44 protein-coding genes and 1 pseudogene are annotated in these 55,046 nt (G+C 68.5%); 27 read left to right on the forward strand and 18 right to left on the reverse strand.

Annotated elements, in window-relative coordinates; all coding sequences use genetic code 11:
• From MAY35_RS20470 to trmB, 3 genes are all read right to left on the reverse strand, one after another.
• Window positions 1-2,520: MMPL family transporter (locus tag MAY35_RS20470; RefSeq protein WP_238423128.1), on the reverse strand; the 2,520-nt coding region annotated here is incomplete at its 3' end.
• 197 nt (window positions 2,521-2,717) lie between these two features.
• Entirely contained in the window at window positions 2,718-3,389 is a 672-nt protein-coding gene (locus MAY35_RS20475; RefSeq protein WP_238423129.1) for an NYN domain-containing protein, read from the reverse strand.
• Complete coding sequence (trmB, locus tag MAY35_RS20480) at window positions 3,382-4,173, reverse strand: tRNA (guanosine(46)-N7)-methyltransferase TrmB (protein WP_238423130.1); 792 nt, start codon at window positions 4,171-4,173, stop codon at window positions 3,382-3,384. Before trmB ends, MAY35_RS20475 begins: the two co-directional genes overlap by 8 nt.
• Before the next feature lie 195 nt (window positions 4,174-4,368).
• Between trmB and MAY35_RS20485 the strand changes: the two genes are divergently transcribed.
• The 8 genes from MAY35_RS20485 to MAY35_RS20520 all read left to right on the forward strand — a co-directional run bounded on the left by MAY35_RS20485 (window position 4,369) and on the right by MAY35_RS20520 (window position 14,743).
• Window positions 4,369-5,352: a hypothetical protein gene (locus MAY35_RS20485; RefSeq protein WP_238423131.1), complete on the forward strand. Its 984-nt coding sequence runs from the start codon at window positions 4,369-4,371 to the stop codon at window positions 5,350-5,352.
• On the forward strand, window positions 5,349-6,821 hold the full coding sequence (locus MAY35_RS20490; RefSeq protein WP_238423132.1) for a hypothetical protein: 1,473 nt from the start codon (window positions 5,349-5,351) through the stop codon (window positions 6,819-6,821). The genes MAY35_RS20485 and MAY35_RS20490 overlap by 4 nt, the downstream gene beginning before the upstream one ends.
• A gap of 5 nt (window positions 6,822-6,826) precedes the next feature.
• Window positions 6,827-7,237: a DUF6802 family protein gene (locus MAY35_RS20495; protein WP_238423133.1), complete on the forward strand. Its 411-nt coding sequence runs from the start codon at window positions 6,827-6,829 to the stop codon at window positions 7,235-7,237.
• A gap of 213 nt (window positions 7,238-7,450) precedes the next feature.
• Entirely contained in the window at window positions 7,451-9,277 is a 1,827-nt protein-coding gene (locus MAY35_RS20500) for a phosphoenolpyruvate carboxykinase (GTP) (RefSeq protein WP_238423134.1), read from the forward strand.
• Between the two features lie 70 nt (window positions 9,278-9,347).
• Window positions 9,348-10,355: an esterase-like activity of phytase family protein gene (locus tag MAY35_RS20505; protein ID WP_238423135.1), complete on the forward strand. Its 1,008-nt coding sequence runs from the start codon at window positions 9,348-9,350 to the stop codon at window positions 10,353-10,355.
• 84 nt (window positions 10,356-10,439) lie between these two features.
• Window positions 10,440-11,291 (forward strand): ABC transporter ATP-binding protein, encoded by an 852-nt coding sequence (locus MAY35_RS20510; RefSeq protein ID WP_238423136.1) that lies wholly within the window; start codon window positions 10,440-10,442, stop codon window positions 11,289-11,291.
• 21 nt (window positions 11,292-11,312) lie between these two features.
• Window positions 11,313-13,859: an ABC transporter permease gene (locus MAY35_RS20515; RefSeq protein ID WP_238423165.1), complete on the forward strand. Its 2,547-nt coding sequence runs from the start codon at window positions 11,313-11,315 to the stop codon at window positions 13,857-13,859.
• Window positions 13,860-13,954: 95 nt separating this feature from the next.
• Window positions 13,955-14,743 carry a hypothetical protein gene (locus MAY35_RS20520; protein ID WP_238423137.1) on the forward strand — a complete coding sequence of 263 codons (789 nt, stop codon included), beginning with the start codon at window positions 13,955-13,957 and terminating at the stop codon, window positions 14,741-14,743.
• 18 nt (window positions 14,744-14,761) lie between these two features.
• On the opposite strand, the gene MAY35_RS20525 is transcribed toward MAY35_RS20520, so the two are convergent.
• Entirely contained in the window at window positions 14,762-15,499 is a 738-nt protein-coding gene (locus MAY35_RS20525) for a class I SAM-dependent methyltransferase (RefSeq protein WP_238423166.1), read from the reverse strand.
• Window positions 15,500-15,638: 139 nt separating this feature from the next.
• Here MAY35_RS20525 and MAY35_RS20530 point away from each other — a divergent pair, with 139 nt between their 5' ends.
• Window positions 15,639-16,790: a glycosyltransferase family 4 protein gene (locus tag MAY35_RS20530; protein WP_238423138.1), complete on the forward strand. Its 1,152-nt coding sequence runs from the start codon at window positions 15,639-15,641 to the stop codon at window positions 16,788-16,790.
• Here MAY35_RS20530 and MAY35_RS20535 read toward each other — a convergent pair.
• Both MAY35_RS20535 and MAY35_RS20540 read right to left on the reverse strand, forming a co-directional pair.
• On the reverse strand, window positions 16,699-18,456 hold the full coding sequence (locus MAY35_RS20535; protein WP_238423139.1) for a hypothetical protein: 1,758 nt from the start codon (window positions 18,454-18,456) through the stop codon (window positions 16,699-16,701). The two genes, MAY35_RS20530 and MAY35_RS20535, sit on opposite strands and share 92 nt — an antisense overlap.
• Window positions 18,457-18,470: 14 nt before the next feature.
• The gene (locus tag MAY35_RS20540) at window positions 18,471-19,406 is read right to left on the reverse strand and encodes a CoA ester lyase (RefSeq protein ID WP_238423140.1); all 936 of its coding nucleotides are present in this window, start codon (window positions 19,404-19,406) and stop codon (window positions 18,471-18,473) included.
• Window positions 19,407-19,520: 114 nt separating this feature from the next.
• Between MAY35_RS20540 and MAY35_RS20545 the strand changes: the two genes are divergently transcribed.
• Window positions 19,521-20,708 carry a lipopolysaccharide biosynthesis protein gene (locus MAY35_RS20545; RefSeq protein WP_238423141.1) on the forward strand — a complete coding sequence of 396 codons (1,188 nt, stop codon included), beginning with the start codon at window positions 19,521-19,523 and terminating at the stop codon, window positions 20,706-20,708.
• 64 nt (window positions 20,709-20,772) lie between these two features.
• A complete protein-coding gene (locus tag MAY35_RS20550) occupies window positions 20,773-21,243 on the forward strand; it encodes an SRPBCC family protein (RefSeq protein ID WP_238423142.1) in 471 nt (156 codons plus the stop codon).
• Between the two features lie 113 nt (window positions 21,244-21,356).
• On the opposite strand, the gene MAY35_RS20555 is transcribed toward MAY35_RS20550, so the two are convergent.
• Together MAY35_RS20555 and MAY35_RS20560 are read right to left on the reverse strand one after the other, a co-directional pair.
• Window positions 21,357-21,923: a TetR/AcrR family transcriptional regulator gene (locus MAY35_RS20555; protein ID WP_238423143.1), complete on the reverse strand. Its 567-nt coding sequence runs from the start codon at window positions 21,921-21,923 to the stop codon at window positions 21,357-21,359.
• Window positions 21,924-22,005: 82 nt separating this feature from the next.
• Window positions 22,006-23,184 carry a DUF3068 domain-containing protein gene (locus tag MAY35_RS20560; RefSeq protein ID WP_374237988.1) on the reverse strand — a complete coding sequence of 393 codons (1,179 nt, stop codon included), beginning with the start codon at window positions 23,182-23,184 and terminating at the stop codon, window positions 22,006-22,008.
• Window positions 23,185-23,330: 146 nt separating this feature from the next.
• On the opposite strand from MAY35_RS20560, the pseudogene MAY35_RS20565 reads away from it, so the two are divergent.
• Window positions 23,331-24,317: pseudogene (locus tag MAY35_RS20565) on the forward strand (acyltransferase family protein); the annotation flags it as partial.
• A 62-nt stretch (window positions 24,318-24,379) separates the two neighbouring features.
• On the opposite strand, the gene MAY35_RS23455 reads toward MAY35_RS20565, so the two are convergent.
• The 3 genes from MAY35_RS23455 to MAY35_RS20580 form a co-directional block, all read right to left on the reverse strand.
• On the reverse strand, window positions 24,380-28,834 hold the full coding sequence (locus MAY35_RS23455; RefSeq protein ID WP_374237989.1) for a DUF3367 domain-containing protein: 4,455 nt from the start codon (window positions 28,832-28,834) through the stop codon (window positions 24,380-24,382).
• Window positions 28,835-28,919: 85 nt separating this feature from the next.
• Entirely contained in the window at window positions 28,920-29,120 is a 201-nt protein-coding gene (locus MAY35_RS20575) for a DUF2613 domain-containing protein (RefSeq protein WP_004023745.1), read from the reverse strand.
• A 196-nt stretch (window positions 29,121-29,316) separates the two neighbouring features.
• Window positions 29,317-29,874, reverse strand: a complete 558-nt coding sequence (locus MAY35_RS20580; protein WP_238423145.1) for a universal stress protein — start codon at window positions 29,872-29,874, stop codon at window positions 29,317-29,319.
• A gap of 29 nt (window positions 29,875-29,903) precedes the next feature.
• Between MAY35_RS20580 and MAY35_RS20585 the strand changes: the two genes are divergently transcribed.
• Together MAY35_RS20585 and MAY35_RS20590 are read left to right on the forward strand one after the other, a co-directional pair.
• Entirely contained in the window at window positions 29,904-31,106 is a 1,203-nt protein-coding gene (locus MAY35_RS20585) for a glycoside hydrolase family 3 N-terminal domain-containing protein (protein WP_238423146.1), read from the forward strand.
• 97 nt (window positions 31,107-31,203) lie between these two features.
• Entirely contained in the window at window positions 31,204-31,806 is a 603-nt protein-coding gene (locus MAY35_RS20590) for a TetR/AcrR family transcriptional regulator (RefSeq protein WP_238423147.1), read from the forward strand.
• Between the two features lie 155 nt (window positions 31,807-31,961).
• Here MAY35_RS20590 and MAY35_RS20595 read toward each other — a convergent pair whose 3' ends face one another.
• Window positions 31,962-32,849, reverse strand: a complete 888-nt coding sequence (locus tag MAY35_RS20595; protein ID WP_238423148.1) for a MaoC/PaaZ C-terminal domain-containing protein — start codon at window positions 32,847-32,849, stop codon at window positions 31,962-31,964.
• A complete protein-coding gene (locus MAY35_RS20600) occupies window positions 32,849-34,213 on the reverse strand; it encodes a 3-oxoacyl-ACP reductase (RefSeq protein WP_238423149.1) in 1,365 nt (454 codons plus the stop codon). The genes MAY35_RS20595 and MAY35_RS20600 overlap by 1 nt, the downstream gene beginning before the upstream one ends.
• A gap of 90 nt (window positions 34,214-34,303) precedes the next feature.
• Here MAY35_RS20600 and MAY35_RS20605 point away from each other — a divergent pair, with 90 nt between their 5' ends.
• The 8 genes from MAY35_RS20605 to MAY35_RS20640 all read left to right on the forward strand — a co-directional run bounded on the left by MAY35_RS20605 (window position 34,304) and on the right by MAY35_RS20640 (window position 45,676).
• Window positions 34,304-35,659, forward strand: a complete 1,356-nt coding sequence (locus MAY35_RS20605) for an acetyl-CoA C-acetyltransferase (protein WP_308192480.1) — start codon at window positions 34,304-34,306, stop codon at window positions 35,657-35,659.
• 299 nt (window positions 35,660-35,958) lie between these two features.
• Window positions 35,959-37,656 (forward strand): VanW family protein, encoded by a 1,698-nt coding sequence (locus tag MAY35_RS20610; protein WP_238423150.1) that lies wholly within the window; start codon window positions 35,959-35,961, stop codon window positions 37,654-37,656.
• A 63-nt stretch (window positions 37,657-37,719) separates the two neighbouring features.
• Window positions 37,720-38,499: an SDR family NAD(P)-dependent oxidoreductase gene (locus tag MAY35_RS20615; protein WP_238423151.1), complete on the forward strand. Its 780-nt coding sequence runs from the start codon at window positions 37,720-37,722 to the stop codon at window positions 38,497-38,499.
• A gap of 155 nt (window positions 38,500-38,654) precedes the next feature.
• Window positions 38,655-40,217 (forward strand): SLC13 family permease, encoded by a 1,563-nt coding sequence (locus MAY35_RS20620; protein WP_238423152.1) that lies wholly within the window; start codon window positions 38,655-38,657, stop codon window positions 40,215-40,217.
• A gap of 105 nt (window positions 40,218-40,322) precedes the next feature.
• Window positions 40,323-41,540, forward strand: a complete 1,218-nt coding sequence (locus tag MAY35_RS20625) for a glycerate kinase (RefSeq protein ID WP_238423153.1) — start codon at window positions 40,323-40,325, stop codon at window positions 41,538-41,540.
• Between the two features lie 244 nt (window positions 41,541-41,784).
• Complete coding sequence (locus MAY35_RS20630) at window positions 41,785-43,833, forward strand: TerD family protein (RefSeq protein ID WP_238423154.1); 2,049 nt, start codon at window positions 41,785-41,787, stop codon at window positions 43,831-43,833.
• Window positions 43,834-44,176: 343 nt separating this feature from the next.
• Window positions 44,177-44,767 carry a hypothetical protein gene (locus MAY35_RS20635; protein WP_238423155.1) on the forward strand — a complete coding sequence of 197 codons (591 nt, stop codon included), beginning with the start codon at window positions 44,177-44,179 and terminating at the stop codon, window positions 44,765-44,767.
• Window positions 44,768-44,929: 162 nt separating this feature from the next.
• Window positions 44,930-45,676 (forward strand): hypothetical protein, encoded by a 747-nt coding sequence (locus MAY35_RS20640; RefSeq protein WP_238423156.1) that lies wholly within the window; start codon window positions 44,930-44,932, stop codon window positions 45,674-45,676.
• 96 nt (window positions 45,677-45,772) lie between these two features.
• On the opposite strand, the gene MAY35_RS20645 is transcribed toward MAY35_RS20640, so the two are convergent.
• Window positions 45,773-47,608 (reverse strand): acyl-CoA dehydrogenase, encoded by a 1,836-nt coding sequence (locus MAY35_RS20645; protein ID WP_238423157.1) that lies wholly within the window; start codon window positions 47,606-47,608, stop codon window positions 45,773-45,775.
• A 288-nt stretch (window positions 47,609-47,896) separates the two neighbouring features.
• On the opposite strand from MAY35_RS20645, the gene MAY35_RS20650 reads away from it, so the two are divergent.
• Window positions 47,897-48,385, forward strand: coding sequence for a hypothetical protein (locus MAY35_RS20650; protein WP_308192482.1), 489 nt, complete (start codon window positions 47,897-47,899; stop codon window positions 48,383-48,385).
• 9 nt (window positions 48,386-48,394) lie between these two features.
• On the opposite strand, the gene MAY35_RS20655 is transcribed toward MAY35_RS20650, so the two are convergent.
• Both MAY35_RS20655 and MAY35_RS20660 read right to left on the reverse strand, forming a co-directional pair.
• Entirely contained in the window at window positions 48,395-49,165 is a 771-nt protein-coding gene (locus MAY35_RS20655; protein ID WP_238423159.1) for a deoxyribonuclease IV, read from the reverse strand.
• A gap of 87 nt (window positions 49,166-49,252) precedes the next feature.
• A complete protein-coding gene (locus MAY35_RS20660; protein ID WP_086534359.1) occupies window positions 49,253-49,468 on the reverse strand; it encodes a hypothetical protein in 216 nt (71 codons plus the stop codon).
• Between the two features lie 235 nt (window positions 49,469-49,703).
• Here MAY35_RS20660 and MAY35_RS20665 point away from each other — a divergent pair, with 235 nt between their 5' ends.
• The 3 genes from MAY35_RS20665 to MAY35_RS20675 all read left to right on the forward strand — a co-directional run bounded on the left by MAY35_RS20665 (window position 49,704) and on the right by MAY35_RS20675 (window position 52,243).
• Window positions 49,704-50,999 carry a phosphatase PAP2 family protein gene (locus tag MAY35_RS20665; protein ID WP_374237990.1) on the forward strand — a complete coding sequence of 432 codons (1,296 nt, stop codon included), beginning with the start codon at window positions 49,704-49,706 and terminating at the stop codon, window positions 50,997-50,999.
• A gap of 18 nt (window positions 51,000-51,017) precedes the next feature.
• Complete coding sequence (locus tag MAY35_RS20670; protein WP_238423160.1) at window positions 51,018-51,500, forward strand: hypothetical protein; 483 nt, start codon at window positions 51,018-51,020, stop codon at window positions 51,498-51,500.
• 101 nt (window positions 51,501-51,601) lie between these two features.
• The gene (locus MAY35_RS20675; RefSeq protein WP_238423161.1) at window positions 51,602-52,243 is read left to right on the forward strand and encodes a DUF305 domain-containing protein; all 642 of its coding nucleotides are present in this window, start codon (window positions 51,602-51,604) and stop codon (window positions 52,241-52,243) included.
• A gap of 75 nt (window positions 52,244-52,318) precedes the next feature.
• On the opposite strand, the gene MAY35_RS20680 is transcribed toward MAY35_RS20675, so the two are convergent.
• Window positions 52,319-53,389, reverse strand: a complete 1,071-nt coding sequence (locus MAY35_RS20680; RefSeq protein WP_238423162.1) for a DUF4185 domain-containing protein — start codon at window positions 53,387-53,389, stop codon at window positions 52,319-52,321.
• Between the two features lie 79 nt (window positions 53,390-53,468).
• Complete coding sequence (locus tag MAY35_RS20685) at window positions 53,469-54,335, reverse strand: acyl-CoA thioesterase domain-containing protein (protein ID WP_238423163.1); 867 nt, start codon at window positions 54,333-54,335, stop codon at window positions 53,469-53,471.
• Between the two features lie 107 nt (window positions 54,336-54,442).
• Between MAY35_RS20685 and MAY35_RS20690 the strand changes: the two genes are divergently transcribed.
• Window positions 54,443-55,045, forward strand: coding sequence for an HdeD family acid-resistance protein (locus MAY35_RS20690; RefSeq protein ID WP_238423164.1), 603 nt, complete (start codon window positions 54,443-54,445; stop codon window positions 55,043-55,045).
• Window position 55,046: the final 1 nt, after the last annotated feature.

Raw genomic sequence — 55,046 nt, forward strand, 5'->3', positions numbered from 1 at the left:
GGATGTTTCCGGGTGGGATGTTTCTGGGCGTGCCGTCTCCGGGCGCGCGAGGTCCGCCCGACCGTCGACCTCGGGCCGACGGCGTGCCGGCGCGGCGCCCGCGGCCACCGGCTGACGACGCGCGGCCGCCATCACCGAGGTCGGCGCCTCGGCGACCAGGGTGCCCGCGCTCATCGGCCGGCCGCCCGCCGCATCGCGCTGCTCGTCGGGCTCGTCGTCGAGGACCGCCTCGCCCAGGCCGATCTTGCGCTGTACGACGCGCATCCAGCGCGGTGCCCACCAGCAGTCGTCACCGAGCAGTTTCATCACCGACGGCACCAGCAGCATGCGGATGACGGTCGCGTCGAGGATCAGCGCGGCGATCATGCCGAACGCGATGTACTTCATCATCACGATCTCGGACAGGCTGAACGCGCCCGTGACCACCACGAGGATGGCCGCGGCGGCGGTGATGATGCCACCGGTGTGCGCGGTGCCGCTGCGGATCGCCTCGGTGGTGCTCGCGCCCTTCTGTCTGGCCTCGACCATCCGGGAGAGCAGGAACACCTCGTAGTCGGTGGAGAGACCGAAGACGATGGCGATGATGAGCACCAGGACCGCTGCGAACAGGGGACCGGGGGTGAAGTTCGCGATCTCGGCACCATGGCCGTCGACGAAGATCCAGGTCAGGATGCCCAGCGTCGCGCCGAGACCGAGAGCCGTCATGAGCGCGGCCTTGATCGGCAGGACCAGCGAACCGAACTGCAGGAACATCAGCAGGCCGGTGATGAGGACCAACATGACCGCCATCAGCGGCAGTCGTTGCATCAGCGCGTCGATCGAATCCTGCGTCAGTGCCGGGGTGCCCGACACGTACATGGTGAGGCCCTCGGTGTCGATGGCCCGCAGCTGGTCGATCGCCTGTGCCGCGGTGTTGCGGTCCTGCAGGCCCGCCGACACCTGGTAGACGCCGATGTTCGGGTAGCGCTCGGCGTCGAAGGAACCGAAGTCCGACTTGTCGGGGTCGCTGAACTTGTTGGTGAAACCGGGCACCTGGTCGGCGCGTTTCGCGATGGCGTCGAGCTTGTCCTGGTCGGCCTGACTCGACTCGTCGTAGACGATGACGAGCTTGATGGCCTCGGTGCGCTCGCTCGGGAAGTACTCGTCGAACTTCTCCTGGGCGACGCGATTGGGGTTGTCCGGGGGGAGGAACTTCTCGCTGATGCCGCCGAACTGGATGCTCCCGAACGGGATGATCAGTGCGAGCAGAAGCAGGACGGTGGGGACCGCGGTTCGGACCGGGTGCTTCATCACCCACGTCGCCAACCGACCCCAGAAGCCGTTCTCGACTTCCTGACTCGTCTTCATGCGGCCGCTGTACCGGTGCTCGATGGCCACGGCTCGCTCCTCGGTGGAGAAGCGGCGGACCAGCGGGACCACGGTGTACTTCATCAGCGTGGCCATCGACAGCATGTTCACGCGGGGACCGAGGATGCCCAGGATCGCCGGCAGCACGGTGATCGACAGGATCGCCGCGAGTGAGACCGACGCGATGGCGCCGTAGGCCACCGACTTCAGGAATCCCTGCGGCATGATCAGCAGACAGGCCAGTGCGGCGACGATGATCGTCGCCGAGAAGACCACCGTCTGGCCGGCGGTCATCACCGTTCTTCGGACCGCGGCCTTCGTCGAATAGCCTTCGCCGAGTTCCTCGCGGAACCGCGACACGATGAACAGGCCGTAGTCGATCGCGATGCCCAGGCCGATCAGCGTGACCACCGACTGCGCGAAGATGTTGAGCTCGGTGGTCAGCGCCAGGATCTTCATGATGCCCAGCGAACCCGCGATCGTCAGACCGCCGATGAGGACCGGGAGGCAGGCGGCGACGACGCCGCCGAACACGAAGAACAGCATGATCGCCACCAGCGGCAGGGCGAGAACCTCGGCGCGGTGGATGTCCTTGTCCATGCCCTCGGCCATCGAACCGGCGACCGGTTGCAGGCCGGCGAGTTCGAAGGTCGTGTCGGGCAGGTCGAAGCGTTCGCCGATGTCGTCGAAGAACGGTTCGATGGTCTTGTAGTTCTTGAGGACGGTGGTGTCGTCGTTGCCGGCGACACCGATGCTGATGAACGCGTGCCTGCCGTCGTCGGTGAACAGCCGGTCCTGCAGGGTGCTCTGCGCAGGCTGGACGAGGAACGGGTCGTACAGGCCCGGGTCGGCGCGCCCGACGATGTCGGGGTGGGTCGCGATCAGATCCTCGACGAACGTCTCCACCTTGGCCCCGAAGGCCTTGTCGTCGACGCGGGTGCCCTCGGGCGGGGTGACCATCAGGATGACGTCGGAGGTGTGGTCTCGACCCAGCGCCTTGTCGGCGTACCGCGCGCCGGTGTCGGATTCCGAGGTGGGATCGAACCAACCGCTCTGGCTGAGGTGCTTGCCGAGATCGAGACCGTACAGTCCGAGTCCGGCCATCATCGCGATCATCACCGCGATGACGAGGAAGCGCATTCGATAGACGAATGTGCCGATGAACCGGAACACGCTGATGTCCTTTCGTGTACGACGAGTCGGGCACTACGAGAGTGCCGGTGGCGATTCTGTCAGTTCTCGCAAGAGATCCTGACAGTGTTGCCTGAGTGATCCCTGAGGCGTCGGCCTCGGCGTCACTCCCCGACCGCACCCCGCACGGTCTCGACGACGGCTCGTCGCCGATGCCCGCCGGTGCGCGACGCCGCAGGTCAGCGCAACAAAGCGCTGAGCGGTCGGAACGGCGTGAGCCACGCGCCCTCGTCGGGCAGTGAATCCAGCCCGATGCGCGGCAGCGGCTCGCGGAACACGCCGGGGATGTCCTCGAGATCGATGAACTCGAGCTCCTCGGTGGTGAGTGCCCAGCTGGCGTGTTCGCGGAAACCGATGACGGTGACGGGCACGCCGTCGGCCACCACCTCGAGCAGGGGCTCCCGGAACGCCTGACCGTCGGCGGACGCCACGATCACGCCGGCTAGTCCAACAGTGTGCCTGCGAAGTTCGATGTGGTCGAGCATGTCGGAGTCGACGTCGCTGTCATCGGTCAGCTTCGGCTTGGCGAACACCGCGAAACCGACGTTGCGGAGCGCGTCGACCCAGGGCCGCACGACATCGGCGCTACCTGGGGCGATGTTGGTGAAGACGGTCGCCTCGGGTTCGACCTTCCCGGCGGACTCGGTGAGAGCGGACACATCCGCGGTCCGCTGCAACAACCAGCGGCCGAGCGCGTCGAAACGGGGACGGTGGGCGGCGGTAGGGCGCCCGCCGAGCAGGGCACCGAGGCCCATGTCCATGTTCGGGGCGTCCCACACCAACAGCATCCGCCGCGCGCCCGCCTGCCCGGAGATCGTGTCGGCGAAGCCGGTCGGGCTGTGGTCACTCATCGCGGGCCTCCGTCGTGGTGTCGCCGGCCGCGGTGGCCGGCGGGATGGGCCGCGTGTACACGAACTCGCTGACGTAGCGGCCGTCGCGCTCGGCGCGTCCCTCGAACTTCGTCGTCGGACGTTCCAGCGAGATCGGGGACTCGCGGGTCAGCTGCACGACGTGCGGACGGTCGGCGTCCTGGGTGGCGAGCTTCTCCGCGATCCACTCCGCGTAATCGGCGTGATCGGTCGCGATGTGCAGTACGCCGCCCGGGACCAGGCGGTCGGCCATCAGCTCCAGTGTGCCGGTCTGGACGAACCGACGCTTGTGGTGACGTGACTTGGGCCAGGGGTCGGGGAAGAACAGGCGGATACCGGTCAGGCTCGACGGCGGGATGAGTTCGGTGAGCACGATCGCGGCGTCGCCGCGGATGAGACGCACGTTGGTCAGACCGTTGCGGTCGACGAGACCGAGCAGCTGGGCCAGACCCGGCTTGTAGACCTCGACGGCGACGACGTCGACGTCCGGCTCGGCGGCGGCCATCGCGGCGGTCGAGATACCGGTCCCGCTGCCGATCTCGAGCACCTTGGGAGCCTCCCGGCCGAACAGTGCCGTGAGGTCGACAGGCGGCTCGGGGACACGCTCGGGACCGATCTCGAGATCACGACCCAGGACCGGCCAGAGCGTCTCCCAGTTCCGCTGCTGTCCGGTCGTCAGGGTCCCGCGGCGAAATCGGAAACTCGTCACACGCGGGTACAACCGGGACCTGTCGGGGCTGTTGTTCACCCGTCCATGGTTGCGCATCGGCGAAGAAACCCGAAGTCGCGGGGGACCCGGCCTGTCGTGGAGGCGTGCAGACGACGCCGCGTCGGGGGATGTGGAGCTGCGGACGCCGATGCGGCGATCGGCGATTATTCTCAGGCCTGCCGCGGTTCGCGTGTGCCGGTCGATCCGGTCACGTACACCAGGGGAGTACCGCGACACGGGTGGCATCGACGTATGGCACCGGGACCGACAGTCGGCAGCCGGGGGGAGGCGATCGTGCGGGATGCGTTGACCGCCTTGGGAGGCCATCCGACGCCGGGTGACCCATCCGCACGGGGCAAGCTGTCCGCGGCCGCCGAGGCGGGATCGCTCGCCGAGCTCGTCGAGCCGTCCTCACCCTTGGTCCCGGTGCTGACCGCGGCCGGACGCCGGTTCCTGCGTCCCCTGCACGTCGCGGTGGTCGGCCGCCCCGGCGCGGGCCGCGACACGATGGCGCGCGCGCTACGGGAACGACTGTCGCTGATCTCGATCGGCCCGGGTGAGGGAGAGCGGGGCACGGCCGATGCCGACCTCTGGCTCCTCGTGCTCACCGGCCCGCCCCGACGCGCCGACCACGAACTGCTGACGTCGTTGCCGTCCGACCGGGTGGTCGTCGTGCTGGGCAAGGCCGACACCTTCGGCGAGTGGGACGCCGCGGCCGAGGTGGCGGCCACGTGTTCGGACCGACTCGGCACGCGCGTGTACCCGGTGTCGCAGCTGCTCGCCTGCGCCGACCTCGACGAGGGCGACTTCGCGGCCCTGCGGGCGCTGGCCTCGGCCGGTGCCGAGATGCCGTCGATGGCCGGACGATTTCTCTCCGGGCGTCCCGGCTCCGACGAGAGGGTGATGCGTCAGGGCCTTCTCCGACGAGTCGACGCCTATGGCATCGACACCGCACTGGCTCTCATCGCCGCCGGCTCGCCGGCCGCCGAGAGCGTGGACATGCTGAACCGGGCTCTGCGTGACGCCAGCGGGATCACCGATCTGACCGAGCCGATCGGCGCCCGGGTGGGCCGGGTGCGGCACTGGCGCGAGGTCGAGCTCCGCGCGGTGCTCGAGGACGCCGCCGCGGCCGGGGTCGACCGGGAGGGTGCCGAACGACTTCTCGGCACGGCGGGAGCCGTCTCCGGATTGCAGGCGGGAGCCGTTTCGGGTTTGCAGGCGGGGGCCGTCTCGTGACCACCTCGGCACTCGCCGCTGCTCGCGAGCTGACCGGTTTCGACGCAGGGCGCGTCGGGACGGGTTCGGGCGTGCTCGTCCTCGGCACCGAGGGGGTCGGCGTCCGAACTCTCGCCGGCGCCTGCGGCGCGCTCGCGCCCGAACTGGACGTCGCGGCCCGCACGGACCCGGCGGTGCCGCCCGGGGTGGCGCTCGTCGTCGTCGATCCGTCCTCGTCGGTGGGTGAGGAGGAACGACTCCTGGTCGACCGGGCCCGGGCGCAGGTCGGCACCGTCGCCCTGGTGTGTACCAAGATCGACGCCTTCTGGGAGTGGCCGCGAATCGTTCGCGGGCACCGCAAGACCCTCGATCCGTTCGCGACCCTGCCGATGTTCGGGGTCTCCGCGGCGGCTGCGCTCGGTGGCGCGGTCGACGAATCGGGTGTCGACGCGCTCGTCGAATGGGTGCGCGACGCGGTCCGGGCGCCCGTCGAGGTCCGCCTCGAACGGGCGCGGGTCGCGGCAGGGCTCGGTGCCCTCGAGCGGCTCGTCGGCGCGGAAGCGCCCGCCCCGGAGCGCACGGTCGACGACATGCTGGCCGAGCGGCGCGCGTTGCTCGTCGCGCGCGATCGTGGCCGCGTCGACCGGTTGGCCGCGGTCCGTGCCGGTCTGGTCCGTGCCCGGTCGGAGTCGTCGGCCGAACTCCACGCGGGTGTCCGCTCGCTGGCCGCGGCTGCCGTCGAGGACGGGCCGGTCACCGGAGCCGAGTACGGCGCCCGCTTGCGCGAGGGCTGGGGCGGGCTCGCCGCGACGATCCAGCGCGGCGCCGACGAACGCGTCGACGAGGTGCGCGCCACGGCGCTCGTCGGCCTCGACGCCGAGGCCACCCCCGCCGACCCGTGGTCGGAGATCCCTCTCGACACCGGGCGGCCGGGCCGTCGCCCGCGTCGCGGGGGTGCCGAAGACGCCCTCCTCGTGATCATCGGCGCCTCGACCGGATTGGGTGTGGGCCGTCTGGTGGTCGCGCCGATGGCATCGGTCCAGACCCTGCAGTGGTTCAGCATGCCGCTCACCCTGCTTCTCGGGGTGGCGGTCGCCGGATGGATCATCCGGGTACGACGCGGCGCGCTCGATCGAGCCGAGCGGACCACACGGACCACCGAACTGCTCGCCGATGCGAGATCCGCGCTCGACCATCAGCTGGGTCTGCGGATCGCGGCGGCCGAGACCCGCATCTCCGGTCAGATCGCGCGGGCCTATGAGCGCCGTGTGCGGGAGGTGGCGCAGCGGGTCGCCGCGCTCGACGACGAGATCCGGCACCTGCGGTCCGGGGACGCGTCCCGAGCCGACCGCACGCTCCGCGAACGTGCGGCGGCCGTCCGCACCGACCTCGCCGGCCGGTCCGGGCAACTCTGGGCGGAACCGCACGCCCCCGAACCGGACCCCGACGAACCGCACGCCCCCGACATGCACCCCGATAGAGAGCAGTGACCGCGATGGACCCGACATTCGACGACGAGGTACCCGACACCGGGACGGGGCGCGGCTCGTCGGGGTTCGACGCCGGGTTGTTCGGTGATCCGGGGATCGACGCGGGCCCCGGGGTGGAGTCGGTGGCAGCGCTGCACGAGTCGCCCGCGACCGACGACCTCGACGACCATCTGTGGATGCACGACGACGGCCGGATCTGGGATCTCGGCCCGGCCGAGGTCGACACCGACAACGACGGGATCAACGACTCCCTGACGCGAAACGGGCCGGACGGGTTTACCGTGTACACGGACAGCGACCGGGACGGGCAGGTCGACAAGATCACCGAGATCGGTGCTGACGGCGAGTTCCGTTCGGCAGTGCTCGACCCGGACACCGGCGAGTGGATCTCCGGCGGCTCGGGACGGATCGGCTGACATACGACGGGCGCCCGCGCGGCCCCGCTGCGCGCCGAGACCGGAGCGCGCACGATCACCAGGGACTTTGGTCATCTGTTGCCCGGGTGTGGCGTAGACCGCACCTGGTGAACCCCGTGACCTAGCGCCTGTTCGGTGTACGTATCCTGGACGACGAGACGACCTGACAGGTGGCCATTCCAAGCGGCCACCACCTCGGAGGAGGCCCCCACGATGACCGCAGCCACCATTCCCGGACTGGACCCGAGTAGCGCTCCGACGAAGCACGCGGGACTGCTGGCCTGGGTGGCCGAGGTCGCCGAGCTGACCCAGCCCGACCGGGTGGTGTGGTCCGACGGCAGCGACGAGGAGTGGGAGCGCCTGACGGCGGACCTCGTCAAGGCCGGCACCCTGGTCAAGCTGAACGAGGAGAAGAAGCCGAACTCGTTCCTCGCGAGCTCCGATCCCGCCGACGTCGCGCGCGTCGAGTCGCGGACCTACATCTGCTCGGAGGCCGAAGCGGACGCCGGGCCCACCAACAACTGGGTCGACCCCGCCGAGATGCGGTCCACGATGACCGAGCTCTACCGCGGCAGCATGCGCGGTCGCACGATGTTCGTCATCCCGTTCTGCATGGGCCCCCTCGACTCCGACGACCCGAAGCTGGGCGTCGAACTCACCGACTCCGAGTACGTCGTGCTCTCGATGAAGATCATGACCCGCGTCGGTCCCCGCGTCCTGGAGATCCTGGGCGAGGACGGCTTCTTCGTGAAGGCGCTGCACTCCGTCGGCGCGCCGCTCGAGCCCGGCCAGGCCGATGTGCCGTGGCCCTGCAACACCGAGAAGTACATCACCCACTTCCCGGAGACCCGCGAGATCTGGTCCTTCGGTTCGGGTTACGGCGGCAACGCGCTGCTCGGCAAGAAGTGCTACGCGCTGCGGATCGCCTCGGTCATCGCGCGTGACGAGGGCTGGATGGCCGAGCACATGCTGATCCTGAAGCTGACCAGCCCGGCGAACAAGGTGTACTACATCGCCGCCGCGTTCCCGAGTGCCTGCGGCAAGACCAATCTCGCGATGCTCCAGCCGACCATCCCCGGCTGGAAGGCCGAGACCGTGGGCGACGACATCGCCTGGATGCGTTTCGGTGACGACGGCCGGCTCTACGCGATCAACCCGGAGTTCGGGTTCTTCGGTGTCGCGCCGGGTACGAGCTACGCATCGAATCCGAATGCGATGAAGACCATCGAGGCCGGGAACACGTTGTACACCAACGTCGCTCGCACCGACGACGGCGACATCTGGTGGGAGGACATCGACGGCGAGGCGCCGGCGCACCTCACCGACTGGCTCGGCAACGACTGGACCCCGGAGTCCGATCACAAGGCCGCGCACCCGAATTCGCGTTACTGCACCCCGATCTCGCAGTGCCCGTCGTTGGCCGAGGAGTGGGACGACCCGCAGGGTGTGCCCATCTCGGCGATCCTCTTCGGTGGACGCCGCAAGACCACCGTGCCCCTGGTCACCGAGGCGCGCGACTGGCAGACCGGCGTCTTCATGGGCGCCACCGTCGGCTCGGAGCAGACCGCTGCCGCCGAGGGCAAGGTCGGCACCGTGCGTCGCGACCCGATGGCGATGCTGCCGTTCATGGGCTACCACGTCGGCGACTACCTGCAGCACTGGGTGAACATCGGCAAGAACGCCGACGAGTCCAAGCTGCCGAAGGTCTTCTACGTCAACTGGTTCCGCCGCGGCGACGACAAGCGCTTCCTGTGGCCCGGATTCGGCGAGAACAGCCGCGTGCTGAAGTGGATCATCGAGCGCATCGAGGGTGAGGCCGAGGGCATCGAGACCCCCATCGGCATCGTCGCGAAGCCGGAGTCGATCGACGTCAGCGGCCTGGACGTACCCGCCGAGGACGTCGCGGAGGCGCTCGCGTTCAATCCCGAGGAGTGGCGCGAGGAGATCCCGTCGATCGAGGAGCTGTTCGACTTCGTGGGTGAGAAGCTGCCGAGCTCGCTGCGTGATGAGCTCGACGCCCTGAAGCAGCGTCTGGCCTGAACCGCTGACCGCGGTCCGAGGCGGAATGAACAGATGGGTCAGAAGTGACGGTTGAGGTATCGTGCCCCTCATGAAACTACGTTTGTGGGGGGCCACGATCGTCGGAGCCTGCGTGCTGGGCCTGACCTCTCCGCTCGCAGTTCAACCCGCTTCGGCCGCGCCGGCCTCGGGCGCGGGTGTGTCGGCGTTCTTCACCGATTCGACGACGATCGGTGACGGGTTGCCGACGGTCAATCGGATCGCCGGCCTCGACCGCACCGGCAACGGCAGCTACGTCATGATCTCCGAGGACGTCCTGCCGGCCCGGTTCTTCACCGCGAACATCGGCTACACGTCCGTCACCGCCGCCTTCACCGGCCGGCCGCGGATCAACGGTGGCGGTACCGTCCTCGGACCCTGGTTCCTCCCGATGCTTCCCGGACAGGCCCAGTTCGAGGGCATCCGAAAGACCGGTGGCGGTTACACCGTGGTCAGCGGCGGCAACCATCAGTTCATCCGGCAGATCGGTCCGATCGGGCAGGTGCTCCGCGATCTGCCGCTGCCCGGTCACTGGCGACCGGCGTCGAAGTCGGGTGTGGTCGGACAGCGCGGTCTCACCGGCCTGGCCGTGGGGCCGCAGGGCCAGATCAGCGTCCTGACCGCCGGCGGTCTCCGGCAGGATGCGGCCCGCTCGGCCCGCCTGCTGACCTTCGGCAAGACGAACCGCGAGTTCGTCTATCGGTCCGACGCCAACAAGGTCGCCGCCGACGTCCTGGCGATCAACTCGACCGACTTCCTGGTCCTCGAACGCGGTCCGGGCACACTCGCGAACATCTTCTGGACGACCACTCGGGGTGCCACCTCGGTGACGAACAAGAAGAAGCTGAGCGGGCGCGAGAAGGCGATGACCAAGCGGCGGATCTTCTCCACCACCGCGACGCCGCACCTGCTCACCGGCAACATGTCGGGTCTGGCGTGGGGCAACTGGCACCCGGACAACCCGTTCGCCAAGAGTCGCACCCGTACCCTCATCGCCGTGTCGGAGAACGCGGGTTCTCCCAACCGGCTCCACTCGTTCGAGGTCCAGCTCCCGAAGTAGCCGTGCCGAACGTCACGGTCCTCAGGGTGGGGTCAGGGTTATACCCGATGGCCATATCGCCCAGGATTTGGCACGGTTGATGGCATGACGACGACTGATGGGGCCGCCCGCGGCAACGGTGACGACGCGTTCGGGGCGCCCAAGCATGCGGTGGCAGCCGGAGCCGACAACCTGTCCAAACGATATGGCGTCGGTGACACCGCCGTCGAAGCACTGAAAAGCGTCTCCATCTCGTTCCGGGAGGGGGAGTTCACCGCGATCATGGGGCCGTCGGGCTCGGGCAAGTCGACGCTGATGCACTGCCTCGCAGGTCTCGACGTCGCGAGCGACGGCAAGGTCTACATCGGTGACACCGATCTGACCGCGCTGTCGGACAAGGCGATGACGATGCTCCGCCGCGACCGGATCGGTTTCGTGTTCCAGGCGTTCAACCTGGTACCGACGCTGACCGCGAAGGAGAACATCACCCTTCCCGTCGACATCGCGGGACGCACCGTCGACACCGAGTGGTTCGACGCGGTCGTCGCCCGCCTCGGGATCACCGACCGGTTGGGCCACCTGCCCAGTGAGTTGTCCGGCGGCCAGCAGCAGCGTGTGGCCTGCGCCCGCGCTCTCATCGGCAAGCCGTCGATCATCTTCGGCGACGAGCCCACCGGCAACCTCGACTCCCGCTCGTCGGGCGAGGTGTTGTCGATCCTGCGCGCGGCGACCGACGAGTTCGGACAGACCGTCGTGATCGTCACGCACGATCCCCGCGCCGCGTCGTATGCCGACCGCGTCGTGTTCCTGGCCGACGGTCAGATCGTGCAGGAGCTCAGTCGCCCGACCGCCGACGACGTCTTCGAGGTGATGAAGAACCTCGACAACGTCCCGGCCGCCGCGACCGAATCCGCCTCCGTGTCATCGGACGCCGCCGAGACCACCGGGGCACACTGAGCCGTGGCCTCCTCCTCGGTGATGCGCAGGGTTTCACTCCGAAATCTGCGCGCGCACAAACTCCGACTGTTCCTGACCCTCTTCTCGATCGTCCTCGGCACCTCGTTCGTGGCGGGCTCGATCGTCTTCACCGGTTCCATCTCCAAGGCGTTCAACGACATCTTCGACAGCGCTGCACAGGGTGTGGCGGTTCAGGTGACCCCCGCCGACCAGCAGTCGCCCGGTGTGCCGAACACCCTGGTCGACGAATTGCGTGCGCAGCGCGGCGAACTCGGCATCGACAAGCTCGTCGTCAACAACAACGGACTCGTCACGGTCGCCGGCTCCGACGGCAAGGCGATCCAGACCGGCGGCGCCCCGAGCGTCGGCACCACCTACATCCCGCCCGCCGAGGCGTTGTCGCCCGCGGACTCGAAGATCCTGCCGGGTGGCCGCGCGCCGACGAACCCGGGTGAGATCGTCCTCAACACCTCCGCCGCCGACGCGGCCGGACTGAAGGTCGGTTCGAAGACCAAGGTCGTTGTGGGGCAGGGTGACTCCGCGCCGCTGGACGTGACCGTGGTGGGTCTGATCGACCTGCCCAGCTCGACGGGCGGTTACGTGAACGCGCAGTTCGACGCCGCGACGTCGTCCCGCCTGTTCACCGACGGCGAGCACGTCGGTGTGGTGGACATGTCCGCCGTGCCGGGTGTCTCGCCCACGCAGCTGCAGGACCGGATCATCGCGCAGCTCGGCGCCGACGCCGATCTCTACGACGTCCGCACCGGTGATCAGGTCCGCGCGGACCAGAAGGAACAGATCAACGAGTTCTTGCAGATCTTCCAGTACATCCTGCTGGCCTTCGCCGCGATCGGGCTCGTCGTCGGCACCTTCATCATCTACAACACCTTCTCGATGATCGTCGCCCAGCGGAACCGTGAGTTCGCGCTGTTGCGGGCGGTGGGGGCGAGTCGTCGCCAGGTGTCCCGGTCGGTCTTGTTCGAGGCGTTCGTCGTCGGTGTGCTCGGTGGCGTACTCGGTCTCGCCATCGGTATCGGTCTGGCGGCCGGACTCAAGGCGCTGACCAGTGCCACATCGGGCCTGCCGTCGGGTGAGCTGGCCGTGGGACCGGACGCGATCATCGCTGGCATCCTGGTCGGCGTCGTGGTGACGATGGTCAGCGCGTACGTGCCGGCGGCGCGTGCCGCGCGCGTCCCACCGGTCGAGGCGATGCGTGCGTCCGCCGCCGAGGGGTCGGCGTCGTTGCGCAACCGCACGATCATCGGTGCGGTCATCGGTGTGGCGTCGATCGCCGCGATCGTCGTCGGTGCGATGGGGGAGGGCGCCGGTCCGGCTGTCACCGTCGGCGCCGGTGCGGCGGGTGCCGTGCTGGCCGCGGTGCTCGTCGGCCCGGCCCTGGCGCGTCCGTTCGTCAGCGTCCTCGGTCGCGTGATCGGTGCACCCTTCGGGATGATCGGGCGTCTCGCTCGTACCAACGCGGTCCGTAACCCGCGTCGCTCGGCGGCGACGGCGTTCGCGCTGACGTTGGGACTCATGCTGGTCGCGATCATCGGCACCCTGGGCCAGTCGTTCAAGGGCACTGTCGACGACGCCGTCGACTCCGGTCTCACCGCCGACTACATCGTGGCCGGTACCAACCAGTCGCCTCTTCCGCCCGCGGTGACCGAGGCTGTCGAAGGGGTGCCCGGAGTGGCCGACGTGGTCGCGTTCGGGATCGTCCAGGCCAAGGTCGACGACAAGTCGGTGACCGGGTTCTCCGCGCTGGGCGGACCGCTGAACAGCGTGACCGTGATGGACATGCAGGACGGTGCGTCGTCGGATCTGCCGCCCGACGGAATGCTCGTCAGCGAGCGGACCAGCACGTCGAACGGCTGGAAGCGCGGTGACGTGCTGACGTTCACCTCGGCGACCGGCGAGCAGGTCCGGGTGCCGATCGCCGGGGTCTACGCCGACAACGAGGCCCTCCAACCGTGGGTGGTGGGCCCCGAGGTCTACGACAAGCTGGTGCCACCGTTCGCGCGGGTCAACGTGACCCTGTTCGTCCAGGCGACGCCGGGTACCGATCTCGACACGCTCCGCACCGGACTCGAGGACGCGACCGCGCAGTACCTGACCGTGCAGATCCAGGACAAGGACCAGTTCAAGGGTCGGGTCTCGGCGCAGATCGACCAGATGCTGGGCACGTTGTACGCGATGCTCGGCCTCGCGTTGCTGATCGCGGTGCTCGGCATCATCAACACGCTCGCGTTGTCGGTGGTCGAGCGCAAACGCGAGATCGGGATGCTGCGCGCGATCGGTATGGTCCGGGCCCAGGTCCGTCGATCGATCTACCTCGAGTCGGTCCTCATCTCGATCTTCGGTGCCGTCCTCGGCGTGATCCTCGGGACGGTCATCGGCTACGCACTGGTCCGTACCCTGGCGGAGTGGGGTCTGGGGGCTCCGGTCATACCGTGGTCGCTGATCATCATCACGCTGGTCGCGTCCGCGGTGGTCGGGGTGCTGGCCGCCCTGTGGCCGGCGGTTCGGGCAGCGCGCACCGGGCCGCTGGAGGCGATCGCCGACATCTGACGGTCGCCCGGTGCCGGGTATGGTCTTCGCCGACCGACGCCCGGCGCCGCGCGTCCGCGGTCCGGGTCATGAAGCGGGATGACAGAATCGACCGCATGACCCGACCACCTGAGGGCGATCCCAACGATCCGCGGAACCATCCGCCGGAGACCCGACAGTTCGATCCGAACTACGATCCGTCGGCCCCGCCGTCGCAGGCGTACACCGAGCAGCCGTCGGGGCAGCCGTACCCGGGTCCGTACACCGAGCCGCACCCCGGGCCGGCGCCGACGGGTGCCCACACCCAGTACTCGGATCCCCAGTACTCGGATCCCCAGTACACGGGTGGGTCGCCGTATGCGGCGTCCCCCTACGACGCCCCGCAGGGCGGGGAGCCGCCCCGGGGCTCGGGCTCGAAGGGCCGCACGATCGGCCTCGCCCTCGTCACGCTGATCGCGGTGGTCGTGCTGGGTCTGGTTGTCGCACTGATCGTGCGCGGCGGCGACGACGATGCCGGCAGTACCGCGGCCACGTCGTCGACGACGGAGTCGAGCGAACCGACGACGACCACGTCGACGACCGAAGAGACCACGACGACCACCGAGGAGACCACGTCGGCGCCGCCGACGACGCCGCGGTCGGGAACCGTCACCTACCAGCTGACCGGAAGCGGCGACGTCGTCGCTCTGAGCTTCCGTCGCGGTCCCGGGGCGCCGACGGTGATCCCGGCGACGGGGTCCCCGTGGTCGCAGCGCGTGACTCTCGAGGGATCACGTGCGAGCATGTCCGCGATCGTGGTTCGCGGACCGGTGACGTGCAGCATCCTCGTCGACGGTGAGCAGCTGGCCACCGCGACCAGCCAGGGCGGCACGCTCAACTGCAACGCCGACCTCGGCGCCGAGTAGCCGGTAGGTCCCGGCGCCTCAGCGTCTGCGCAGGACGACAACGAGGTTGGTCCCGAGCACTTCACGAAGTCCCGGGACGCGCATGACCCACCACATCCAGCGGGGGATGTAGCGCGGGAAAGCAGCGACGAGTTCGGCATTGCCGCCCGTCGTCGCCGACCGTGCCCAACGCAGCCCGTCGGTGGCGTGCACGGCGAACAACGACGTCCCGAACAGGTTCTTCGGCGGGTGACCGTGGCGACGGGTGTACAACCGCGCCGCGCGGTGTCCGCCGAGGTAATGCGTCAGGCCCATCTCGTGACCGCCGAACGGTCCCCACCAGAGCGTGTAGCTGACGATGACCACCCCACCCGGCCTCGTCACGCGGAGCATCTCGTCGGCCATCTCCCATGGCGTCGGTGTGTGCTCGACGACGTTCGACGACAGGCATACGTCGACACAGGCGTCGGCGAACGGGAGGGCCTGGCCGGAACCGCGTACCGAACCGCGGTGTTCCAGCCCGCCGGCGTGCATCTCCGTGGGATCGGGTTCGACCGACATGTAGTGCGCACCGCGCGCCCGGAAGGCGTCCGCGAAGTATCCCGGACCGCCGCCGACATCGAGGATGACCGCGTCGTCGAGGTCGGGGACGAACGCCGCAACCATGTCCGCGGTGTCGGCGGCCAGCGCCCCGTAGAAGCGCGCCGGATCGGTCTGCTCGTATCGGAAGTCGACGAGAAGCCCCGCGGCGCGTCTGAAGGTGGCCAGTCGTGCCATCGCGGATCGGCCCGAACCGGCTGTGTCTGAGGTCGCCATCGTCGGCACACTCTAATGGGGTGTCCCGGAATGAGGCGACCGGTCTCCCGTCGGCGCCGGATACCCGCCCGAGCGGCGCAGGTCGGTAGGCTGACGGACGATGCACGTACCCTCTGACGTCCTGCTCCTGTGCTGGCGGGACACCGGCCACCCGCAGGGCGGGGGCAGTGAGACCTACCTGGAACGCGTCGGTGCCGAGTTGGCCCGCCGCGGTGCGCGCGTCACCTTTCTCACGTCCGGATATCGCGGGGCCGCCCGTGACGAGGTCCGCGACGGCATGCGCTTCGTCCGTGCCGGTGGTCGGATCAGCGTGTACCCGGTCATGCTCGCCACGATTCTCGCCGGGCGCATCGGTCTCGGTCCGCTCGCGGGGCGCGGTCCCGATGTGGTCGTCGACACCCAGAACGGGGTCCCTTTCTTCTCGGCGCTCGTATCGGCCGCGCCGACGGTCGTACTCGTCCACCACTGCCATCGGGAGCAATGGCCGGTCGCCGGGCGGTTGCTCGGTCGGGTGGGGTGGTTCATCGAGTCGCGGGTCTCGCCTCGGGTGCATCGCCGGAACCGGTACGTGACGGTGTCGGCACCGTCGAAGTCCGAGCTCGTCGAACTCGGGGTGGACGCGGACCGGATCTCGGTCGTGCGCAACGGCGTCGACCCGCTGCCGGCGGGCATCGACACGCCCGCCTCCGAGCCGGGACAGGTGCGTCTCTGCGTCCTGTCGCGGCTGGTTCCGCACAAACAGGTAGAGGATGCCCTCACGGTTTTGGCGCGGCTCCGTCGAGAAGGAGTCGATGCCCGGCTCGACGTCATCGGCGGCGGTTGGTGGTCCGACGAATTGCGTTCCGCAGCAGATGAACTCGGCGTCACCGACGATGTCGTCTTCCACGGTCACGTCGACGAGCGATGCAAACACGAGCTCCTCGCGGGTGCGCGCGTCCACCTGATGCCGTCCCGGAAAGAGGGATGGGGACTCGCGGTGGTGGAGGCGGCGCAGCACGGTGTCCCGACCATCGGCTACCGCAGCGCGGCCGGCCTCACCGACTCCATCGACGACGGCGACACAGGGCTGCTCGTCGACGGTGTGGACGAACTCGCCAGCGCGACAAGAAAGCTGATCGACAACCCGGACGAGACGCGCCGCCTCGGCCGCAACGCTCGCATCAAGGCGAGTCGGTACTCGTGGTCGGTGACGTGTGACGGTTTCCTCGAGGTGTTCGACGCCGTGCGGTCACCGCGCGCACGACGCCGCTGACCAGACCCGCGAGCAGCACCGCCGCCCACACCAGGTGCGCGCCCGTCGCGGCGGCCCGTGCGAGGGAGCCGGCCGACCGGTCCCGGGGCCCGTCCACCTGATACAGCCGAAGGTTCGGGGATTCGACGGCGAGCCGACCGTTCTCGGCGAGTTGCACCGGCGTCGAACCGTTCTCGACCAGTACCCAGCCGACGCCGAGGTCGGCCAGTGCTCGGGGATCGCCCCCGTCTGCGAGGACACGAGAGACCGCGGCGGCATGCTCGCCGGGCGGGTCGATGACCTCCCCGTCGACGGTCAGCGTCCCCGACTCCACGACCGGGGCCCGCAACATCCGCGCCGCCGGGTCGAGCGCGGGCCCGGACGCGAAATCGTAGCGGCGCACCGTGTCCGGCGGCCACAGCGCCACCGATCCCTGGTCGGACGGCACCGCCCGGACGACGTCCCGCCAGTCGTCGGGATAGTCGACGGCGCGGACCGAACCACCGACACCCCAGGCGAGGTCGGGCAGCGGTGCGACGACCAGCAAGAACACCGCGGCCACTGCGAACCCTGCGGGCACCCGCCGCCGGGCGGCGACAGCGGCGGCAGCCACCGCGACGGCCAGGGCGGGGAGCAGCAGGATCGAGAACTTCTGCGCGTCGCGCAGGAGGCCACCGCCACCGATGTGCTCGACAACGAATCCCGTTGCCGTCCGTGCGGGTCCGAAGGTGCTGAGGATCAGGAGGATCGCCGTCGCCGCGGCGAGCACCGTGAGCGATCGGACCATCGGGTCGAGATGGGCGCGGCGTCGCCACAGGTGGACGGTTCCGGTGGCGGCGACGACCAGCAGGCACGCCGTCGCGACCGCGGCCCAGCCGATGGTGCGGCTCGCGGGGACCGCGTCGGCGTTCCAGATCCCGCCGAGCGACGCAACCGTGCCCACCGTGCCGAGCCACGGCTCGGACCGCAGGCCGAACGCCTCGACCCCCGCAGCGGTCGATGTGGTTGCGGCGTCGCTCATCACGCCGGTGACCACCCAGGGGAGCGCGGTGAGCACCCACAGTGTCATCGCGGCGAGGACGTTACGGGCGCCGGGCCGGGTGGTGCACAGCGCCACCGCGAGGACGATGAACGCGAGGACTGAGCCGGTCGGCGTGAGACCCGCGACCGCCAGCAGACCGCCCAGCCCCAGGAGGCCGGTGACGCCGCCCCGGTCGCGCAGATCCATACACGCAACGATGATCCAGCCGAGGGCGGCACAACTCACCAGCAGACTCCAGTGACCTTGCAGGAGCCGTTCGGCGACATAGGGATTCCACACGGACACGAGTGCGGCCGCCACCGCGCCGGTACGACCGGCTCCCGGGACGAGGCGGGCCGCCAGACGTCCGTAGCCGACCCCGGTACAGATCAATGCCGCCGCGAGCAGCGCGAGCACGACGACCCCGCCGTCGACGACCGCCGACGTCATCGCGAGAAACCAGTCCTGCGGCACGGCGCGGGGCGGCCGGTCGCCGATGCCCAGCGTGGTGTCGGTGACGTGGGTGCGCGGTGTCGACACCGCATCGCGGTAGAGCAGGTGTCGCGGCCCCGCACCGACCAGCCCCGGCAACAGGGGAGCCAGGATCGCGACGGTCGCACCGGTGCTCGTCGCGTACAGCACCGGCAGCAGCCGTCGGGTGGTCACGGCGCGGGAGCCGTTCAGAAGTGGTGGGTGTCCGACGGGGGCGGCGCGTGGACCGGGTCGTCGTCGTAATCCGACTCGGTGATGCCGTAAGCCCGTGCGAGGTCCAGGATCTTGGTCGCGCGCGCGATTCGCGGCAGATCCGACCCGTTCCGGATCTCACCCCCGTCGCGCTCGAACTCCGCGAAGAACTCTCGCGCCCAGGTGATCTCGTCCTGTGACGGGGACAAGCCCTCGTTGACCTGCGCGCACTGACCGGGCGTGAGGCAGATCTTGCCGGTCATGCCGAACTCGGCGCTGACGGCGGTGGCCTCACTCAGTTTCAGTGCGCTCGACCCGACCGTCGGTCCGTCGATCGCGCTGGGCAGGTGAGCGGCCTTCGCGGCGATGGTGAAACGCGAACGGGCGTAGGCGAGGGTCTGCGGATTCTCGCCGAAGCCGGTGTCGCGTCGGAAGTCCCCGATCCCGAACGCGAGCCGGAAAGTGCCCTTGGCAGCGGCGATCTCGCTGATGCGTTCCAGTCCCCGCGCGGTCTCGACGAGCGCGACGATCGGCAGGCCGGGCAGTCGCTTGGCGGTCTCGGTGACGTGGTCGACGGATTCGACCATCGCGAGCATGATGCCGCCGACGGCAGTCCCGGCGAGCGCCTCGAGATCGTCGGCCCACCAGGGGGTGCCGAAACCGTTGACCCGTACCCACTCACCGGCGCCGGGACCTTCCCCGTCCTTGGGGCCGATCCAGCGCACCACGTTGTCGCGGGCCTCGACCTTGTCCTTGGGCGCGACCGCGTCCTCGATGTCGAGCACGATGATGTCGGCACGTGAGCGCGATGCGGACTCGAACTTGGCGTAGTGGGCGCCGTTCACCAGCAGCCAGCTGCGCGCCAGCACCGGGTCGATGCGCGAGCCGACGTCGGTCGACTCGGCATCGTAAGTGGGATTGTCGTCGTACATCAGGGTCTCTCGGTCTGTGGAGCTCTGGGGCTGGGATGACAACAGCCTTCTCATCGTTGCCTACGGACGACGGCCGGTGCAAAGCGCCTCGCGTCCGATCGGCACACTTGGTCCATGCAGCAGGCGCGCCGGACGACGGGCACGGTGGGTGCCGTCGGATCGGTGGCGGTGGGGTCCATGGTGGCCAACCTATGCATGTACGTGGTGCACCTCACGGCCAGTGCTCATTTCCTCGACGTCAGCGAGTACGGGCAGTTCGCGGTGTTGCTGTCGGCGATGCTGGTACTCGGCGTGCCTGCGATGGCGCTGCAGAACGTCGTCGCCCGCGAGGTCGTGCTGGGACGCGACGAACACCGGCTCCGACGACTCGGGCTGCTGAGCACCTTCTGGGTCGTGGGTCTCACGGTCGTCGCGACGCCGCTGGTCGCCGCCCTGCTGCGCACCGAGGTGGCCACCACGGCGGCCGCGCTGGGGTCCGCTCCGCTGCTGGCACTGGTTGCCGCGGGACAGGGCCTGCTCCAGGGGCGCGGTGAGTTCCGCGTGCTGTCGTGGGTTCTCGCCGCGGTCGGCGTGTTGCGCTCGGTGCCCATCGTCGCAGCGTTCGCGGTCGGTGCCGGCCCGGCGGGCGGACTGTGGGCCGGCACGGTCGGAACCGCTGTCGCGGCGGCGGTCGTCTGGCTGGTGGTCTGGTCGGTCGTCGGGGAGGCGCGGACCGCCGGTCGAGTGCCACCGGGGGCGGTCGGGGTGCTCAGCGTGGCCCGGGCATCGCAGGTCCAACTGGTGCTGATCGTCGCCTCGTCGGTCGATCTGCTGTTGTCGCCGCAGGTGCTCGACTCGGTGGAGGTCGGGGTGTACGCCCTGGGGGCCATCGCGACCAAGGTGGCGTTCTGGTTGCCGCAGGCGATCGGCGTCGTGTTCTATCCGCGACTCGCCGACCCGGCCCGATCGCGGGCCTCGCTGCGGCAGGCGGTGACCGTCGTGGCCGGCATCGGGGTGGTCCTCACCATGCTGGCCGGGGGCGCGGGCCCGGTGGTTCCCCTCATGTTCGGCGACGGCTACGACGAGCTCGTCCCCATCCTCTGGCTGTTCGCCTACATCGGCGCGGCGCTCGCCGTGCTCCAGGTGGTGCTGCTGTCGGCGATCGCCCGTGACCGGACGCGCGTCGCACTCGGCACGTGGGTGGTCGTCGCGGTGGAGGTGCTTCTGATCCTCACGGTGACCGGCTCCATCGTCGCGGTCGCCGCGACCGCGGCCGTCGCCGTCACCATCGCCGCTCTGGGAACATGGGCGGTCGCGCGCTGACGGTTCGCGCCCGACCCTGACCCGGCACGTTGCCGAGTGCCCGAAGTTTCGGCAGTGTTGTGTGATGAGCGACAACGAGAACACACATGTCACTGTCGAACGAACCATCGAGGCACCCGTCGACGCGGTGTTCGATGTTCTCTCCAACCCCGAGCGGCACCAGGCGCTCGACGGGTCGGGTTTCATCCGCGGCGTCGACCACGCAGACCGCATCCAACAGGTCGGCGACGTGTTCACCATGAACATGGCCGGCGACCACATGGGCGGCGACTACAAGACCGACAACCACGTCACCGGTTACGCCAAGGACAAGCTGCTGGCGTGGAAGACGGCGCCCGCGGGTACCGAGCCCCCCGGGTGGGAGTGGCTGTGGGAGTTGGAGGCCCAGGGTCCCAACGAGACGCTGGTCCGCCACACCTACGACTGGTCGAAGGTCACCGACAAGAAGCTGCTCGAGAAGGTGAAGTTCCCGCTCGTCACCGAGCACCAACTGAACGACACCCTCGGCCGGCTCGCCGCCGAAGCGTCGTCCTGATCGCAGGCCGGCCCTGACCGGCCGTGGTTCCCACGAGGGGCATCGCTCTGCCGTCGACAGCCCGCTGCTGTCGGCAAGGAGCGGTGCCTCTTCGTCGTTTCTGCCCCGGTGTCCTAGCTCTCGCCGTCGGGCGGTCGGTACACCGCGGCGGTGACGTACGCCGCGACCTCGGCATGGGACATGTGGCGGGCCGGTGAAAGCAGTTGCGAGAACACGACACTCACCATGAATTCGACCGCCGCCTCCGGAGTGGGCGTCAGATGCCGGGCCAGGGGTGAGCCGGCGATGTGGGGCACCGCCCGTTCGGTCACGATGTCGACGAGTGTCGAATTGTCACCCGACCGGATGAGCCACGGAGTGAGGATCGAGCCGTCGATCCGCAGTGCCGCCTGCAGCGCGCTGTTGCCGGCGTTGTACTCGAGAACCTCACGGACCAGCATGTGGATGGTCGCGCGCGGCTCGTCTGCGAAACGCAACCGGCTGAGCACCAGCTCCTCCAGGGCGGCGAGTTCGCGGTCGACGATGACCCCGACGAGGGCCTCTTTCGACGCATAGCGCCGGTAGACCGTCGCCCGGCTGATGCCCGCCTCGCGTGCCACCGCCGCCAACGTCAGGGCGCCCATGCCGACGCGTCGGATCACCGCATGAGCAGCTGCGATCACTTCGTCGCCGTCGGCCATCGCACCAGATTAGTCCGCCGGCGTCACTCGCTTCGCTCCCGGCGCCGTCACTCGCGGCCCGCTCGCTTCGCTCCCGGCGCCGTCACTCGCGGCCCGCTCGCTCCGCTGCCGGGCGCCGGATCATCAACATCCCGGCGATCAACGCCGCGATGCCCAGGATCGCGGTCCCGATCGGCACCAGTCGACCCCAGATGAGGATGGGTTTCGCGAGATCCGCGGCCAGATCCGACATCTCGGCCTGCGTGGTGTCGTCGTAGGTGAACGTGGCACGCATGTGCGAGAGCTCGAAGTCGGCGGGGACGCCGGGCGTGCCGTCGGGGAAGCGGTACGCCTCGTCCACCGTGATCGTGGCGTCCACGATCGTGCCGGTCTGCGGGTCGACGGCCAGGTCCCACGACGCCCGGTGGTGCAGCGTGGCGGTCAACGGCCGACGGGGCGGGCCGCCCACACCGAACCACGATGCGGGCCGGGTGATCGACACATAGGTACCCACCGGCCGGCCCAGTGCCTCCCGCGCGAGATCGGTGTCTGGGATCTCGGCACGGAACCGCGCCACATCACGACCCCGCACCTCGGTGTCGCCGGTGTGCACCAGTGGGACGGTCCTGCGGGTGATGGCATCGAAGTACTCGGTGTCGTTCGGACCCGTGTCGAACGCCAGCAGATAGGTGAAACCCCGCCGGTCCGGCACCAGGACGGCAGCCTGGTCGCTGTCGTACTGGATCTCCGACGCCCCCCGCGCGGCGAGGCGCGGCAGCGCGTTCTTGCGATCGAGCGTCACCCGATCCTTGATCGCGCTGACAGTGGCGTCGTTGCAGGGTTGCCCGGCGACCGTGGCGTCGCTGCCCGGCCGCGGGTCCCCGGGCTCCACCTCGCGGTCGTCGAGGCGCAGGGTCTGGGCCTGGATCGACGTGCCCGCCTGCACCGTCACCCGGTGTTCGTCGGACGGTTGCACCGCGACGACGCGCTGCTGACGGACGAGGTCGGCGTCGAGGGTGCGGGCCGAACCGGTCTCGAGCGAGCATCGGTCGAAGATCGTCGCGTTCTCGGCGGTGGCGACGGTGGTGAAGTCCGTGCTGAGCGGGACCGTCCGGAAACCTCCGACCAGCAGGGTCGGCAGGGCGATGGTCACCGCGAGCAGAAAGCTGCCGAGAAAGATCAGCGTGGGGCCGATGAGGTCCGCGGTCGACCAGCGGCGTGGGTGCGACGCGGACTCCGGCCCGGGACCGATCGACGACGAAGACATCGACGACGAAGACATGGTGGCGAGGGTACGCAACGGGCCTTGGCTACCCTGTGAGCAGCATGACCAGCACCGACTCCACCCGCCCGGCTGCCCGCCCCGTCGCCACAGCCGACGCTGCCGTCCCCGCCACCGCGCGACGGTTCTACCCGCAGCTCGAGGGCATGCGGGCGATCGCGGCCATCGGGGTGTTGACCACGCACGTGGCGTTCCAGACACGCGCGGTCGAGATCGGTGTCCTCGGACCGGTGCTCGGCCGGCTCGACCTCGCGGTCGCGCTGTTCTTCGCCCTCTCCGGATTCCTCCTGTGGCGACCCTGGGTCGACGCCGCTCACAACGGCTCCGGACACCCGTCGGTCTCGCGGTACCTCCGCCATCGGGTCGTCCGGATCTGGCCCGCCTACCTCGTCGTCGTGGTCCTGGTGATCCTGCTGCTACCCGAGGCCCAGGGCGCAGGCCTCGAGGTGTGGCTGGCGAATCTGACGCTCACCCAGGTCTTCATCCCGTTGACCCTCACCGCCGGTCTCACGCAGATGTGGAGCCTCTCCGTCGAGATAGCCTTCTACGCACTCCTCCCGGTCCTGGGGTTCGCGCTCCTCCGGTTGCGCGGAACCCGTGTGACCTCGCGCATTCCGGCACTCGCGGCCCTGGCGGTCGTAAGCCTGGGCTGGGCCTGGGTGGGCACCTCACTACCGGTGGCCGAGGGGGTCGAGACCAAGAACTGGGTGTTCGGGCACCTGCCGTGGTTCATCGCGGGCCTCGTCCTGGCCGAGATCGCCGGTGTCCTCGACCGCGGCGGGGCCACCGGTCGGGAGCCCCGGGGACGCTGGATGGCGTTGACGATCCGCGTGAGCGCGAACCGGCCACTGATGCTGGCCGTACTCGTCGGTGCCTATGGTCTGGCGTGTACCCGCCTGGCCGGCCCGACGGGCCTCGGCGAGGTGACCGAGATCGAGTTCGCGACCAAGATGGTGCTCGGTGCACTCTGCGGATACGCCCTTCTCGCACCGCTCGTCTGCAACCCGGGCCCCTTCCGCTTCCTCACCTCGCGGGTGATGCTGGCCCTCGGCCGCTGGTCGTACGGCATCTTCATCTGGCACGTCGCGGTCCTCGCCGTGGTGTTCCCGCTCTTCGGCATCGTGCCGTTCAACGGCAACACCGTACTGGTGTGGACGATCACGCTCGGCCTGTCCGTCGGGATCGCGGCGGCCGGCTACGCCTTCATCGAGGAACCGGCACGAAACTGGTTGCGCAGCCGCGAGAATCGTCGTCGTATGCGGTCGACCGGTGATGCTCCCGGAACCGCGACGACGCCCGCGTCGTCGTCGGAGACGGCCACCTCGTCGAGCGAGGACCAGAACGTGAGCCACCACGCCGTCGACACCGCCAGCAGAGCCGGTAGCTGAACCCACCACTCGAACCCGTGGTAGCCGCCGGAGGCGTGCCACGGGCCGGCGGCGAGCGCGATGGTGGCCGCCATCATCGACACGAAGACGGCGGTGACGCCGGACTTCTGCCGCACACCCGCGGTGATGCCGGCGACCACGAGCCCCGCCGCCAACCCCCACCATCCCGACAGCAGCCACGTGCCCGCCGCGATCGACACACCGGAAGCGATGAGCATGCCTCGTCCCGGAGGTACCGACACCGGCAGCGAGACCAGATCTCCGACGGGACGCCGGCGTCGGGTCGGCCACCAGGCGACCGCGAGCAACAGCAGCATCAGGGCCAGGCCGATGACGAGCGCCCAGCGGTAGAGCGAGTCGAACCGGTAGGTGAGTTCGATCGTTCCCGACGTCCCGGCCGGCACCACCCACCCCTGCTGCCACCCGTTGACGACGACCGGCCGCAGTTCACGTCCGTCGTGTCGTGCGATCCATCCGGGATTGGTGCTCTCCGGGACCGTCAGCACGCGCTCCGGGCCGGACTCGACCTGCACCGACCGCTGGGCGGCCGACCATTCGGTCACCACGGGAGTTGTGGTGACCGCCCCGGCGAGACCTTGACCGGCGACCAGTGACAGGGCGTCGACGGTGAAGGCCTCGCCGGGGTTGACCGACACCTCCTGCCGACCGGCGGGGAGCGCGAGTCCGGTTGCACCACAGGCGCGTCCGACAACGGGTTGACCGGCCCGCAGAGCGGCGGCCGTCGTCCGCGCCGACATCCGGATGACCTGACCGGCCGCGGTGACGCCGATCCCGTCGTCGCACCCGATCTCGACGGCACGATCGCCGTCGGCGTCCTTGCTGTTGCCACGCCCGGCCGGGGCCGGGAACACCTCGACCTCGGCGATACCCGGCGGCGCGGGGCTGGCGAAACCCAGACTGTTGACGTCGATGAGGTCCGTCTGTGCGCGCAGGGTGATCTCGACGCGGTCGGTGACCGCGGGGTCCAGCCGCACGACGCCGCCCTCGCCGACCTCGCGGATCTGCTCACCGGTGCCTAGGTCTACGGACACCTCGGTGGGGGCCGCCGGATACGAACGCGGAGCGACGATCTTCAGCGACTCGACCCGTTGTGCGGCCGGCAGCCGCAGGGTGAGGGTGGGACTGTTCTCGTCGGTCTCGTCCCCCTCCTTCTCAGCCCCCTCCTTCTCAGCCCTGTCCTTCTCGGCCCGCTCCCGGTCCGTCTTGCTCGGGATCTCCGGCGCGGTCCAGGACGTTCCGGGGTCGCCGTCGACCGCCGCACCGGGTCCGCCCCGCGGATCGGTGACCGGCCGCGCACCCGTCGCGACGATGCCGTCGTCGACGGTGAGAAGCCGATCGAGGGCGTCGCCGGGCCGCGGCCGCAGGATCACGGTGGGCGACACGGTGACATCGGACGGGACGGACAGCGCCCGTCCGAAGACCGAGGGCGTCTCCGGAGACAAGCCGAGACCCGGTGCGCACCGGACCATCTCGCGGGCCGGATCGGGGACGCACCAGGCTCGGCCGGTGAGTTCCTGATACAGCAACCACTGCGCGACCGGGGTGCCCGCTTCGAGCTCGGGAAGCGTCACGCGATGGCGGATGGGCAGCGGTGTCGAGGTCCGCAGGTCAGACACCGAGACCTCACCCAGCGCGAACTGGTTGCCTGCCGTGCCGTCGTCGGTGCGGAGGGCCCGGATCTGCACCCATCGGGTCGGGCCGCTCGGCGCGGTCACCGTCATCGGTTCGCCCGGGCGTAGTCCGGAGACGACGGTGCTTCCCGCCTCGGTGGTGATCAGTGCACTGGTGACGTCCGGTCCGAGGGCCTTCGCGGTGGTCAGCGTCACCGCGAGGTCTGTCCTCGGCGTCGTGAACCCGATACGCATCCAGCGGCCGACCGCGCTTTCCAGACCTCCGCTGACCCACGCGGTCTGGGGGTTGCCGTCGAATGCCGCGGCCGCGGAGTTGGCGGGCGAGGTCTGGCCGGGTTGGACCGCATCCGCCGCCGATCCCGACGTCGACACCTCGACCTCGCCGGTCTTGTTGTCCAGCAGCCACTCTCCGCGTACCAGTGGCTGGCCATCGACGGGGTAGTCGGCCGCCGCGTTCTGGGTCCGGCGCGGGTCCGCTGCCGTGCGGATCGCCGAACTGTGGTCGTCCACGCGCCCGAAGTCGGTCTCCCGATCGCTGGGCGTGTCGGTGACGATCAGCGGCCCGCCGGTGATGCCCGCCCGGCGGGCGTCCGCGTCGAGCAACACCGGCCCCAGCGGTGGAAGGCCTTGTCGCGCCCGGACGTCGTCGAGTTCGGCGACGGCCTCGGGACCGCCCGCCACGCGGGGGAGGCCGTCGCGTTCGATCAGCACCGGTCCGGTTGCGGGAGGCCCGGATCCCGGGGGCGCGTCGACCGCGTAGATCTGCACAGCGGGCATGGCGGGGCGCAGTCCGTTGTCGCGCACCACACCTCGCACGCTCGATGGTTCGATCTCGGGACCGAACACGGCCACGCGCCGGAGTCCGGGCGACTCGTCGAGTGCCTGCTGGGCCAGCAGGGGCCGTGCCGAACGCGAGGTCTCCGGATCCAGGTCCGCGCGCAGCACCACGAATCCGATGCCCTGCTGCGCGAGCGTCGCGGCGAGACCGGGAGAGCCTCGCCCGGAAGCGATCTCGCGCTGCACGGCGTCGAGAGCGCGGATGGCGCCCGGGGGTGTGAGCGGGATGGCGTCGCGTACCGCCCAGGGGGTGTCGGCCAGGGGTTGCAACGGTTCGTCGCGGGTGAGTCCCCAGAGCTGATCGGCGAACGGGGCGCCCGGCACCACCAGCGCGCGGGAGGAGGGGGTGCCCCCGTCGTCGGTGCCGGTGCCGGTGCCGTCGGTGTTCAGGTCGTGTCGGCTGTGTTCGGCCAGCCAGTCCGCGGCCTGCTGCCAGTGGCGGGGGATCGCCGTGTAGGTGCCGCCCGGTGCGAGCTGGCCGGTCCACATCAGTGATCCGGCTCCGATGACGGCGACGAGCAGCACGATCGCCGCGGCCACCGGCCGGGACCGCTGCGGCTGGGCGAAGGCGGACAACGTCTCTCGCGCAGTCGCGGTGCCGGGCAGGGGAACCCGCGCCAACAGGTGGGCGATGCCGAGCACCAGGGGAATGCGGATGAGCGGTTCGAACTTGTGGATGTTGCGCAGCGGTGCGCCGGAGCCGTCGAGGAAGACGCGGATCTGCTCGGCGATCGGTGACCCGAGCCCGCCGGCATATCCGACGCACATCACGAGGAGGCCGACACCGAGGATGCTGAGCAGACGACCACGAAACGGCATGGAGCGCATGCACAGTCCGGCGAGGCCGGCGGCGGCGATCGTCCCGGTCGCGAGAACCGCGGCCGGCTGGGTGACGAGCACCGCTCCCGCGACGCGTTCGGGTGAGACGAACGGCGTCCACGAGCTCGCGCCGCGCAGCACCTCGGTGAGCGAACTCCACTGGGTGGTCACCCGCGACGACTCGATGAAGTCGAGGAACGGTGGACTGACCCGGGACAGGATCAACAGCGGCACGATCCACCAGCCGCAGGCGAGGACCAGCCCACCCGCGGTCCAGGCGCCGAAGCGCCACCACCGCCCGTCGCGAGGACGGTGCAGGAGCCACCAGAGCACCGCCACCCCGAGGGCCGCGGCGGTGGCGACCGCGTTGACCGCCCCCATCAAAGCGACCGCCGCCGCAGTGCGGGCCGCTTCGCGCCACAGCGGTGGAGCCCCGTCGTATCCGGTGTCCGCGTCGTCACCGGTGAGTACGACCCGGGTGTCCAGTGCACGCACCACGGGCAGCAGCACCCACGGCGCGAGCATCATCGGCAGTGTCTCCGATGAGATGGACCCGAGGGTGGTGAGCACCCGCGGACTCAGCACGAAGACGGTGGCCGCGATGACCCGTGACGCGGGCGAGCCGAGTCGCAACGCCTCCGCGAGTCGCACGATGCCGACGAAACCCGCCGTGAGCAGCAGCGCCCACCACAGACGCTGCACGATCCACGGCGGGATGGACAGGAGGTCGCCGGCGGCGAAGAACGCGCCGTGCGGGAAGAAGTAGCCGTACGCCTGGTTCTGCACCTGACCCATGGGGGCGTCAGGGGTCCACAGATGGGCGGCGCGTGCGAGGAAGCCGAGCGGATCGGCGGTGAGGTCGAGCTTGGTGTCGGCGGAGATCCGCCCCGGGGACTGCAGCACACACACGATCAGGGCGATCGCTGCGACGACCCCGACATGTCGACGGCGCAAGACCGGATGATCCAGGGGCGTGGGCGGGCTGCTCAGTTGCTGCTGCTGTCGATCAGACGACGCCGTGACCTGCGGCGTCGAGGCGTCAGTTGGTCTCGCCGGCCCCGCCGCGCGAACCGTAGTCCACCGAACCCTGTACGAAGCCGTTGTTCGGGCTGATGTTGTTCAGGTCCGTGGACGGGCTGTTCTCCGAGGCGAGGAAGCCACCGAGGAACACCGCGCCGAGTCCTACCAGGATGCCGGCGACTCCGGCGACGGCTCCGGCGACAAGGCGGTTGTTGGTCATGGCGACGAAACTACCATCGCCGGAGTCCGTTTCCGGGTGACACCCGCTGGTACCTGCGGATCAGTACCGACGAGGTCATCGCCGAGCACGCACTTTGGTCAGGGCGCGATCCCAGAGCAGGCGTGCGCTCGGCGTGACGAGTTCTCCGTCCGGCGGTGGCGTCCAGAACAGTTATCCCACGGCTCAGGACATGGGGTTACGGAGTGACCTGCGGTTCTCGTTCGCACTTCGCAGGAACGATGAACACGGGGCGGTGGCAGTGTTTGAGGACGCGTTCGGCGACACTCGACCGCAGCAGCGCCTTGAGACCCGACGCCCCACGGGTGCCGGTCACCAGCAGGTCGACGTCGAGGGCCTCGGCGGCGGCGACGAGTGCACCCCACACCGTCGACTCGACTTCGACGAGCAGGCCGCGTGCCGCCAGCCCGCAGTCGGTGGCGAGCTCGACCCCACGCCCGTTGACCGCGGATGCTTCTTCTTCGAGCGCGCGGTCGACACCGGCGTCGAGTTGGGTGTCGATGAAGGGCTGCATCCCGCCCGCGAGGGTGGACATCCGAGCCGGGGTCATGCCGCCGGGCTGCCATGCGGTCACCACCACCGCGGACCGTGCGCGTAGGAACTGGCCGGCGTAGCGGATGGCGCGATCGGCGTTCGGTGAGCCGTCGTAGGCGATCATCAGGGTCTGGGCGGCATCGTTGTCACCGCCACCGCTCGAGGCGGTTGCGGACCCGGTCGGAATGGACCCCACGTCCATTGGCTCAGGTTACATGCCAGACTCGTGCCATGGGCTCAACTCGCCGACCCCGACGGAACCGGAGCGCGCTGACGGCGGGAACCGTCGCCGTTCTGTGCGTCGCCCTCGCGGCCTGCACCGGCTCGACGACGGACGCGCCGCCACCGACGCCGTCGTACTCCGCGTCGAGCGAAGCGCCGATGTCCTCGTCGGCGTCACCGAGCGCGACGCCGGTCGCGAATGCCTGCGGTGCAACCGAACTCGCGAAGCTGTCGGTGCGCCAGAAGCTGGCCCAGCTGCTCGTCGTCGGGGTGACCGGCGCCGCCGACGCGCAGCAGATCGTCGAGGACGAGGAGATCGGAGGCATCTTCGTCGGGAGCTGGACCGACAAGGCGATCCTGACCAGCGGTGCGGCGTCCCGGATTTCGCAGAATTCGTCGCTCCCGTTGATGGTCACCGTCGATCAGGAGGGCGGGCGCGTCGCGCGGTTGTCGGCGCTGGGTATCGACCACGCATCACCGCGTGAGCTCGCCCGGACGAAGACGCCCGCCCAGGTGACGGCGATCGCCACCGATGTGGGGCGCAAGCTCAAGCGGCTCGGTGTCACCGTGGACTTCGCGCCGGTGGCCGACGTCAGCGACGAATCCGACGATGAGGTCATCGGCGACCGGTCGTTCAGCAACGACCCGGCGGTCGTCACCGAGTACGCCCGTGCCTACGCCACGGGCCTGGCCGCCGCGGGAATCACGCCGGTGTACAAGCACTTTCCGGGTCACGGTCATGGCTCGGGGGATTCGCATCTGGGGGTCGTGACCGTTCCGACGCTGCCCGAACTGCGTACCAGCGATCTCGTGCCGTTCCGGAACCTGCTCCGCGATCCGGGAACCGCGGGCGCCATGGTGGGCCACCTCATCGTGCCGGGCCTGACAAACGGTCTGCCCGCGAGCATCAGCCGGCCCGCCATCCAGATGTTGCGCACGGGAGTCGGATACGACGGTCCGCGTTTCGACGGGGTGATCTACTCCGACGACCTGTCCGGCATGGCGGCGATCAGCGAGCGTTACCCCATCGAGCAGGCCGTCGAGAAGTTCGTCCTCGCCGGCGGCGACGTCGCGCTGTGGCTGTCCACCGACCGCGTCTCCTCCGTCCTCGACAACCTCGAGCGTGCGGTCTCCCAGGGGCGCCTCGCGCCGACGCGGCTCGACGCCAAGGTGGTGCGAATCCTGCGGTCGAAGGGCGTACTGGACTGCTGAGGCCTTCCCGGCAGCACCCGGATGGGGTTTCACCTTACCGATTGGTAAGTTCTTGATATCGTCTGAGGACGAGAGAGTGTCGTCGAACGGAGTGGTCATGTCGGGCGGAACCAAGCGTCTGCCGCGCGCGGTGCGCGAGCAACAGATGCTCGACGCCGCCGTCAAGGTGTTCTCGCAGCACGGTTTCCGCGAGACGTCGATGGACGCCATCGCCTCCGAGGCGCAGATCTCCAAGCCGATGCTGTACCTGTATTACGGCTCCAAGGACGAGCTCTTCAGTGCCTGCATCGCCCGGGAGTCCGGGCTGTTCATCGACGCGATGAGCGTCGGCTTCGACCCCTCGCTGTCGCAACGCGAGCAGGCCGTCACGGTGATCCGCGAGTTCCTCCGCTTCGTGCACGAACACCGCCAGTCGTGGCGCGTGCTCTACCGTGTTGCCATCGGCACTGCCGGCTTCGCCGGCATCGTCTCCGAGAGCCGGCAGCGCGTCACCGAGATGGTCGCCGAACTCATCAAGGCGGGCACCACTGTCGAGGGTGCGAGTGATCTCGACTTCGAACTGACCGCCGTCTCGATCGTCGGCGCCGCGGAAGCCGTGGCCGACCGCATCACCGAGGGCGACGTCGACCTCGAGAAGGCGACCAACCTGCTCGTCGGCATCACCTGGCGCGGCCTGAAGGGCGTCGGTACCGACATCTGAGGACCCCTGCTCCCTGAGGTGCGAGGTGTGCGGGTTGCCCCTGCTCCCTGAGGTGCGAGGAGCGCAAGCGACGAGCCTCGAAGGGCCGCTCACTCAATCCGTTCCCGCTCACCGAAATCCGGTGAGCGGGAACGGAGTATGTGAGCGAAAGCCCCTCAGCCCTCCCGCGTGGTCGCGGTGAGGTGCGGGAATCCCTTGCGACGATCCCGGATCGAGATGTCGAAGTCGCCCGCGCCGCCGGTGCGGCGGGCGTAGAGGTTCACCTTCGCGGGCAGCAGGATCGGCTTGCCGAAGCGAACGTCGTACGTCACCGCGTCTGGCAGCTGGGCCTCGATGTTGGCGACGGCTGCTGCCGCACTCCACATCCCGTGCGCGATCGCCTTCGGGAACCCGAAGGCCTTGGCCGGCAGGTTGCCCATGTGGATGGGATTGCGGTCACCCGACGCGGCCGCGTACTCGCGGATTCGCTTCAGGTCGACGGCCAGGATCGCGTCCGGCGGTGGTGGCGTCTTCGACTTCGGTTCCGGACCGCGCGGCTCGTCGGACAGGCTGGTGCGCTGCTGCTTGAGGAACGTCGCCGTCTGGGTGGTGACCAGTTCGGACCCGACGCGTACCTCGCTGACGACGTCGATCAGGATGCCCTTGCGGTGCTCCCGCAGGTTCTCCGCATGCGTCACGATGTCGAGCGGCTCGCCCACCTCGATGGGTCGCTTGCGTTCGATGGTGTTGGTCATGTGGACCGAACCGACTGCGCCGAACGGGAATTCGTCGGAGGTCATCAGCTTCATGGTGACCGGGAACTGCAACACGAACGGGTACGTCAGCGGCAGGGTGTCGCCGAACCGCTGCCCGGTGGCGTGGCAATACGCCTGCAGGGCAGCCGAATCGACCCGGATGCCGTCCAGTCGGTAGCGGGTGTCCGGGGCGACGGCGTCGGCCGCGACACGCGGCGGCTTGCCGATCCCGGGCAGCAGCGCGGTGACCGCCTTGCCGTACAGCTCGGCGGTGCCGGGTGCGGCGGGGAGGGTGATCGTCTTCGCCATCAGGCCCCCAGGAATCCCTGGCCGCACACGCGGACCACGTTGCCGGTGATGGCATTGCTCGCCGGGTTGGCGAAGTAGGCCACGGTCTCGGCGACGTCGACGGTCTGACCGCCCTGCTGCAGCGAGCTCATGAGACGCCCGGCCTCGCGGGTGGCGAGCGGGATCGCCGCGGTCATCTTGGTCTCGATGAAGCCGGGGGCGACCGCGTTGATGGTGATGCCCTTCTCGGCCAGGATCGGCGCGTAGGCGTCGACCAGCCCGATGACGCCGGCCTTGGAGGCGCCGTAGTTGGTCTGGCCGCGGTTGCCGGCGATGCCGGCGATCGACGACACGTCGACGACGGCGCCGCCCTCGCGCAGCGCGCCCTTCTCCAGCAGCGTCTCGACGAGGGTCTGCGGTGCGATGAGGTTGACCGCGATCACCGCGTCCCAGCGGGAGTCATCCATGTTGGCCAGCAGCTTGTCGCGGGTGATGCCGGCGTTGTTGACGATGATGTCGACGCCGCCGTGACGCTCGAGTGCGTGCTCGGCGAGCTTGGCGCCCGCGTCCGGGGCGGTCACGTCGATCGGGAACGCCGTGCCGCCGACCTTGTTGGCGGTCTCCGACAGTGCGTCACCGGCTTGCGGGATGTCGGCCGCGATGACGTGGGCGCCGTCGCGCGACAGCACCTCGGCGATGGTGGCGCCGATGCCGCGCGCTGCACCGGTGACCACGGCGACCTTGCCCTCGAGGGGCTTGTCCCAGTTCTTCGGCGCGGTGGCGTCGGCCCCGCCTACTCGGATGACCTGGGCGTCGACGAAGGCGGACTTGGCCGACAGGACGAAGCGCACGGTCGACTCCAGGCCGGTCAGTCCGGTCTTGGCGTCGGGCGACACGTAGACGAGCTGGACCGTCGAACCCTTCAGGAGCTCCTTGCCCAGCGAACGCGTGAAGCCCTCGAGAGCACGCTGCGCGACACGCTCGGACGGGTCGGTGACCAGCTCGGGCGTGGTGCCGATGACCAGGAAGCGCGCGCACGGCGCGGTCGAGCGCATGGCGGGCTGGAAGAACTCGAAGAGCTGACGGAGCTCGGCGGGGGAGGTGATGCCGGTCGCGTCGAAGACCAGACCGCCGTACTTGTCGGCGCTGCGGCCGGTGGTGGCGTTCTGGATGAGGTCATAGTCGTCGGTCGAGAGCATCTCCCGAAGCGGTTCGACGAGCCGTCCCGATCCGCCGAGCAGTACCGGACCCGGCAACGCGGGCTCGGACGCCTTGTAGCGCCGCAGCGGCGGCGGGACGGGGAGTCCGGCCTGTTTCGCGATGAAAGCGCCCGGCGCGGAATGGACGAAGCTCGAGTACAGGCCAGTGTTTCCGTTGGCGGCCACGTTGATCTCCTCTGACTGTCGTTCGACAACGAACTTACTGATGAGTAAGAATACGCTATAGATACCGCACACGACCCTTGGGAGATCGACGTGGCCGAACAGTCCAACCCCACCGCGAACAAGTCCGCAGCGAAGACATCGGCCGGGAGCAAGCCGGCCCAGCCGAAGGGCCGCACCGAACGCCCGGTCGCGATCCTCGGCGGCAACCGCATCCCGTTCGCCCGCCAGGACAAGGCGTACGCGACGGTCAGCAACCAGGAGATGTTCACCGCCGCCCTCGACGGACTGGTGAGCCGGTTCAACCTGCAGGGTGAGCAGCTCGGCATGGTCGCAGGCGGCGCGGTGCTCAAGCACGCCCGTGATTTCAATCTCATTCGCGAGTCGGTGCTCGGTTCGGCCCTGTCCCCGTACACGCCGGCCTTCGACATCCAGCAGGCGTGCGGCACCGGCCTGCAGGCCATCACCACCGTCGCCGACGGCATCGCGCGCGGCCGCTACGACGCCGCGATCGGTGGCGGCGTCGACACCACCTCCGACGCCCCGATCGCCGTGGGCGAGGGCCTGCGTCGCCAGCTGCTGCAGGTCAACCGTTCGCGCAGCACCAAAGACCAGGTCCTCAACGCCGCGAAGCTGCTCACCAAGCTCGGCATCGAGATCCCGCGCAACGGCGAACCGCGCACCGGGATGTCGATGGGCGAACACGCCGCCATCACTGCCAAGGAGTTCGGCGTCAAGCGCGCCGACCAGGACGAGCTGGCCGCCCGCAGCCACCAGAACATGGCGGCCGCCTACGACGTCGGCTTCTTCGACGACCTGATCACCCCGTTCATGGGCCTCACTCGCGATCAGAACCTCCGCGGTGACTCGACCGCCGAGAAGCTCGCCAAGCTCAAGCCGGTCTTCGGTGTTTCGCTCGGTGACGCGACGATGACCGCGGGCAACTCGACCCCCCTCACCGACGGTGCGTCGACGGTTCTGTTGGGCAGCGACGAGTGGGCCGCCGAGCGTGGCCTGCCGGTCCTCGCGTACTTCGTGGACAGCGAGACCGCGGCGGTCGACTACGTCAACGGTCCGGACGGCCTGCTCATGGCACCGACCTACGCGGTGCCGCGCCTGCTGGCCCGCAACGGACTCACCCTGCAGGACTTCGATTTCTACGAGATCCACGAGGCGTTCGCGTCCGTCGTGCTGGCCACGCTGCAGGCCTGGGAGTCCGAGGAGTACTGCAAGGAGCGCCTCGGGCTGGACTCCGCGCTGGGCTCGATCGACCGCAGCAAGCTCAACGTCCACGGTTCCTCGCTGGCGGCCGGGCACCCGTTCGCGGCCACCGGTGGCCGGATCGTGGCGCAGGCGGCGAAGCAGATCAAGGAGAACGGCGGCGGTCGCGCGCTGATCTCGATCTGTGCCGCCGGCGGCCAGGGCGTCACCGCGATCATCGAAGGCTGATCTCCACCTCGGCGATTTCGCCACGAGACCGGGGTCGATTGAGGCCGGATCTCACGAGCTGGGACGGATCTGCGACACATCCGCTGATCCGTCTCGGTTTCGTGGGACGAAACCGGGCACTTCGTCACATATTCGACAGAAACCGGCGTCCGGGAATGCCCTCAGCCGAAAAATAGCGTAAACATGTGTATAGCTCCGGCTGCGCTGTCAGACCCCCGACCCGACAGCTCGGCCGGAGCGCCTACGTTTCCGACCGTGGTTCTGCGGCCATCCACCCACTGGCCCAGCTGGCAGCCGTGATGGATGGAGTTGTGACCCCAGGCGCACGACGAGCCCGCCATGCCCTACGCGCTGTGCTGGCCCTCGTCGCCGTCATCACGCTGGTGCTCGCCGCCGAATTCGTCGTCACGCGCTCCGACTCCGCACGGAATGCCACCATCGGTGGCGTCGACGCGGGAGGCCGAGACTCCGCCGAACTGGCCCCCGTGCTCGACGAGCTGACCGCTCGTTCCGAACGGCCCGTGATCCTGCGCACGCCCGAGGGCTCCACCGAGGTCCCTGCCTCCGACCTCGGTCTCGCCTTCGATGTCGATGCGACGCGTGCGCGCCTCCTCGAGCAGCCCCGCAATCTGCTCACCCGGCTGGCCGCGCTCTTCGGCTGGGACCATGACGTCGAGCCGGTCGTCACCCTCGACCGTCGTGCCATGGACACCACCCTCGACGCCCAGCGCAAGGCCTTGGAGAAGGCTGCGGTCGAAGGTGGCGTGCATTACGACGGCACCAGGCCCATCGGAGATCAGCCGGCGAAGGGGGAACGCATCGCCCGGGATGCGGCGGCCGCGACACTCGTCGACCGCTGGCTCGACGGCGCGCCCATCGACCTGCCGATGGAACCGTTCTCGCCGACCGTCAGCCCCGAGGTCGTCGCCGCGACGGTCGCCGGACCGGCCGAGCGCGTGACATCCGCGCCGATGCGCCTGGTCGATCGCCGGAAACGGACGGTCGAGGTTCCCGCAGGCGACCTTGCCGCGATGTTGACCTTCGGTCCCGACGGCCGCGGCGGGCTCGTTCCCCGCGCCGACGAGCCCACAGCCCGGAAGATCCTCGCGCCCGACCTCGACGCCTCGCAACGTGCGCCGGTCGACGCGCGGTTCAGTCTCGCGAGTGGACGCCCGACCGTCGTGCCCGGGGTCGACGGCGCGTCGATCGACTGGCCCGAGACGCTCGACACGCTGGCGACGCGCGCGGCCGGCGAAGGGGGCGACCGGACGGTCGAGGTCGTCTACAAGGACGTGGAACCCCGTCTGACCACCGACGCCGCCCGCAAGCTCGGCGTCCGCGAACTGATCAGCGAGTACACCACCGGGGGCTTCTCCAGCGCATCGGGCGAGAACATCCGACTCGTCGCCGAGGAGGTCGACGGCGCGCTGGTTCTGCCGGGAAAGGTGTTCTCGCTCAACGGACACACCGGTCCGCGCGGTACGGCGCAGGGGTATGTCGACTCGACGATCATCGACCACGGTCGAGCGTCGACCGCGGTCGGCGGCGGCATCTCCCAGTTCGCGACGACTCTCTACAACGCCGCCTATTTCGCGGGCCTCGAAGATGTCGATCACACGGAGCACGCGTACTACATCTCGCGGTACCCGGAGGCGCGCGAGGCGACGGTGTTCGAGGGGGCAATCGACCTCAAGTTCCGCAACAACACCCGCCACGGAGTACTGATCGAGACCTCGTGGTCGCCCTCGGCGGTGACCGTCAAACTGTGGGGCACGAAGGCTTTCGAGGTGGAGTCGATCACCGGCGAACGTTTCGCCACCACCGAACCGCAGCGCGTGCGGGTCCCGCGGGGCGACGACTGCATCCCCAGCAGCGGCAGCAAGGGCTTCACCACGTCGGACACCCGCGTCATCAAGGACGCTCGCACCGGTCGGGAGATCAACCGGGCCACCCGGACCGTGCGGTACGCGCCCGAACCCATCGTGAAGTGCGTCTGACCCGACCGGGTGGTTTCGCGGGGGGCTTTACCGAACGATAGATCGCTCGATAGGCTCCGACTCGTGGATATCAACGGAGCTAGTGCAATCGTCACAGGTGGCGCGTCGGGTATCGGCGCAGCTGCGGCTCGCCAGCTGGCGGCCAAGGGTGCGAAGGTCGTCGTCGCCGACCTCAACGCAGACAAGGGTGAGGAACTCGCCAAGGAGATCGGCGGCAAGTTCGTCGCCGTCGACGTGACCTCGACCGAACAGATCGAAGCCGCCATCAACGCGGCCACCGAACTCGGCCCGCTGCGTGCGCTGGTCAACTCGGCCGGTATCGGCTGGGCGCAGCGCACCATCGGCCGCGACGGTGAGTTCGGTTCGGCACACAACCTCGACGCGTACAAGAAGGTCATCGCGATCAACCTGATCGGCACCTTCGACTTCATCCGCCTCGCCGCCACCGCGATGAGCCGCAACGAGCCGCTCGACGCCCACGGCGAGCGCGGCGCGATCGTCAACATGGCCAGCGTCGCAGCCTTCGACGGTCAGATCGGGCAGGCCTCGTATTCGTCGTCCAAGGGCGGTGTCGTCGGCATGACCCTGCCGGTCGCACGTGACCTGGCCGCGGTCGGCATCCGCGTCAACACCATCGCACCCGGCCTCATCGACACCCCGATCTACGGTGAGGGCGAGGCCGCCGACGCGTTCAAGGCCAAGCTCGGCGAGTCGGTCCTGTTCCCGCATCGTCTCGGCGCACCCGACGAGCTCGCCTCGATGGTCGTCGAGCTCGTCACCAACAGCTACATGAACGCAGAGGTCATCCGCGTCGACGGCGGCGTCCGGCTGCCACCGAAGTAGTTTCGATCCGACACGATCCCAGCGCACCCATCACCAGACCGGTGGTGGGTGCGCTGTCTGTTGGGTGCGCTGTCTGTTCACCAGTTGTTGTTGCGTGAAAGAACTTTCATTCACGCCTCATGGAGGTGTCACGCCGGCGCCCGATAGTTGTCGCCATGGACGTGACGCACCCGACCGACCGACTTCTCGAACACGCGGGGCCGGTGACGATGTACGCAACGCGTCCACCTGCGCGCCCGGTGGTGCCACCACCGCCACGACGCAGCCTCCGGGACACCATCGGTGGAGTGTTATCGCCCTGGGCGGCAGCAGGTCTCGTCGTCGTGACGGTGGCCGGCGTGTTCGTCGGCCGTGCCGGGTGGTCGGGGGAGTTGTCGGCCGACGCCGTCGTCACCCTGCTCGTGTTCCTGTTCGCGGTGTGGGCATGGATCTTCTCGCCCCTCGACGACACCTACGTCGCCCTGGGTGGTGGCGCCGCCCTTGTCGTCTTCGGGATTCTCGACGCGAACACCTTCGCGGGGACTCTCGGTTCAGGTGTGATCTGGCTTCTCATCGGCGCTTTCGTGATCGCCGCCGCGGTCACCGCATCGGGTCTGTCGGCGCGGTTGTCGGCGCGGGTGGTGCGCCGAGCCCGGACACCCCGTCAACTGGTGCACCTCATCACCGCGGCGCTGCTGCTGACCACCTTCGCGATCCCGGCGACGTCCGGCCGTGCGGCACTCGCCCTCCCGATCTTCCTCGCGCTCGCCGCGGTACTGCGCGACCGGCCGCGCCTGGTGTTGTGCCTCGCGCTGGTCTTCCCTCTGGTGATCTTGTTCTCCGCGGTCGGCTCCCTGCTGGGCGCCGGGGCGCACCTCATCACCGCTGAGATCGTCTCGGCGGCAACCGGTACGACCATCGGGTTCCTGCACTGGGCGGTGCTCGGCGTTCCGCTGGCGATCGTCTGGTCGCACCTCGCGGCAGAGGCGGCGTTGTGGACGATGACCGACCACGACGAACGGGCGCGACGACTCTGCGTGCCGGCGAGCGCTTTCGAGTCGACCGGTGCGCCGACCTCCGGACCGCTCACGGTCGCACAACGACGGGTTCTGATCATTCTCGGCGTCGTGGTGGCGCTCTGGTGTTCCGAACCGTGGCACGGCATCGACCCGGCGATCGTCGCGGTGCTCGGTGCGCTGGCCGCATCCGCGCCTGCGGTCGGGGCGACGACCCTGGGCGCGGCACTGAAGACCATTCCCTGGACACTGCTGCTGTTCATGGCCGCCACCCTCGCTCTCGGGATGGCCCTCGACTCCAGTGGCGCTGCGGAGTGGTTGGCGGATCAGGCTTTCGGCTCCATCGCCGAGACCGGCCCGCGGGCCGCGATGGTGTTCGTGGTGGTGTCGGCGACAGTGTCGTTGCTCGCCCACCTGGTGGTCCAATCCCGTTCGGCCCGTTCGGCCGTCCTGATCCCGATCATCGTGGTCACGGCCCCGGTCGTCGGGGTGAACCCGGTCGCCGCCGCCTTCCTGTCCACGGCGGCCGCTGGCTTCTGCATCACGCTGACGAGCTCGGCCAAACCGGTCGCCATGTTCGCCGTGAGCGCCGATGTGCCGGGTTATCAACCGCGCCATCTGCTCCGGATGTCGGCGTTCCTCGCGCCGGTGTCGCTGGCGCTGCTGATTGTCTTCGCATGCTGGGTGTGGCCCCACCTCGGGCTTCCCCTCCTGTCGTCCTGACCGTCCAACCCGTGCTGGGTATCGGTGTCCGACAAAGAGTGCCGAGCTCCGATTCGCGTTCCATCTCGTCCCTCATCCCCGTCCGATCGATCAACTGGAGTCACGATGTCTGTCCGAGTTCCGCAACGAATCCTGGTCGCTCCGAGTGGTTTCAAGGAGAGCCTCGACGCCGTGTCGGTGGCCACGGCCATCGCCGCGGGGGTTCGACGCACGCTCCCCGGGGTGCGCGTCGACATCGCGCCCATCGCCGACGGCGGTGAGGGAACGGCACGCATCCTGGCCGCCGCGGGCAACGGTCGGCTCCACGAGGTGACCGTCAGCGGCCCCACCGGTGAACCGGTGCAGTCGCATTGGGCCGAGGTGGGCGTCGGTCGGAACCGCATCGGGGTCGTCGAGATGGCTGCCGCCGCGGGACTGTCCCTCGTCCCGGCGGGACAGCGCGACCCCGGGGCCACCACCACCTTCGGTGTCGGGCAACTCATCGCGGCGGCACTCGATGCCGGAGTGTCCGCGATCCTCGTCGGCTGCGGAGACTCGGGTACCTGCGACGGCGGCGCCGGTGCGCTGCAGGCCCTCGGGGCGCGGGTCCTGGATCGTGACGGGCACGAGATCGGCCGCGGTGGTAACGAACTCGCACGCGCGGCGTCGCTGGACCTGACCGCTCTGCATCCCCGCCTACGCGAGACCGAGATGGTGATCGCGGGCAATCCGCACAACGTTCTCACCGGACCGAACGGTGTCGCACGGGTCTTCGGACCGCAGAAGGGCGCCACGCCCGCACAGGTCGACGCGCTGTCATCGGCGCTCGACGTCTGGGCGGGCATTCTGCAACGAGATGGCCTGCCCGACATCGACTATCGCCACGGATCGGGTTCCGGAGCGTCGGGCGGCCTGGGGGCGGGACTCGCCGCGATCGGCGGAATCCTGCGATCACGGTTCGACGCCCTGCTCGATTCCGGCCTCTCGGGCATCGACCTCGATCATCGGATCGGCAAGGCCGACCTCGTCATCACGGCCGAGGGTTCCATCGACTTCCAGACCCCACACGGAAAAGTGCCCGCCGAGGTCGCCCGACGCGCTCAGCTGCGGGGTGTGCCGGTGGTCGCGCTCGCAGGTTCACTCGGGCACGGTGCGCCGTCGGTCCACGATGTCGGGATCGGCGCGATCGCCTCGATCATCGCGGTCCCCATGCCGTTGTCCGAGGCCGTCGCCAACGGGGAGAAGCTCCTCGCCGACGCCGCCGAACGGACCATGCGGATGATCCTCCTCGGCGCGGCGGTGTCCGCCCGGGCGGGACAACGGAAGCGGAAGAAGGCCGTCTGACCGCAGACCCACCGCCGTTGGACAGATCCACCCGTCTCGACCGGGCGGGTCCGTCCAACGGTGGTGGGTTAGTACACGGTTGAGAGGGCCAACGTCGTCGTACTGGCACCCTCGCCGGATACAGATCCCCCAATCGGTCGAATGAGACCCGGATCCGAAACCACTTTCTGATTCACGCACGCGACAACGGTCTTGCCAATACGTTGGCGGGGTGGAGCTTCGAGAGCTGTCCAAGGGTGGAAACGTGTCCGTCGACGAGGTCGCCGGTGAGAACTCACCGCGACTGAGGGTAGTCATCCAGACAGAAGCCCCGGCTGGCAAGGAGATCGGACTCGATGCCGGAATACTCATTCTCGGTGACGACGGGCAAGTGCGGTCCAACGACGATTTGATCTTCTACAACCAGCCCACGGGAGTGGGGGGCGCGGTGAGGCTCGTCTCGGCTGACGACGAGGCGAAGAGCGCGGACGAGTCGTTCCGGCAGCGGGACGCGGTGGAAGTCGATCTTGCACGCATTCCCGATTCGGTTGCCCGCATACTTGTCACGGCCAGCACCGACCCTCGCACGGACGCAAGGTTCGGAGACGCGGCACTTGTCAACATGTACGTCGCTCACGCAGACCAGCCAGATGCTCCGTTTGTCGTCCACGCGATGGAGGGACTGTCCTCGGAACGCGCGTTGATCTTCGGCGAGATCTACCGGCGGCACGACACTTGGAAGATCCGAGCGGTCGGCCAGGGGTACGACGGAGGCCTCGAGGCCTTGGTTTCCGACCACGGAATCGAGGTCGACGACACAGCGTCACCCGACGGCAGCCTGGATTCGCCTGGTGAAGACGAGGAACCGGACACGGAACAGAACGTTGCCGAGTCGGTCCCTGACGCAAGTTCGGCCGAGGCAGCTCTCGCCGCCGACACGGGGGTGCCGGGTGCCGACGACGCCGGGCAAGAAATTGCACGTCCACAGAGTGAGCCCGGTACAAAGGTCACGATCGGCCGAAAACGACGCCCGGCGCCGTTACCGAAAGACTGGGCGTCGAGAACTCTGGCGTATCTACCTCGACATGCTGAGTCGGAGTGGAAGCGGGCGCGCCTCTTTCCATCTGCGGGCATCAAGTCGGCCGCCGAACAAGAGATGCGCACGACGTCCATTCTGCTGGCCACAATGGAAATGGTCCCCGAGTTCGGCCGCGCGGTCCTCAGCCAGACCGGAGCGCCGCGAGGACGTATCGAGGCATTCACCGAAGTTCGATTCTCGATGTCCGGTGAGGAGGTGCGCCCGGATGGACTGATCAAGGTCAGCCGCGGCAGCAAGGTGTGGCGGGCGCTGGTCGAAGTGAAGACTGGTCGTGCGGAGTTGACCGGTGACCAGGTCGGAACCTACCTGAAACTGGCCAAGACCAAGTCGATGGACGCGGTGATCACGATCAGTGGCGATTTGATGGCGTCTCCCGACCTGCACCCCTTCGTCGTCGAGGCGAGGCCATCGAAGAACATTGCCCTCAAGCATCTTTCGTGGGAGGAGATCCTCGCCGAGGCGATGATCGTGCACGAGCATGTGGGGGTCGACGACAGGGTGCGAGCTCGTCTGCTGGAGGAACTCCTCTGGTACGCCGCCGACAGCCAGTCCGGCATGCGGACCTTCGACGACATGGGTAAGCAGTGGGTCAAGATCCGAGAAGCAGTGAAGAACAAGACCGTCGGTGCGTCAGACGATTCAACTTCGGACGTTTGCGATCGGTTTGATCGCCTGGCTCGCCACGTTGCGCTTCGCCTGAGCGCCCTCACCGGTCAGCGGGTGACTGCGCAGCCGCCGGCGAGTCGCGTGGATACGGTCAGTCGTGCTCGGCAACTGGCTGATTCAGGGGAGTTATTCGCGTTGTTGCGGGTGTCCGGAGCGGCGGGACCGGTGGCGATGCACGCTGATCTGGGCCGTGGGCGCATCGGCTGCTCGTTGAAGACCGCAGCACCGCGTGCAGGTCGAACCCAGACCAAGATCAACTGGCTGGTTCGTCAACTCGCCGACGCACCTGACGATCTGCGTATCACCGCCCATCACTCGGGTAGTCGGGTCGAGTCGACTGCGGCGTTGTTGAAGGACATTCACGCTGACGCAACTTCTGTCATGCCGACCGATGGCCGCGACATCCGCGAGTTCACCATCACCATGGAGTCGTCGATGGGCTCTAAACGGTCTGGCAGCGAGGGTGGGTTCGTGACTGCCATGGTTCTCCTGGCCACCACCTTCTATGCGGATGTGGTTGAGCGCGTCCGGTCTGGACGCGACGTCTGAATGACGGGACCGGTCTCGCCGACTCCGATCGGGTCGCGCTGACCGATGAACCTCGATTCGGCTGATGGACTTCGATCGAAGTCCATCGGTCGAGTTGAGGTTCGTCGGTGAGTCTGATCCGCGGGCGTCCCCGTCGGGAACAGATCCAACGGTGGATACGGTGGTCGTGGATCGCGCGGTTCGGGATAGTCTTCGCGGCGTGACCAATTCGCCATATCAGTCGGGGGATCCGCGATTCGGAGCACAACCCCCACCCAGGCAGTATCCCCCGCACCCGGGCTTCCAACCGCCGACTCACACGTACGGGGCTCAGCCTCCGTACGGTGGCCCGATACCGGGAGGCATGTACCCACCGGGACCGCCGTTCCCGCCGCCACGGAGGAAGAAGCGCACCTGGTTGTGGGTCTCGCTCGGCGCCGTGGGCCTCGTGGTATTCGCATTGGGGGCATTCGGCGTGCAGCGCCTGGTGGATTCAGTGCCCTCCAGTCCCCGGCTGTTCAACAGCGATGACGTCGCCGTCGGCGAGTGCATTCAGGTGTCGGTCCGCGATGGATACCTCGATGCCGAGCGAGTGTCCTGTCGAATCAAGGAGTTTCACCTGGTTGTCGCTGACAAGGTGGTGAACGAACCGGACTGCGGACCGGAATATTCGAGATATTGGTTCGTCAATGCGCGGCCGGGGACTAGCTTGGTGCTTTGTGTGGCGCAGGTGTATCAACAGGGTCGGTGCTATTACGAACCGAGCGCGGTCGGTGGGACATCGCTGGCCGAGATACGAGAGATAGATTGCGACAAGCCGGTACTGAAGCCTGGGGCGACCAACTTCCGCGTCGACACGAAGATCTCGCGAAAACCCACATGCGATCCCGGCCAGGGCCAGTACTACGTGCCGAAACCGACTCCTGCCGGTTACTGCATCAGTCTCCTCGAGTGATCGATTCTCCGCAGGGGGATCGACTCGATGTCCAGAGACGCATGGTGCCGCCGCTGACCGATGGACTTCAGTCCGACCGATGGACTTCGATCGAAGTCCATCGGTCGAGTTGAGGTTCGTCGGTGGACTGAACGCAGGATGCGGTGCCGGTAGTCTTCGCGCGTGACCAACTCGCCATATCAGCCGGGGGACCCGCGATACGGGCCGCAACCACAACCCGGGCAGTACCCACCGCAGGGCGGGTTCCCGCCGCCGAACCAGCCCTACGGACAGCCGCCGAACCAGACGCCGTACGGCGCGCCGCCGCCGTATCCGGGTCCGGTGCCGGGCGGGACGTACCCGCCCGGGCCACCGTTCCCGCCTCCGCCGAAGAAGAAGCGGACGGGACTCTGGGTCACGCTGGGGATCGTCGGCGCGTTGTTGTTGATCGTGGTGGTCGGCGGGGTGGCGAGGGTCGTGATCGGGGCGGCTCAGGGCGGGAGCGCAGTTCAGGACACCACCGACGTCGCGGTGGGGGAGTGCATCGTGGTGACTGCCGAGCCGGACACGCTCGAGGCCCGGGAGGTGTCCTGCGCGGACACGGGCTTCCACTATGTGGTGGCGGACAAGGCGATCACCCAGGGACTGTGCGGTCCCAACTACTCCCGGTTCTGGATCGCCGGCGAGGACGGCGCTCTCTGCCTGGCGCAGGTCTATCAGGAGGGGCGTTGCTACTTCCTGCCCACCGCGACGGGTGGCAACGCACTCGCCGAGACGCGCGAGATCGAGTGCGGGTCACCGGTTTCCGGAGGGACGAACATCCGCGTCGACTCGAAGACGTCGGCGGAGCCGCAGTGCACGGACTCCGACGGGACCTACTTCGCGGAGAAGCCCCGGCCCGTCGGTTACTGCTTCAGTCTCGTCGAGTGAGAGTCTGACCAGCGGCAAACCCACCACGAATGGACAAACGCACCCCCGATTCGAGGGTGCGTTTGTCCATAGGTGGTGGGTTTGCGTGGGGCCTGATCAGAAGGCCGCTTCGTCGAGCTCCATGATGTCGTTGTCGATGTTCTCGACGGTGACGCGGACCGAGGTGAGCAGCGGCAGCATGTTCTTAGCGAAGAAGCTGGCCACTGCGACCTTGCCCTCGTAGAAGGACTTGTCGGCATCGGTGGCGCCGTTGTCGAGTGCGGCGAGGGCCACCTCGGACTGGCGGAGGAGCAGCCAGCCGATGAGGAGGTCGCCGACGGACATGAGGAAGCGGACCGATCCGAGGCCGACCTTGTACAGCTCCGCCGAGTTCTCCTGTGCCGCCATCAGATCGTTGGTCAGCGACGCTGCCATTCCCTGGACGTCGTCGAGGGCCGTCTTCAGCAGAGCGCGCTCGGTCTTGAGCCGGCCGTTGCCCGCCTCGGAGTCGATGAAGCTCTGGATCTGGCCGGCGACGTGAGCGAGGGCCTGGCCCTTGTCGCGGATGATCTTGCGGAAGAAGAAGTCCTGCGCCTGGATGGCCGTGGTGCCCTCGTAGAGCGAGTCGATCTTGGAGTCGCGGATGTACTGCTCGATCGGGTAGTCCTGCAGGAAGCCCGAGCCGCCGAGGGTCTGGAGCGACTCGTGACCGAGGGTGCCGTAGGCGCGCTCGGAGCCGACGCCCTTGACGATCGGGAGCAGCAGATCGTTGACCCGGTGCGCCATCTCGGCGTCGGCGCCGGAGACGATCTTCGCGGCGGCGACGTCCTGGTGCGACGCGGTGTACAGGTAGATCGCGCGCAGACCCTCGGCGTAGGCCTTCTGGGTCATCAGCGAGCGGCGGACGTCCGGGTGGTGGGTGATCGACACGCGCGGTGCGGCCTTGTCGGTCATCTGGGTCATGTCCGCACCCTGGATGCGCTCCTTGGCGTACTCGAGAGCGTTCAGGTATCCGGTCGACAGGGTCGAGATGGCCTTGGTGCCCACCATCATTCGTGCGTGCTCGATGACGTCGAACATCTGCGCGATGCCCTTGTGGACCTCGCCGACGAGCCAGCCCTTGGCGGGGGTGCCGTGCTGCCCGAAGGTGACCTCACAGGTGGCCGACGCCTTGATGCCCATCTTGTGCTCGACGTTGGTGACGAAGACGCCGTTGCGCTCGCCGAGTTCGCCGGTCTCGAAGTCGAAGTGGAACTTCGGCACGAAGAACAACGACAGACCCTTGGTGCCCGGTCCGGCACCCTCGGGGCGCGCGAGCACGAGGTGGAAGATGTTCTCGGTCATGTCCTGATCGGCCGAGGTGATGAAGCGCTTGACGCCGTCGATGTGCCAGGAGCCGTCCTCCTGCTGGACGGCCTTGGTGCGGCCGGCGCCGACGTCGGAACCGGCGTCGGGCTCGGTCAGCACCATGGTGGCGCCCCAGCCGCGCTCGGAACAGATGGCTGCCCACTTCTTCTGCTCGTCGGTGCCGTTGTCGTAGAAGATGTTCGAGAAGCCCGCACCGGCGGCGTACATGAAGACCGGCGGGTTGGCGCCCAGGATCATCTCGCCGATGGCCCAGTACAGCGAACGGGGAGCGGGCAGGCCACCGAGCTCCTCGGCGATGCCGATCTTGTCCCAGCCGCCTTCGACGAGTGCGTTGTAGGACTTCTTGAACGACTCGGGGATCGTCACCGTGTGGTTGTCGGGGTCGAAGACCGGCGGGTTGCGATCGGCCTCGACGAAGGACTCTGCGATCGGGCCCTCGGCGAGCGCGCGGACCTCGCGCAGCATGTCGACGGCGGTCTCGTGGTCGAGGTCACCGAAGTCGCCCGCTTCGAGTACCTTGTCGAGCTCGAACAGTTCGAAGAGGTTGAACTGCAGGTCGCGCATGTTGCTCTTGTAATGGCCCATCGTGGTTCCTTATCTGGTGTGGCCGTGTGCGTTGGCGTCCTCGATCCGGTCCGATCGCGTCGCTGGGTGCGCGTACCGGCCGGGCGAGGCGGCTGTTCGGCTCGAGCTAAGTTACTCGCCGGTAACCCCCAGAATAGACCCATCCTCGCGCCGGGGCAATCGGGGAATGTGTGATCTGCGCCCCGAGGCCGATGTCACCCCCGGTATCGCACAACGGGCTACATGTCGGCCCGATGTGCGCTGCAATGAGGCATGAGCAGATCCCTGAGCGGCACCGTTCGGGCCGGCATGGTCCTCATCGCGATTCTCGGCCTGGCAGCCGGTCTGCTGGTGAGCGTCGCCCCGGCCGACGCCGCGCCCAAGCCGGCGTGGAACGGGGTGTACTCGCTCAAGAGATTCGCCGCAACAAAGACCGGGACCAGCCTCGCGGCACGGCAACGGGAACCCGACTTCGCCGACGACTACACCTTCGTCACCGAGTGTCTTCGCAGCAGATGTACCGCCACCGTGGTGGGTGGGCCGAAGCCGGCGAACCCGACATTGCCCCAGCCGCCGCGGTACACCTGGCAGAACGGGGCCTGGGTCCATCGCTACAGCTGGCAGTGGGACTGCTGGCAAGGGGTCGGGGTGCCCAAGGTGTGGCGGCCGGCGCGGTCGGTCGCCACCTACAAGCCGCAGAGCGACGGAACCCTCAAGGGCGTGTGGCGGACGACGATCTACGGCGGGCCCTGCCGGGGAACGGTCGTCATGAACGTTGCCGCCTACCCGGTCCGGTGACGTGACGGGCTACAGCGACTCGCGAAGGTAGGCGAGGTCGTCAGGGATCCCTCCGGCAGGTGTCTCGAGGATGACCGGCGCATCGGCCGCCTCGGCGACCGCCACCAGCACCTCCGGGTCGATGTGGCCGGAAGCCAGGTTGGCGTGCCGGTCGCGTCCGGAGTCGAACTCGTCGCGTGAATTGTTGAGGTGCACCAGGTCGATTCGGCCGGTGATCTGGCGGACGCGTTCGACGAGTCCGACCAGGTCTTCGCCGCCCGCCCACGCGTGACAGGTGTCGAGGCAGAAGCCGGCCTGGTCGAAGTCGCCGACCGCCTCCCACAACCGATCGATAGCCTCCAGGGTGCGCGCCATCGCGTGGTCGCCGCCGGCGGTGTTCTCGATCAGGATGGGGACGCCGAAGCCGCCTTTGTCGACCTGGCGGTCGAAGAGCTTGCGCCAGTTGGCAAATCCCTCGGCGCTGTCCTCGCCGTCGCGCAGGTGGCCGCCGTGCACGACCAGACCGAACGCACCGAGTTCCGCGGCGGCTGCCGCCTGCTGTTCGACGGCCTTGCGTGACGGCATGCGGAGTCTGTTGTTCAGGCTCGCGACGTTGATCTGGTAGCTCGAGTGCACGACGACGTCGATGTCGGAGTCCCGGAACTCGGCCGCCCGCGGATTGGGCTGTGGCTTCTTCCAGCTCTGGGGATCTGTGACGAACATCTGGAAGACGTCGATGCCGAGTTCTTCGGCCGTGGCCAATGGGTCGGCGTCCTCGCGAAGATGTGCTCCGATGCGCATGCGACAACGATAGTGGCCGCCACCGACGGACCGGAATGCCCGTCGCCGGGTCGGGAACGCGCCGCGGCGGTCAGCGCGGGCAGCGGCTCACTCGCCGACGCACGGTTCGGTCTCGATGGTGATCGGCACGCCGGGCGCGATCAGCAGGCGGCACGGGGCGGCGCTGTCGTGATAGAGGTTCAGCCACTCGTGGCCGCGGGTGCCGTCGGCGTAGACCGCGTCGAGCGTGCGGTTGAGTCGAGCCTCGGCCTCCTTGTTGATGATGTAGCGCTGGTCGCCGTAGCGCAGATAGCGATTGGGCACCGGACCTCCTTCGAACGATGGTCCCAGTGTGATCCACAACACGCCGCCCGGCGAGCTGTCCGGTGAAAATCGGTCATACACCCCAGCCCAGGACCGAGAATCCGTCAGCGCCGGGACGCCCGAACGCGACATGCCTGGCTGTCGCGGCGGGTGGCGGACAACAGATGGCCATTACACTGACGGCAGGTTAAGTGGGTGGTTGCCCTGCGGGGTGTGACGGGCGGGATTGTGTCGGGTGAGTGTCGACGAGACGGTGGGCGTCCCGCAACCGGGCCGGCCTTCCGGGCGCGGTGAGCGCGAGACCACGAAAACGACCGCCGCGAAGACGCCCGATGCAGCGTCCGCAGCCGAGCATGCGAGCCCCGGGTCCGGCGAGGTCGATCCGCCGGAGATGTCCCCGGTCGTCGACGATCTGGCCGCGGCCGCCGAGATGGAATCCGACCCCGAGAGTCGCCGCGACCTGACGATGGTCCGCCGCATCGCGATCGGGGCCTGGGTCGTCCTCATGGCGGTCCACGTCGCGCTCTACGGCCTCGCCTTCGACCGCACGCGCCTGATCATCCTGATGTGCCTGGGTCTCGCGGCCGCCTGTATCGGCCGGCGCAAGTTCATCACGATCCTGATCGACTGGGCGCCGTTCGCCCTGATCCTCATCCTCTACGACTGGACGCGCGACGTCGCACGCATCGTCGACATGCCCACCCACTGGCATCTGGCGATCGACTTCGACGCATGGCTGACCGGCGGGGTCAATCCCACCGCCTGGCTGCAGGAGCACCTCAAGCAGGCGAGCCCGCCCTGGTGGGAGGTCATCGTCAGCGTCGTCTACATGTCGTACTTCATCGTCCCGTACGCGGTCGCCGCGGTGCTGTGGCTCAAGGACCGATCGGCTTGGCGTCGGTACGCGGCGTGTTTCGTGGCCACCACGTTCCTCGCGCTGGTCGGTTACACCCTCGTCCCCGGGGCGCCACCGTGGGCGGCCGCACGATGCACCTCGGTGGAGGTCCAGGACTTCCCGCGCGACCCGATCTGCATGTACTCCGAAGAGGCGAAGGAACCGGGCGGACTCCTGGGTCCGCTCGACAACGCGTATCCCGACGCCAATCCCTACGTCGAACGCATCTCCGCGCGCGGATGGGGCTTCTTGAACATCCACGCCGCGTCGAATCTGGTGGAGGTCGGGCAGGGCAAGTCCAACCTGGTCGCGGCGATCCCCTCACTGCATGCGGGACTGACGATGCTGCTCGCGCTCTTCATGTGGCCGCGGGTGAAAGCGCTGGGCAAGACACTGTTCATGGGTTACGCCTTCGCGATGGCATTCGCGCTCGTCTACACCGCCGAGCACTACATCTTCGACATCGTCCTCGGGTGGGCGCTGGCGGCCGCGGTGGTGGTGACGTACCGGATCATCGACCGACAATGGTTGATCCCTCGACAGAAACGCCTGGCCGAAGAGGCTGCCGCGAGAGAGGCCGAGGACTCCGAGGCCCCACGCGCCGACGGTGTCGCGGCGTCGACCAGCGCGCCCTGACCTCGTAACCTGGACGCCGTGAGCCGAGCCCGAGACCGCCGCACGGCCGTGCGACGCCGCGGCCCGGTGTTCGTGCTCACCGTGTTCGTGCTCAGTGTCGCGGTGATGCTGATGCACACCGTCATGTCGGGGCATGTGGGATCACCCGCATCGGCGGGGTCGCTCAACGCACATGAGAGTCGGGGCCACCCGACGGCGCACCCCGATGCCGCGCATCACCCCGGTCCCGCGCATCACCCCGGTCCCGAGTCGACCGCCGCGTCGATGACGTCGGCTCCCGAGATGTCAGCCGCCGACGACTGCGGCGAGCACATGCACGACTGTGTCTTCACCCGTGCGGCAGGCGTCGACCTGCCGGCCGTGATCCTGGTGCTGCTCGTTTGGGCGCTCGCCGTGTTCCCACGGGTCGCCGACACGGTTCGACGCCGCACCACCGTCCTGGGCCGCCCGCCTCCGTGGGCGATGTTCTCCCACTTGCAGTTGCAGGTGATCCGCTGCTGAGGAGACCTCGGGCGAACCGAACGGTTCGCCATGTCGTCTTCTCCCATCGCCGGCCGGCGCTACGACGCGGCCGGAACTCTCAGCAGCAAGGAAAGCGAATCATGCACGAAAACAACTCAGTTCGACGCCGCGCGGTAGCCGGATTCGGCCTGGCCGCAGTCGCGGTCATCGCCGTCGCCGGATGTTCTCCCGACGAGGAGCCGGCCGGCAACACGGCCGGCGCATCGCAATCCGTTGCGTCGGTCAGCCCATCGGAGTCGCCGGCGTCGAAGCACAACGAGGCCGACGTCGAATTCACCTCGACGATGATCGGGCATCACCGCCAGGCCGTGATGATGTCCGGACTCGTGGAGGGGAGAACCGACAACGCGGAGCTGATCGCGCTCGCCTCGTCGATCGAGAGGGCGCAGAACACCGAGATCACCGAGATGGAGAATCGACTCGAGTCCTGGGGTGTCGACTCCCCCGATATGGGTGACATGGGCGGCGGTCACGGTGGACACGACGACATGCCCGGTATGTTGTCGGCGGATCAGATGACGGCACTGCGGAACTCGAAAGGCGCGGCGTTCGACACGCTGTGGCTCGAAGGGATGATCCGGCACCACGAGGGCGCGATCGCGATGGCCGATGCCGTACTCGCCGACGGTGTCGATCCGGCGACCAAAGCGCTTGCGGCGGAGGTCAAGAAGGCGCAGCAGCCCGAGATCGAGCAGATGAACGGCATGCTCGGCCGGAGCTGAGCGGGCCCGAATGACGTCGGGGCGGTTCTCTCGGACTCGCCGGAAGAACCGCCCCGATGTCGGGAGTCGGTGCGGTCAGCCGCGCCGTAGCGGCAGCCGCATCAGGTACACCTGGTACCCGATCGAGATGGAGTAGGTGAAGTACAGGGTGCTGCCCTTCGACCACGGGTGGATGTAGGGCGCGTAACCGGTGTACGGATCGACCGACGGTGCGACGATCTCGCCGGAAGTCCAAGGGCCCCAGGGGCTGTCGGCTGTACGCAGGGTCACGCCGACGTCCTGGCTCGCCAGCGAGATGTACTTGCCGAGGTAGTCGTTCCACTGCACCGACAGCTCGCCGGTGGGTGCGCCCATCACGGGCGTGGCGGCGTCGGGATTGTTCGGGACCCAGCGGCCGTAGGAGAAATACTCCCATTTGCCGAGCTTCTCGATGTCCTTCTCGTTCACACGCGCGAGATACACACCGCCCCAACGGCCGTCGGGGGTGCCGTAGTAGTAGACGGTCTTGCCGACCTTGAGGAAGGCGCCCATCTGGAACTTCTTGTTGCCGCCGCCGTTGGGCCGGAAGGCGTTGGCCGACCGCCAGTTCTCGCCGTTGTCGTCGGAGACGACGAGGCCGGCCCAGTTGGTGGTCCAGATCCCTGGCGAGTCCCAGCGTTTGACCGACATGACGGTCATGTACTGCTTGCCGTTGGCCGCGACGCCGGCGGTCGGGATGATCGTGACCTCGTGGCGGACGTTCGGCTTCAGCAGACGCTTGGCGTGTCCGGGACGGCCCGCATGTGAGGTGAATGTCATGCCGTCGTTGAGATGCCGGTCGGTGCTGCGGAGCAGCACGTTCGACCGCCAGTAGAAGAGCTCGCCGTAGAGCAACGACCATCCGTTGAACGACTGCGTGTCGCCGAAGGCCGTGAGGATCTCACCGCGCCCGTTGTCCCACATCACACCGAGGTCGGTGCCGACGATGTTGAACCGTCCGATGGTGTCGTTCATCGCGAACGGGCCGGTCAGCCGGTTGACGATCGTCGCAGGTCCGGCCGCATGTCGGGCGGCATGGGCAGGTGAGGCGGCGAGGGTTGTCGTCATTGCCAGGGCGAGTACGGAGACGACAAGACCCAGGAACAGCCGTGAGAGGCGCCGTGTCATGGCCGTGACCTTATCAAGACCTGAGAGACATGTGTGAGGTGCGTTACGGTGCTTCGCGCCGCTAAGAAGTGAAGCGAGCTCAGGCTTCTCGGTAACGCTCCGAGGTGTCGACGGTGGTGAAGTCGATCTGTGCCGCCGCGTTGTTCACCGCCGTCACGAGGGCGGTACCGAACATGCCGTCGGCGTCGTAGAGGCCCGCGTTGCTGACCGAGACCCCGTCGTCCTCGACGTGGACGTCGGCCTCGACGCCGACCCGCTCACCGCGCGGCAGCCGGCTGATCGCCACGGTGAGGTCGCAGTTGATGAACCCGATGCCGGTGGTGCCCCAGTTCGAGACCAGGCTCGCCGACTCGGCGCTGACCACCGCACGCTGGAACGGGGTCGGTTGCTCACCGACGACGATCGGGGCGGCCCGGGTCCACATCCTCTTGCGGTGCCCGTTCTGGTGCTTCGACATGTCCTTCTCCCAGTGGCCGACGCTGTCCTGCGCGTCGTCGGACGCGAACCTGGGGGAGAGGTCGTCGGCCGTGGTGGCGGGAGGCCGGAAGGTGACCGACTCCGGCGACCGGTGCCACCGCTCGCCGGGCGGGTTGCTCGAGGTCCGGAGGAACACGGTGGTGCCGCGGGCGACGATCACCTCATCGGCGTCGACCGGATGCTGCACCACCTCGACGTCGACGACGCGGATGCGTCCGCCCGAGCGCACCGGACGGACCCGCGTTGAGGTGGTGATGTCGCGGGCGGCCTTGAACAGGTCGATGGTGCAGCGCGCCGGGACGAACTCGTCGTCGCCGTATTCCATCTCCACCGCTCGCGCCGCGAGCCCACAGACCGCCGGCCCGTTCAGCGTCCCGGGTGCCCACAGGCTCGCGGCGAATGTGGTCGGGCGGTACCGGAACTCGCCGGTGGGTGCGTCGATCGGTTCGAAGAACGCGATGTTGGTCATCGTTACTTATTACCTGCCTGCTCGGGAACGGGAGGAGGGCGGTCGGGTTTGTGCCGGGCCTGGGTGAATAGCGCGCCGAGGGCGCCGGGGACCGATAACCTCCGACCATGACTTTCGCCACGGTGTACACCAAGCACTTCCCGGACGAGTTGGTCGGCGCCGTCCGCAGCGCACTCATCGTCACCTCGATCGTCGGCATCGTGCTCGGCGTGATCGCGATCGTGTGGCCGGGCCCGACGATCGTCGTGGTCGCGATGCTGTTCGCGATCTCGCTGATCATCGCCGGGATCTTCCGCATCTACCAGGCGTTCGCGGCGTCGTTCCTCGGTACCGGAGCACGCGCGATGTTGGGCATCGTCGGCGCCATCGTCCTGCTGGCCGGTGTGATCGCACTCTTCAGCCCCGGCGACGCGGTGTGGCTGCTTGCGGTCTTCGTCGGCATCGGCTGGATCTTCCAGGGCGTCGCGGACCTGTACGCAGCGATCACCAAGTCGGGGCACAGCCCCACCTGGTTCCTGATCCTGTCCGGCATCGTCTCGGTGGGCGCAGGCATCGTGATGATGATCCTGCCGTCGTTCTCGCTCGGGGTCCTGGCGTGGGTCGGCGGCATCATGCTGGTCGCGCTGTCGATCGCCACCCTGCTGACACTGCCGAAGAAGGTGGAGCAGCCCACCCCGGGCCAGCCCGCCCCCGGTGAGCCCGCGATCTGAC

The organism is Gordonia sp. 'Campus' (assembly GCF_022206305.1).
GTDB lineage: Bacteria > Actinomycetota > Actinomycetes > Mycobacteriales > Mycobacteriaceae > Gordonia.

Coding starts and splice junctions, on each gene's coding strand:
- MAY35_RS20475 (WP_238423129.1), bottom strand. CDS start 3,389: ATGAGTGACCACAGCCCGACCGGCTTCGCCGACACGATCTCCGGGCAG.
- trmB (WP_238423130.1), bottom strand. CDS start 4,173: ATGCGCAACCATGGACGGGTGAACAACAGCCCCGACAGGTCCCGGTTG.
- MAY35_RS20485 (WP_238423131.1), top strand. CDS start 4,369: ATGGCACCGGGACCGACAGTCGGCAGCCGGGGGGAGGCGATCGTGCGG.
- MAY35_RS20495 (WP_238423133.1), top strand. CDS start 6,827: ATGGACCCGACATTCGACGACGAGGTACCCGACACCGGGACGGGGCGC.
- MAY35_RS20500 (WP_238423134.1), top strand. CDS start 7,451: ATGACCGCAGCCACCATTCCCGGACTGGACCCGAGTAGCGCTCCGACG.
- MAY35_RS20505 (WP_238423135.1), top strand. CDS start 9,348: ATGAAACTACGTTTGTGGGGGGCCACGATCGTCGGAGCCTGCGTGCTG.
- MAY35_RS20510 (WP_238423136.1), top strand. CDS start 10,440: ATGACGACGACTGATGGGGCCGCCCGCGGCAACGGTGACGACGCGTTC.
- MAY35_RS20515 (WP_238423165.1), top strand. CDS start 11,313: ATGCGCAGGGTTTCACTCCGAAATCTGCGCGCGCACAAACTCCGACTG.
- MAY35_RS20520 (WP_238423137.1), top strand. CDS start 13,955: ATGACCCGACCACCTGAGGGCGATCCCAACGATCCGCGGAACCATCCG.
- MAY35_RS20525 (WP_238423166.1), bottom strand. CDS start 15,499: ATGGCACGACTGGCCACCTTCAGACGCGCCGCGGGGCTTCTCGTCGAC.
- MAY35_RS20530 (WP_238423138.1), top strand. CDS start 15,639: ATGCACGTACCCTCTGACGTCCTGCTCCTGTGCTGGCGGGACACCGGC.
- MAY35_RS20540 (WP_238423140.1), bottom strand. CDS start 19,406: ATGTACGACGACAATCCCACTTACGATGCCGAGTCGACCGACGTCGGC.
- MAY35_RS20545 (WP_238423141.1), top strand. CDS start 19,521: ATGCAGCAGGCGCGCCGGACGACGGGCACGGTGGGTGCCGTCGGATCG.
- MAY35_RS20550 (WP_238423142.1), top strand. CDS start 20,773: ATGAGCGACAACGAGAACACACATGTCACTGTCGAACGAACCATCGAG.
- MAY35_RS20555 (WP_238423143.1), bottom strand. CDS start 21,923: ATGGCCGACGGCGACGAAGTGATCGCAGCTGCTCATGCGGTGATCCGA.
- MAY35_RS20560 (WP_374237988.1), bottom strand. CDS start 23,184: ATGTCTTCGTCGTCGATGTCTTCGTCGTCGATCGGTCCCGGGCCGGAG.
- MAY35_RS20575 (WP_004023745.1), bottom strand. CDS start 29,120: ATGACCAACAACCGCCTTGTCGCCGGAGCCGTCGCCGGAGTCGCCGGC.
- MAY35_RS20580 (WP_238423145.1), bottom strand. CDS start 29,874: ATGGACGTGGGGTCCATTCCGACCGGGTCCGCAACCGCCTCGAGCGGT.
- MAY35_RS20585 (WP_238423146.1), top strand. CDS start 29,904: ATGGGCTCAACTCGCCGACCCCGACGGAACCGGAGCGCGCTGACGGCG.
- MAY35_RS20590 (WP_238423147.1), top strand. CDS start 31,204: ATGTCGGGCGGAACCAAGCGTCTGCCGCGCGCGGTGCGCGAGCAACAG.
- MAY35_RS20595 (WP_238423148.1), bottom strand. CDS start 32,849: ATGGCGAAGACGATCACCCTCCCCGCCGCACCCGGCACCGCCGAGCTG.
- MAY35_RS20610 (WP_238423150.1), top strand. CDS start 35,959: ATGGATGGAGTTGTGACCCCAGGCGCACGACGAGCCCGCCATGCCCTA.
- MAY35_RS20620 (WP_238423152.1), top strand. CDS start 38,655: ATGGACGTGACGCACCCGACCGACCGACTTCTCGAACACGCGGGGCCG.
- MAY35_RS20625 (WP_238423153.1), top strand. CDS start 40,323: ATGTCTGTCCGAGTTCCGCAACGAATCCTGGTCGCTCCGAGTGGTTTC.
- MAY35_RS20635 (WP_238423155.1), top strand. CDS start 44,177: ATGTACCCACCGGGACCGCCGTTCCCGCCGCCACGGAGGAAGAAGCGC.
- MAY35_RS20645 (WP_238423157.1), bottom strand. CDS start 47,608: ATGGGCCATTACAAGAGCAACATGCGCGACCTGCAGTTCAACCTCTTC.
- MAY35_RS20650 (WP_308192482.1), top strand. CDS start 47,897: ATGGTCCTCATCGCGATTCTCGGCCTGGCAGCCGGTCTGCTGGTGAGC.
- MAY35_RS20655 (WP_238423159.1), bottom strand. CDS start 49,165: ATGCGCATCGGAGCACATCTTCGCGAGGACGCCGACCCATTGGCCACG.
- MAY35_RS20675 (WP_238423161.1), top strand. CDS start 51,602: ATGCACGAAAACAACTCAGTTCGACGCCGCGCGGTAGCCGGATTCGGC.
- MAY35_RS20680 (WP_238423162.1), bottom strand. CDS start 53,389: ATGACACGGCGCCTCTCACGGCTGTTCCTGGGTCTTGTCGTCTCCGTA.
- MAY35_RS20685 (WP_238423163.1), bottom strand. CDS start 54,335: ATGACCAACATCGCGTTCTTCGAACCGATCGACGCACCCACCGGCGAG.
- MAY35_RS20690 (WP_238423164.1), top strand. CDS start 54,443: ATGACTTTCGCCACGGTGTACACCAAGCACTTCCCGGACGAGTTGGTC.